Consider the following 57039-nt stretch of genomic DNA (forward strand, 5'->3'; position numbering starts at 1 on the left):
CCCAACTTTGACTACATCCCATCTCCTTAGCTATTTTCTCCTGGGTTACTTTTTGACCAAAACGTAGTAACTTCATACCCAGTTCAATGGCCATCTTAGTGTCAAGGTCTCGTCGGGTTGCAGCTTCGGGACATAAATCATAAGCCATCATTTTATTGATTTGGCATCCGGGAAATTTATCTTTTAGCTGCCAAATCAAATGTTCCGAATAATCCCCCAGTAGATGAACTTCCTTCTGTTTGTGAGGCTGTAAATGCGCTCTGAGACGACCGACTAACTGTAATTTTTCACTGACCACAGAATGCTGGATATACTCCTTAAACTCCTCAGTAGGGTTAGCAGGATTAGCATACTTACCAGTCAAAGTTCTAAAGGAAGCCGCCTTAGCACCTAGATTTGCCGTAGGGTTGCCTATAGCGATGATTACGTCATAGTCCTGGAGTATATTAGTTCCTCGGTTATCTCGCCACCAATAACCAAAATAATCAATCCCTTGTATATCTTTATAATTAGAGAGTTGCCCCTGAAAATCAATCAAAGCTATTTTCGCCTTTTTACCAAGCTGTGCTGTAAGAGATATGGAATCCGCTATAATTTTTTCTACACCTTTGATTAATCGTTTTGGTAGCGAAGCTTCACTCAATCCCTTTTCTCTCTGTTCCTTACTATCCCGTTGTGCTCCACAACTACCGAAACCACCTACTAATTTAATAACTAAATTAGTAGCAGCAGGTGTAGCGACTTTATATTCCAGGATATCCTCAGAATCAACACCTATACGCATAGCTATATCTTCAGGTCGTGCTGTTGCGTCCTTATAGATAATACTCTGAGCATTGAAAAGACTCCGCTTTACATGGTTATCTGACTGAGTTATATAAAACCCATAGCTTTTAGCTTGGATATATCCCCTACTTCCAGTCAGAACATTTAGTAGTGGAGTAACAAAGTTTAATTTACACTTTTCATCAATCCGTTTTCGTTGGATTTCCCAAGGCAAATTATCATCCTCAATCAAATTTTCTAAGTTTGGTTTATATACTTCTTTGAGGATTTGAACTACATCTTCAACAGTAGGACTTACATTGACAACCCTAATATCCTTATTTCCAAATACCCGAACTTCTCCCCAAATATTTGTATCAGTTTTAGTTAAAAATTCAACAGCAGATAAATTCCACAAAGCACGATTAATTAATTTTTCTATCCATGAACCTTTAATACTTTTTAATTGAAGTACATCACTGGAATTAGAATTGCCTGATTTAGCTTCTAAAAAAAGCGTTTTTTCTTGCTCTGTAATTAGACCATGACTACAATAAAGATCGGCTAACTTCTCAAACATTAAATTAATAAACTCATTATGATTCAATCCATTTTTCTTAATGTTGGGAGTGGAATCTATAAATACCATCATTTCCTTCATTATTTGGATTAAAGGAGAGAGAGCGCGGAAGATAGCATTGCCATAATGCAGGCCATCTACTTGATGCTTTATGAGGTTAGTTCCTAATTCATAGAAAGCTTCATTTAATGATTCACTACCTACAAATATGTCCTTTGTTGATTTAAGAATCTTGGCAGCTTCATCTACTACTGCAATATCTGTTTCAGATAGTGTAGAGAGCTGTTGAGGATGAGAACGGATAAATGGTGCGTATTGTTTAGTTTTCCAGCGCCCAACCAGCAGTGGACAAACTACTTTACCGTCCTCATTCAACAACTTGGGACATCCTTGGCATCCAGCAGAAGCTTTACCGCCGAATAGAGTCCGATTTTTAAATTCGGGGAAATATCTAAATATAGCTTCTCTGATGCAAGATGCTTCTATAGTAGGCTCTTCCTTACCTTTAGGTCGGCGGATATGAGGGTATCCCAAAGGCGTTTGCTTGGTAGTATCTTCAACTAAACCACTATGACGAGATGGCAAAACAACCGAATTACTCTCAATGCTTTCTGTAGTGGGGTTACGCGGGTCGTCACAAATATAGTAGAGAGTAGGGTCGTCTTCAGATTTTTTTTGTGTATGGGGATTGATTCCCAAATAAGGTGGTAAATTACCTGTGTCATGGCTTTTGCCAGTACCAGTACCACTAGAGTCAAACAAATTTTTGATACCGCGTTTGACCATAAGAGCTTCAAAAATATTCCTCATCCCTGGAGGAACTACATAAGCTGGACTACCTTGATTTTTCCAATCTTCAAAGTCTGTTGGTACATTCCAGTTATTAGGATCATCTCCTAATCTAATTTGAATTTTACCTAATAGTAAAGGCGGTTCCCATTTAACTATTGCTGTAGTAGTTTCTGCTAAATGTTTTGCTTCTGCAACATTCGCTTGACGAATACGTTGTTTTTCTTTGGGGTGTAGCTCTGGCGCGGGTGGTAGTTTGCCATTCCGACGGAAATACTTATAAGCAGGTCTGGCTACCTTATCTTTAAGATCTTGAGCCAGATTACTGACTGTATCTTTTAGTAGACGTGGGAACTTGTGTTTGAAGTTGTATTCAGTTTCAGGTATTAATTTAGACTGACTTTGTTTCTGCGGTGGTTTCCACTCCGGCAGTTCTACGCCAGCATCGTCAGCCAACTCTTCAACTATCTCCACAAAATCCTTGCCTGTAGGTGTGCCATGCTCACCTTTCAAAAACCAACGATATTGAACAGGATGACCGCCTTCCTGACAACCATGACAATACCAGGAATTGTCTTTTGTATTTACTTGAAATGCCGTACCGCTAGACCCGTTGTGTTGTGGACAGTAACCAACTAATTTATTGGGCCCATGCTTTTTAAATTGATGCTCGCTCCAATTATATATATCTTCTGTATTTAGCCTGGGGAGGATGTCCAGCTCTAGGATATCGGCTAAGGAGTCAGCAGTGCTGAGAGTAGGTAAGGCTTGTCTTTCTAGTTTACGTTGCTCTAAGTACCGCGCGCGTTCTGCCTTTTTCACCTCAGCTTCAGTGGTGGCCTTAGCTTCCTTGTCGGCTAGTTCTAGGAGTACATCTAGGATAGGTTGTGGGGCAATCGCTACTTCTGTATCTGCTGGGAATTTACCCAGCTATATCTACCAGTTGTTGGATGGTAGGAGGGCGGCAGAACGGACTGGCAATAATTATAACGAAATTCTAAAAGTTCGTCTGTGTCAGTTTTTAAGCCCTTCCACTCTCGGACTACAGCTCGGGTAAAGTTGGCTAATTTTTCCCTATACTCCGGCGGGATTTGAAATGCTATTTGATACCGTCCTGGTTTTCCTGATGTCCAACTTACAGATTTAGGTAAATCTGGACAAATAGCCTTGAGAATAGGTTCGGCACTAGCGCCATCTACATCTATGGCCAGCAGTCCATCGGATATCTCACCTAGTCTTACCCCATATCCAGAATCAAAAGCTGTATATGGTTTACCTTTTTTACTGACTAAATCTTGCCCTTGGGTTATGGCAGTAGTGATCGCTTCCCTACTAACTGGCTCTTCATGTTGCCAGTTACTTCTATAGGGGCGTTTTTCTCTTACTGGTGTTAATGCCAAGTTAGGAGGGATAATTCCTAAACCTTCTGCTATTTCTGAGGCTCTGGGGTGGCGATTAAATATTTTCCAATCCATTTTACACTTCCTCCTGTAAAGAAGTTTTGACAGCGGAGATTAGGGTAGTAGTTGCAGAATTTTGATGTTTGTGCAATAATTTGTTCATAAGTTTTTTCATTTTTGTTTGTTTTCTCTACGGGGGTGTTAGTCCCGTAGTTTTTTTTCTTTTCAAGCCTTATCTTCACACGCGATAGCGTAGCTAAACATAGTTATCGCGGAGCGGAACGGATGTTTGATCGCCAAAAATCATCTTCATGTGGTGTTCAACCCAACCTATGCACTGACCGTCGGCTTTCATCAGGCGGAGTAAATATTTTTGATACGCAACTTTGTCAGCCACAGTAGGTTGCGAACCAAATATGGCACCGTGCATCCATTTGTAGGGAGGCCAGTATCCATAATGAATTTGGTATTGTTTATCTGCCCAATTAGATTTTAGTCCTCGATGGTAAGCTTCTGTGAGCAGTTCATGGTAATGGCGATATTGCTTGACCTTATCTGCCGTGCAGCGTAATAGTTTGAACTCTTGAGTAGGTAAAAGTTTAGGTAATGGTGCTGCTGGATATTGATAGCCACAACAGCTACACACCTTGTCGAAATTGCGATTTATGGCGTTACAACTCGGACAAATTTTTGTGGGAGCTACACCAGTGGGGGTGTTGTCGGATTTCCCCAGGGTAAATATTGTGGTATCCTCAATGAAACCAAATCGTGCGATTATCCCTGCTTGGTCTAGAATTAAGAAGTCATGTTTACCCTTAAAGCGTCTTGCTGCACGGCCTATCTGTTGCCATGCCTTAGCCTTAGATTTAGTGGGACGACATAATAAAACGCAAGAAATGGCAGGGACATCAAAACCTTCTCCCAATGCCTCACAACTTGCTAAGACTTTGATGAGTCCTGATTGTAATTGTGAATAAATTACTTCTCGCATTTTTGTGGGCATGGTGCCGTCTACACTTGCTGCGGGGATGCCAGCTTGATTGAAGGCAGTGGCGATCGCTTTTGCGTGTGCTACATTTACAGCAAAGCCAATGGTTAATCTACCGTTGGCTAATCGCTTCCATTCGGAGACTAGAGTTTCGACGACCTTTGGCACATTGCAACGTACTACTAACTCAGAGTTATCATAATCACCTGCTACAGTCCGCACTCCTTTGAGGTCAGCACCATCAACACTGTAGTAAATTGGGGGTGTCAAGTATCCTTTGAGGATAAGTTCGCCTGGAGTTGGAGCTGCAATGAGGGTATCGAATAGGTCTGACATTGCTTCTCGTTTTGAAAGTCTCCAGGGAGTAGCGGTGAGACCTATAAAGGTGGTATTGCCAAATTCACCTTGGTAATTTTCTAATTGTCTCTTTACTACTTTGTTCCAGGCGGTTTGATGTGCTTCATCTATTAATACAATGTCAGGAGCAAACCAATTGATTTTCCTTCGACTGAGAGTTTGTGCGCTGGCTATCTGAACTTTGGCAGAGCGAGTTTCTTTGTAGCCTCCAGCAATGACTCCACATTCAATGCCGAAGTTAGCAAATTTATTTAGTGTTTGCTTGATAAGCACATCACGATGAACGATGAACAATATAGTTTTACCACTGGAATATTCTTGATGTATGAAGGAAGCAGCAATTATAGTTTTCCCTGCTCCAGTAGGGGCGACAATTAATATTCGGCGGTGGTTGTGCTTGATGAACTTGTATAGATCGTCAATAACTTGGAGCTGGTAATCTCTGAGTTGGGGAATTTGTGATGATGCTATAATGAGGTTTAGAGATAATTGTTGATCTTCTTCCAGGTTTTTGAGTATGCTGCTGTAACAATGAGGGTTGCAGCAGTTTTGTTTGAGATGCTACTGATGGTAAATTCATAAGTTTTCAGTGATTAAAAAATTTTCAGAAGTGATGGGTTGTTGTATTAAGATGTATAATGGTGAAAGTCTATGTGGGTGGGGAGTTGTCGCCTTTGATTATTTCTAAAATTTGGCGATGTGGTAGTTTGGCAGCGATCGCACTACTAGCTGCTCTTACCTTTTTGATCGGACATCCGACTGAGGAGACTACTGCTTTGCCCTTTTTGTACAAAGGTTTACCGTTTTTCCCTTTCTTATGCCAGCAGTAGTTCCAATACCAGTGTTTAGGATTGTATTGAGAACGTTGACCTTCTTTGACACGGGGATATTCAACTAACTCCAGTCTTTGTTTCGATTAATTTTGTGTATTTATGAAGCCATCCACTGCCCCCAACTGGTTTGTGTGGGAGATTTTCCTACTAGAGTACTCAGTAGAAACCCTAGAGTCTTTGTTTGGTAAAGTTTTCAGAAGTTGAGCTTTTTCACAATTAATTGGACTATCAGATAATTGGCCAACAGATGTGGATTTGTTGTTTTTCTACTGCCCCCAACTGGTTTGTTGGGAGATTTTTCTATAGAGTACTCAGTAGAAACCCTAGAGTCTTTGTTTGGTAAAGTTTTCAGAAGTTGAGCTTTTTCACAATTAATTGGACTATCAGATAATTGGCCAACAGATGTGGATTTGTTGTTTTTCTACTGCCCCCAACTGGTTTGTTGGGAGATTTTTCTATAGAGTACTCAGTAGAAACCCTAGAGTCCTGATTAAGTCTGGTTTGTAGAGTTTCAGATTTTTTGTTTTGGTAGGCCATCTTGAATTAGGCCAGGGATTGTTGATTGATTGAGGCATTCACTGTTTTCTGCTGGTTTGGACTGTGACAGTTCCCTAGAGTCCTCTGTGGAACCGCTACAATCCTGATGGTGGGTGACTCGTAGGTTTTGAGAAATTGCCTCTGGTTTCGTAGTTACACTTTCACTGGATTCCTGGCCATTGTTAAGCAAGCTTGAAAGTTCCTCTAGAGTAAGACTAAAGGGATGGGTTGTTATATGGCCTTCGGGTAGATGCTCGTCACCGGAAAAGGTGTTATAAGATTTGGTAACGCTATCACTCATACATTGTTGTGATTCTGTTTCTGTCGTGTTGTCGGAATTGTTGTTGACGTTGGTATTGTTAATAAAATGTGGATTCATTTGACTTTGGCACTCCTGTTAATAATTAACAATTAGTAATTAACAATTAATAATTATTTTTTTGTTGTTGATTTGATGATTGCGATTAAGATTTTTATGACTTCAATACAGTCTTGATTAATTGATTTAAAACCTTTTTTATTAATGTAATCAGCTTGATGTAATAGCTCTAACCAATATTGCGTTTCGTTAGCTTCTTTGATGGCAATCCGCAGTTGATGCACAAAGTCAGCACGGCTTTCCGCATATTCAGATTCACGCACTAAAGCACCAATTGCTGTACCACTCCGAAGTATTTGTTTTGATAAAACATACTCTTTTTTATCCTGGTTTAGATATTGTGATAACTTAACTATTCGTAGTGCAAATTTGAAAGATTTGTTTTGGATTACATTATTTTTTCCATGATTTTTAATTCCTAATTATTAATTATTAATTGTTAATTATTAATTGTTTTAGAAAGGTATTAAGTCTTCTTGTGTTGCCGTCTGTTCAGCATTTTGGGAAATAAAGTCTTGCCAACACGCTGTCGCTGCTTTTTCGATGGTGTCGTAGTATGGTCCGAAAACGTTGGGACTGACGTACCATTTGCCAAATCCTGCTTTGTTTTTGCTTTTATTGCAAAGGTTGATTTTCCCGCATTTCTGCGTTCCGTTCCAAACTATGTAAGTCTCACTACGGTTAAACATTGATGTGTCTTTGAGCCAATGTAGTCTTTCAGGATGTTCTTCTGTATTGGTCTGTGACTGTTCTGTGGTTGTGGATGTGTTCAACTCATCAGAAGTTTGACTATCAGTAATATCTAAGTAGGCAGCATTATTTAATAAGTCTTGCCAAGTGATAGTATCATTGTTTTTGTGGCTGTCTTTAATTGTTTGCTCCAAAACGCTATGGTCAATATAATTATTGATATTAACCTCTTTACCTGTTTCTAAGTCATAACAGACTCGATCTATATCAATACCATATAGTTCTTTCATTTTGTCGTTCAACTTGACAGTAGGGAAAAGTGTGGAAGTATTATCATCAAAGGTTTTCATTGAACAGGGATAGAGGTTTTCAGACCCACGGTAAAACCAAAGTACGTTTCCAGAGCGAGAGGTACGGATGCTCTCTAACCCATCAAATACAGCAGTCATTTGGTCGAGCAGGTCTAATGGTAATGGTGAGTTTTCACCTATTTGCTCTGCGTTATTTTCAGGCTTTTCCTTATTAGGGATAAAATCAAACCGAATTACCCATGCTATTTGTTGGTCGTTACCATCAAAGAATTTGTTGATGAATTCTGCGCGTGATAGTTCTGGAAAACCTTCTGCTGCTAAGTCAGAAGTGGGTATATCGGCTAATTTTTCTTGGTAAGGTTGATGGGTGAGTTTGATGTAACCAACTTGCTTACCACCAACTCGATAGCTTTTCGTTAGTGCAGGGTAGAGAAACTCTCCCGGTCTGGCATTCCAGTCATTAAGGAAGCGTTTGGCGTAGCTATCTTTCCACATCCTCCGCGTGACTGTTTTTTGTTCTGATAGTAGCTGTGGTAGGGTTAAACCGAAGCTGATACTTTTGCCATTTACTTGATAGTTTAATTCCTCTACTGGAGGCTTTTTTGTCATTTTTTGCTCACTGCTAGATTCCTGTTCAGAGGTTTGAAGATCAGAGCGTTCGGTTGTTGGTGTGATGACGACTGGTTTGAGGTGATAGAACTTATAGGGGATATTAAGATTTACTAAAAATGCTTCTAGGTCGAAGTTATATTTAGCCAGTTCACCAATTAATTTTTGTTCTATTTCTAGTTCGTTTTCCTCGTTGTGGTGGATGCTACCTACTTTTGTACCGTAATGCCATGCAGTGAGGTCTACCTCATCATGGCTTACCGTAAAACCTTCGAGCTTTTCGAGTTTTACTTTGATGGCATCCATCCAGGTCAGGTCTTCCCAGATTAGGTCTTCGTTGTCATCAGGAAAGCTAGAAGCAGTAGTATTTTCAACGACTTCTGAGTTTTCTTTGTTGGTATTAGTGTTGTTAACAGTAGTTGCTGCTATCAGACCGCCAAATTTCAGTGCAGCAAAGTTTTCTGCTGTGGGTTCATCGCTTAATGCTTCAGTGTGAAGGCTGTCATTTTTAGCTGTCTGTTGAGCTGCAATATAACGGAGCAAACCAATGTTTACTTGTTCTGGCACATTATCCCCGTGGTCTAAGGAGTTCAGCCATTGAATAGTGGCTACTTGTCCATTGACTAACTGTAGTACTCCTTGTAGTCCGCGTCCCTCTTTCCAAGTGGGAGCGACGACGCATCCAGGGATAAAGATGGCTGGATTACTTTTGCCAATATGCTCGAATGGGTCTAGTTCAAAGCAATTATCAAGTGATGCGAATTCTATCGATTCAATTAAACCTTTGATGTCGATTCCGTAGGAGATTTTGAGGTTTGCTATTAAGCCTTCTTCTGCTACTAATTTATTTGGATTTAGTTCGACAGAACCTAGTCTGTATTTCTGTTGATAGAAGGTTAATTTGTTGTTGTTTTTTTGAATGTTTAAGTCGGTTTGGTATGATTGGATTGCTGAAAATAATGTGTCTAATTCTTCTTTTGTTGATTCAATTGTCTGACTGCCATTATTGTTAGGGTTTTTGGGAGAGGGAGTCGGAGTAATGGAGCCTCCATTATTAGTGTCATTATCATCAGTTTGTTCGGGGTCCTTTTCAAATATTTTTTGATGTTTATGGCGTATAGTTTCTGTCAATTCGTTCCAGGGTGGAGTTGATTCTACAAGTTTATTGAGTAGATTATTGGCAGTTTCCAAGTCTTGTTCATTCCAGGTTTCTTTAATTAGTAATTCTTTGATGGGTTCCGAAGTGATGATGTAATTTTCTATTTCAATTGATTGTTCACCTTTGATAATATCAATGGTTAGTTGATTGAGTAGAAATGAATATTGTTCTAATAGATTATTAATCAACTCTTCGTCTGGTTTGATTTCTAAATCATTAACTTTGACGGAGCCTAAGTAATTTTCTAACCATTCTTTACCGTTGTAAGCTTTAAATATTTCTCCTTGACGGATGACGATGAAATTCAAATGATTAGAGAGGCAGTGGAGTGCATTTTGGAGAGTGTCTAGATGGTTCAATTCTTGTTCTAAACTACTTACTCCTGTTAGATAATCACGATAATTACCTAGCTTTTGTTTTTCGATGTCTTCGATTAAAGTACCTATGTCGATGCTGTACAAGTCTTCGAGTAGGTGGTATTCGCGTTCTGGAATTTCTAACGTATCATTGCTTTTGAGAAAGATTGTGCCTAATTGATTTTCTCCCGACAGGATATGAGCTGTGTTTGAGTTTTCTTCCCTAGTTATTTTAAGTAAGTCCGTGTCGTAACTGTTAATGGTGTCCATCAACAATTCAAGGTTGTCAATGATAGGGCAGTCAAACCACCAAGTTGCTCTTTCGATCGCTTCTTCTATCGTCTTGACATCGTTGATAAATCGGGTTTCGTGGGAGACTAGGAAGGGGAAGGTTTTCCCATGTTCTGTGTGAGAAATATCAGTTACTTTTACCCAATTACTACTGTTTTGTGTGTCTGATGAGTAGATAAATATTTGATTATTATCTATGGTTTTTATTACCCAATTTTCTAATAGTAATGGTGTGATTCTTTCTGTGAGTGTTAATGTTTTTCTACTTCTTTGGGGTCAACTTCAACTTCAACCTGTGTAGATTCGTTTTTTGTTGGTAACTTTACTTCTCCAAACTGAGAAAATACTTGTCTAAATTTCTCTATATTTTCTCCCCAATAGACTAGACAATGTGACTGACGTGCGGGTAGTTTTGGTTGGTAATTAACGTCTAGGAATTTAATCCTTCCTTTCCAAAAACAGATGGGTTGATTCCACAGTGGTTTAAACCATTTAGTATCTGTTGATGCTGGCAAGAGAGCGATCGCTTCTGTGACGTTACTGTCATTAACTTCTGAAATCAGTTTCTCTATCCATTTACCAGGACAGCTATAGGGTGGGTTGATGAATACTTTCCCAAACCATACACAAGCAAGTCCATCTTCTCTTATGGTTTTGTGGTATTTTGCTGGTATGTGTTTTCCGTCGTCAGAACAGGGGTCTAGGTCTATTTTTCCTAACACAAGTTCTACTAATTCAACAATCTCTGGTGGTGTGTACCAACAGTCTGAGGATTTTGGTTTAGCTGTTTCTATTTTTGAAGAATTGGATATTGGTGGCTCTTTTTTTACTAAACCTGTTAAGATTTCAGCAAACTCATGAACATCTCCCGAATAGTAAACTTTTTCATACCCAGGACGAAAATACCAATAACTACCGTCGTTATAGCCTACTTCAATACTTTCTTGATTTGGGATATAAGAAGTGCCCAACTTACCTACAGTACAGCTTGAATGACTTTTGACAAACTTACCTCCTACTTTTTCTGGCACATTGTACAATCTCTGTAGAATGGCTTCTACTGCATCGGGTTTACCTGCTTTGAATTCTTCCCAGATAGCCTCCGCAAATAGTTTAGTAGAGTTATCTGGTTGAATCCAGTTTCCTGAGTTGGTTTTTTGTTTAAACTTGATTTCATGCTCATCTTTGATATCGTCCGGAATTATCCGGAAATACCTTTTAAAAGAACCTTTTTTTACTTCTCCGGTACTGCTGTTGTACCAAGTGACAGTAGGAACCGTAGCTACATCTACTATCTCAGCAGTGTCTATTTGGGTATTTTCTGCTGCCTTAAGCTGAGGAGTTATGCTATCTTTTGATTTCTGCTCCGCTAAAACTATATCCGTTTTTATACCTTTCAATATTTCAGCAAAGGCAAGAAGGTCGCCAGAACAGTAAACTTTGTTGCGACCAGGACGGATATACCAAAAGTTACCGTCGTTATGACCTACCTCGATATCTTCATTCTCGATCTGAAAAACGCCAAAAGTTTCATTTAGATGGAAAGTGCCGGAAGTACCTAAATTACATAAAGAAGCAGTAAACTTACCTCCTACTTCCTCTGCTGCTTCGTACAATTTCTGTCGAAAATTTTCAGCAGGTTTTCCTAGTTTGAATTCTTTCTCCACCCTATCTATTAAGGGTTGAGTAGTGGGATTGATATCTTTACTCCACCTCTTGGCGGATTCAGATTTTTTGAGACCTACTTGATGTTGATTTTGTTTGTTGTTCCAAAGTACCCGAAAATACCTTCGTTCGTTCCCTGCACTTACTTCTCCACTGATGGAGTTGTACCAAGTTACATCAACATCTTTTGATGCGTTCTCTGTTGCAGGCAGTTCTGTCTGATTGTCTAGACTATTATCATCTAGACAATTACTACTTTCGGTATATTTTGAGGGTTTTGTGTCCGAGACTACATTTTTTGTTCGTCTTTTCGATAATCGCCATCAACTATTTCAATTACTCGCAGTGTTGGTGACGGTAATGTTGGTAAGATTAATCCGAGTTGCTCGGCAACATCGGCTCGATATACGGGATACTTTTCGAGTATTGGAGCCAACTCTCCTGTTAATGCGGAAATTTTTGTATCCGCATTACTCATGTCTTCTAGACGTTCTTGTTCTTGCTGTAGCTGGACTTGAAGAATTCTCACCAGCTCTTGTTGGCTTTGTAGATGTATCATAATGAATTTTATTGATATCGTTTACAGAATTTCCTGGTTGCAGACAGTGGGAATTCCGTGTACATCAGAGAGTGGTGGGTTGCGGGGGTTAATTGAAAATCTTGTATATACGATTCGCGATCTGAAATAACACAACTGCAGCTATATACAGTATAGTTTGGTATTTTTTGAACGATCGATCGCAGTTCAAGATTTTTAACATGAATGCAATATTACTATGATGCAACGGAAGTACGGATGGAGTGATGCTCGGCTCAAGTGCAACTAACTGCACTTGATTACACGGGGGAGCGATCACTACATCCTATCCGGTTAGTACAACCCACTTTTGATTCAGTTGATGGGCCAATCGGCGTACTTTTCGAGATGGTTTGTTCTGGCCATTAATCCAGTGGCCAATAGCTCGAACCGAAACTCCTAGAGCTTCAGCTAATGTAAAACGGGAAATATTAAATTTTGTTAGCAGTTGTAGTGGGTCCAATTCTGCTGTTTCGATTTTTGGAGGGAACGGCAGTGGCCACTTATTTAAAATCTGTAAAAGTTCCCAGGCTAGTCGTTGAATAGTCCGGCTTGGGTTTGTTGCGCCACACATCCATCTCGATACGGCAGATGGATTGACTCCCAGGGCTTTTGCTAGTTGCGTTTGGGATAGCCACTGGAATTGCAAAAGTAGGGAGGCTGGATTTATATCCTCGAAATGTGCTATATTCATGGTTCAAGAATTTTTTAATTATCTTTTTTGGCTATAGGGAAGCTTGTAACTTCCTTGTAGTTTTTATTTAGCTTAAAAGTAACCAGGTATTACTATTAAGTCAAGTACCATCAACAAAGTGTTTTTTGAATAACTGACGGAATTCGTTGATGATGTTGGCCTGTTTTAGCATGACCTTGACATAGTCTGGATGCCCTTTGAAATCAGCTCCCCAGTTTTTTATAGATTGCTCGGTAAAACCTGTGACTTTTGCTAACTCTTCGATACAGCGAGCTTTGTATCCTCGCTGTTCTGGTAAAGTGTTGTAAAGTACAGGGACCCATATTTGACAATACTCTTCAGGACTCATGCCAGTTTTAATATATGAATTATTTTCTACATGGCATTTTGTTATAGGCATTGTCTAGGGTGAATTTGAACTACATCTATATCTATGGTAATCAATAGTTACCTTTGAATCATATCTGGCGATCGCTACACAGTTCAATTAATTCTCTATAAAAACAGCTTTTAAAAACTATTTTATAGAACAAATTTGTTCAGCTTTGAGGAGTTGCAATTCTGACAATAAACTATGTACAGCCTCTAGATGTTCCACCTTAAAGTGAATTACAAACCCTTTTCCGTCTCTGCTGTAGCCAGGACAGTTCAAGGCTACCCCCTCCTCACCTTCTCCAAAAGTCGTTTTTGCTGAAAATAGCCAGTCATCGGGAGTTAGGCTGTAATGAGTGTCCGTCCAGGTTCTGTGCGGGGACTCGGAAATTTGAGTAGTTTTGTTCATCAACCTCCGTAGAGGCCCATACGGGCAATTCTTAAATGAGTTTGTCTGTACCTGGTCGAGATACAGTTGTTACGCCGTGGCTTTGGTGAGTCACGGTTTTGTTTTGTTATAAGTTTGTTGAGGTACTAGCTACGGTGCTTGAGCGCTCTGGCTTTCTCCTGCGTTTCCTCTTTAATGTTGATCTAAGTATACGGTAATAAGGTATTTACCGTCAAAAGTAAATAAAGAAAAAGTATAACCTAGATGTAAAGATAACAGGTAGATACAGATATATAGATAAAAAGAAATATTAAGCAGGATGGCCAATGATGACAGAAAAATTAAGACCTCCATTGTATTATCTCAATGGGTAAAACAGATGATAAAGCGGGTTGCGGCTAGTGAAGATGTAGCTATGAGCGATTGGATCGAACAAGCTTGCAGAGAAAAATTGATGGATTTAGGCATCTTGCCAGTTCACGATTACAAAGATTTGGCCGACTTGGTAGATACACACTACGATTTGCTTAGGGAGCAAACCCAAATACCTACATCAAATCTTAACAACATTCGTCGAGGAGGCAGTTGCTCTGAAATTGACTTGCTAAGGGTGGCGATGTGTTTAGACATCAGTGAAACTGATATCCGGAATTTAGCTACGAAATCAACTACTAACTTAACTCAAGAGTATTGCAGCGATGCAGTTTAACGTCAAGAAAGTAGTTTTACCTGGGATTACGAGCCTCAAACTTGGGCAAATTTGGAAACTTATTTTGAAAGATTTGAGGTTAACGGTGAATCTTATAGTTTCAACTAGAATCTGTATGCTGAACCAACTACTACTCCTAGTGATGTGAGGTTGCCTGTGGCATAGATTGACTTTTGTGGGAAGCGATCGCCTTTATCTAAAAGCAAGCGATCGCTCCAGCTTTAAGATTAAGTCCGACATTTTCCGATAGCATTTGCTATCGGAAAGACACAGTAACAAAAAAATGTAACTATGGCTTTGAGTATTAGGTGTGGGGTGTAGTGCGAGCGCTCTGAACTCGCACTACACCCCTTCCATTCTCAATAAGCTTGATATTTGACTTTGGCTATTATTCAGCTTAACCTATAAATTCCTTGATATATCTATCTTCCAGCTTGCTTGTCACCCCGTGAGCTTTCCAAGACCTATATTTACTAATGGAGTACAATCTGACATGAGTAAATTTCTGGAGTTTTTTCTGGATGATAAGCAATGAGTGTGAATTTTGTATCTATTACAAAACAACTTACTTGTGTAGCATTGATGTCTATGATAAAATCTTTTTTGACAAATAAGAACCAATAAGGAAAATTCCTAAAATAATAATAGATTTTGAAGAAGTATTTTCATTAGTACTACGATGTATCACTTCTGCACCAAGATTATCAATGGAAAAGAGTGGATCACGTGGTGTAAAAGTTTTAAATTTTACTTTTATACGTTCTATTTTCTTATCAGTATTGTTAGGCGGGTCAAGTTTTGGAATTACTGTATCATTTATTATATCTGGAATATTATTTGTATCACCTGAAGCAGTTCCAAAATCGTATTTCCATTTTCCATCTTTTGGAATCCAATCAATTCTAAAAAAACCTTGAAAAGCATCAATTTCGCTACAAGGTTGATCTAAATGTATTATTTCGTTACGTCTAGTAATTAAATCTATATTTACAGTAACACGAATAGCACAGTTTTTTTCATTTTCATTAAGTAATAATGAATTATCGGAACTCTCTACTAATACTTCGTCTATTAATACCGTTAAATCAAAATCTGAAATAGTATCACTTTCTCCTGAAAAAATTTCAAATGTAAGACCTTCTCCTATCAAAAAATCAAACATAGAAAAGTCCATTTTAATCCATTGAGCATCAGGAATTACTTCATCTAAAAATATATCTACTCCATCACCTATATCATTAACTGTTACATTTAATGTTCCTGAAGATTCTTCAATAATTCCATTTTCTAAAGGGCTGTAGATAGAAGAATCTATGATTCCATCACTAAAATTATCTTCAAAAGATGCTCCATAAGCAATAGGAGTTATTGTAAAAGCTGTCATTAAGCTTGCTAAAAAATAAATCTTCTTTAACATTATTTTTCTTTTTATTAATTAAGAGTTTCAGAATGAGACTGTTCTAAGTTCCATTAATTTTCAATCTACATCTAGGCATAAAACTAGAGTAACTGTAATTAAGTGCCAAGTTCTCTGCAATCACAAACTATATAACGATTTGACGGCATTCCAGTATTCACTATTTTAATAAATAGTTGATGAAAGATACAGCAGACTTTTAATATTTCTTGCCTTTAGAAAAATTTTCTCTTGAATTTACTAAATAAACCAAATATACCAATGTTAAGTATTCCAAAAATAAAAGAAGGTTCTGGAACAGAACAAAATTCTTCAAGAGGCATTTCAACTTGAGCTAAGTAAAAATTTCCGGTGGTTTCTGAAAATTTAGATAAATCCCAAGTTACCTCTGTATTTAAAAAAGATGTTGGTAATGTTGATAAATCATTAATTTCAGTTATAGAAGCAGAATATTCTGTTCCGCTTCTTAATCCAAATATTGAAGCTTCTTTTAAAGAAGTTCCTTCTGGCATGCTGATTAAAGAAAAATTATCAGGAAATGTATTCCCTGAAATTTCATCCAAGGTAGAACTACTCATTAACCATGGAATTCCTATTAAGTCTTTAATAGATGGAAGTTCTATTATATCAATTTTCCCTGGATAAACATTAACTACTCCAAATGTTTTCGTTTCTGTGACTTCTATAGTTTCCAGATTAAGAATAGGTAAAATTTCACCTTCATCACATTTACATTCTTCTATCTCTAGACAAAATTCTCCTATTAGCTCACATTCCCATCCACTAACTGTTTGCACTACTTTAGACTGGCCAGTTGGAACTTCTAAGTCAAATACTTTTTTGAGTTCTACATTATCATTGTTATGAGTTACAATGCTGCCATTAAGTAAAGCTTTAGCTGGAAATGTAATTCCCAGAATAGTAGTTTTAGCAATAAGCAAAGAAAAATTAAAGTATTAGTTTTCAACATAAAAAGTTCCTTCTAAACTAAAAAAAATTGCTTATAACATTTCTCCATAAAGCTGCACTTAACGGAAAATTGGTATTGATCATATATATCTAAAATTAATAATCTCACAGTAATTCCACGGCGATCGCTCATTTTTCTGCTCACCTATCTGCTCATTTTTCTATAAAACTGTTCACTTTTATGTTCACTTTTTTATTAAACTGCTCACTTTCTGTTCACTTTTTTATTCAGAACGTTCAAAACCAAAGAACCAGCGAAACTATTGCCAGCATCTAAATCTTAGATTTGGCAGGCTTCCTATCATTATCTAGATTTGTTCAAAACATCAAGAGAGAACCGAGGAATGTCCCTTAGTAGCTCTTAGAGTATTTATAAACTGAAGTTTAGACCAGGGCAAACGCATCTAAATTCTGGAAACTTGTACCGTTAAGCTTTACAGAATTGGTAAATATAAATACTTAGGAGCCTGACATCCTTACTCTGTTAGAACTTCAAAATAAGATGCATTTGCCCTGACTTCTGAGGTGCAGTGTTTACGAATTAATCAGGTTTTTAAGGATTTTCACAACAGCTCAAATGGTCTTAACGTAAGTTTTTGTAACATTACTACGATCGCCCATATCTTCTTTTTTTGTGGATTTAGAAGACTTAAATTTACGCTTAAGAGTTGAACTTACTCCTAAAATACCAAGGGTAAAAATACTAAAAACACTTGATGGTTCAGGAATTTTTTTATCATCGTAAAATCTGATCTGCTGTCCAGTGTCAGGATTTTTTATTGTGTAACTAAGTAACCATGGATCAAATCCATCAACAGAATCAAATAGACCTAAATCAAAGGTAAATTTATTAATTTCGTTTACATTTAAAGTTGCTAATTCAATTCCAGTATTTGTATTTAATGGATCTAGATGAACAAGATTGATTTCTGTGAATCCTGTCATTTGTAATAGTTCATTTGATTCTGGAGAGGGTAAATTTAGTATATTGGGTTGAATTGTAATTTGATTATTATCAATATCAAAATTCGTAAAATTATTTGCAGAAGTTCCTTGATATAAATTAGTTATTTGAGCAATTATATTAGGATCTAAATTAGGATTTACAGGAATAGGAGGATCTAATGTTTGCCAAAGTTCAGGGCTTTCATTAAGTTCCATTTCATGCAATATGTCTATATGGTCAGCCATACACTCAGATATAACAAAAAGTCCTCCTAAACGAGTGGATGTACCTAAACCATTACTAAGATTACAAGAAAAATCTCCTTGATCTAGTCCAAATTCACCCCAGTCCCATCTTACTTGTGGTGGATTTGAAACAAGGCTTTTTCCACCATTAAAAATTGAAAGTATTCCTGAAGGCTTTGGAGGTGGGATACTTATTCCATTATCAAAAAGATCTTTAAATATTACATTGCCTGAACCATCTACCTTATCAAAAAAAAATACTCCTCTTCCTATATCACCTGTAGTTTGCCCATCCATGAATCTAGTATAAAAAAAATCTCCACCTACGATTGTTCCTGTCGTTGCCGCTTTAATTTCATTGTTATTAATAGTAGCCTCTAAAGCTATAAGGCTAAAGCTTATCAAGAAAATTTTTCTCAAATTCATAAATACATCCTCTTAGAATTTAATTGGGAAAGTCATAACGTGACATACTCCCACACTAACCTTGCGGTATAGTGTGGGCTTCTCGTTTCCCAGTCCCGGTACCCCGTCGGACAAGCGCGTGCTTTAAGGACGGAATGCCCTACCGCCCTATTTTTGATATTTATTGCTGCATTCACATCACGATCGATCGCAATACCGCAATGCGGACAAGAATGAGTTCGTATGTTTAATTTTTTGGGAACTTTTTTTCCACAGTTTGAGCAATTTTGGCTGGTATTTTTGGGGTTCACTGCTATAGTTTTCTGTCCAGCATTTTCGGCTTTGACAGTTAAAATAGTTAGAAATTGTCCCCAGCCAGCATCATTAATTGATTTACTCAAACGAGTCTTTGCTAGCCCTTTAATGTTTAAATTTTCATGGGCGATAACTTCGGCTTTTGATAACAATTCATTAGCTGTTTTGAAATGAAAGTCTTTACGTTTATCGGCTACCTTTTTGTGTTGTTTCGCTACAGACAGAAGAGCTTTTAACCATCTTTTACTACCTTTCTTTTTACGAGATAAACGTTTCTGTAGAGTCTTTAATCGCTGCTGAGATTTTCGATAGTATTGGGGTATGGGGACAGATTCTCCTTCACTTGTTACTAAGAATTCCTTCAGTCCCATATCAATTCCCAGAGTGTTTTTTAATGTAGGTTCAACTTTAGTTGTTAAAGCTGGAACTGATTTGTCTTCTAGGGATAAAGTTACATAATAACCATCTACTTTACGGCTAATTGTTACTGTTTTAATTTGAAAACCTTCTGGTATTGGACGATGCTGAATTAACTTTACTTTTCCTATTTTGGGCAAATTAATCTGATTTCCTTCAATACAGTTAAGTTTGATTTGAGGATAAGTAAAACTGCGATAACGTCCTTTTCCTTTAAACCTTGGTTTGCCTAATCGCTGCCCGTTTTTATCTGCTTTAAACCACAAGCACAAAAGCTAGTTTTACCCGTTTAATGCAATCCTGGCATACCTGAGAATGAATTAATTTGTACTCCCGAAATTTATCTTTGGTATTGACCAAATCCTTTTTCTGAGAGTAATAATCTGGATTATCTCTTAGTTGAGGAATTGGCATCACTAAGGGGCAAGCGTTAACCGGACAACAGTTTTCTGACCACCATGAGAACCGCTCGCCTAATCTATAGTTGTACTGCCGACGTAACAATTCTAACCACAGTTCTATTGTGGCTATTTGTTCTTTGTTCGGCCTTAACTTGTATTGGTAGGCAGTGCGCATATCTGCTTTAACTTAGTGTATGCTTTTATTTTAACACCAAATTTTGAAAATGACAACTAATATGCAATCGGATTTTGTATCAAGTGGTCGTTCAGTGTCAGATTTAAAAGCCCATTTAATCTTAACAACCAAATACAGGAAAGATGTTTTTACAGCATCAATGCTGGCTCGCTTAAATAAAATTTTGGAAGAATTATTAATTAAATGGGAGTGTAAATTAGTAGAATTTAATGGGGAAGAAAACCACGTTCATATTTTGTTTCAGTATCATCCCAACGTTATGTTAAGCAAGCTAGTTAATAACGTTAAAACAGTTACAAGCCGACGATTAAGAAAAGAATTTTCAGCAACATTTTAATGCTATTTACTGGATGCGATGTTTTATGGAATGGCTCTTATTTTATTGCTTCTTGCGGTGGGGTAACAATTTCCACTTTGAAAAAGTACATTGAAAATCAGAAAACCCCAGAATAATATTGTAAATTAGTGGGACATCTCCTCCCACTAATTTACCGCCAATTCATCTCACACCAAATTAAAATTATGGTGTGAGGCTTCTTGGCGGGTCAGCTAAAAAGTTCAAAAAGTTAGTATTTTGGGCAGACAAGGACTGAAAAATCAAGGGACAACTCTTCCTACTATCTCCTCTATAATTCCCATTTCTCCTGACTCCTAACTTCTTCTCCTGGGATAACTTCCCCTCCTAACACCCCTCCTGGGAGAGGCAGGGCTATTTCAAAGTCTAGTATATTAACGATTTATGGAGAACGGGAGATAAGGGGATAGGGGAACAGTAAAATTTACCAAAATTTGGCGATTTTTCACCCAATAAGCGTCCTTTTTGCTCTGAGAAAATATTTGGTTCAACGTCGCTTAAAAGCCTCTATCCCCGTGTCTGGTGTGTCTGGTGTGTCCCCGTGTCTATCGAGAATGAAACAGCCCTGCTCCTGGGAGAGGTGGGTTGGGTTTGGGTGGGTCCCCCACTCTGCTTTTTTCAGCAAACCCTAATTATCAATTATCCATTATTATCGTTTAGTCGCTGATTAATTTGTGCGACTTGTCCTACCCACTGCTGACGTTCTCGGTGTTCCATTCTCATAATCTGTTCATAAGACCAATGAAAATGATATGCCAGATAAGCTACCTCCTCCATGAGTCTTTCTAGGGGGTAGCTAACTACTCCCCCAGTGGAGTAGTTTCCACCTCAAACTCTCCACCACAATGAGGACAAGCTACCCGGAGGCGACTGTGACCATTTTGGTTAATTCTTTGATAAAAATCTTGCAGATAAACAAAATCTCCAGAAAATAAACCCTCAATTACCTTAGTATTAATTTGCTCTAAAGTTCCTAGTCGAACTACTGTCCTTGCTAGGAGAATAATTACTAAATAACCAGGATTTTTCTGTACTCTTGGATCTCGCATCGGAGCAATTTCATCATAAGCTGTAGAAAGTCTCATAATACCTTCTTTGTGGGTATTGCCTTCCAAGTCAAGATATCCTTGGGGCAAGATAAAAGGAAATTCTGTTTGCTGCATGATTTTCAAGTCAAAAGTCAAAAGTCATTTCAGTTATTCGGTTACCATATAAAATCATGATAATTACTACATTCAAGTCATTGCGACTTACACTCCGTGAAAGGAAGCAATCTGATGAGTGGTACGAGATTACTTCCCTTCGGTCGCTACAGACAACTGTTTAACCTGATTTTTTGGTCAATCAAAAAAAATATTAACCTACGGTAATTCCTTCGTGAACTAATTCCAGAGTTTCTATAGCAGTTTCATCTGAGGTAGCATTAAAATCTGGAGCTGTCCAAGTTGTAGGCCAGCATTGTTCTAAATTCCACCTGATTTTTTCTTCTCCTTTGTCATCTGCCAAAATAATCGAAAGATTACGCCTATCCGTTTCCCCATTTTGTAATTTTTTGTGCCATTCCCACATTTCTTGATTATCAGTAATTCCTCGTCTTAAGGTAATGTTACCATATTCATTCATTCCAGGGATTTTACGTTGACCTAAAGATTTATCTGTTCCTTCTCTGTAAGTTCCGGTGTTGCGAGTAGCTGTTAAACCAGTACATTCTTGAAAACCAGCGTGAACAATACCATCCCATTCAACCCAAAAATTATATCCACTGTAAGGATCATGGGGATTAGAAATCGTTGGCATAAGATAACCTCCTTAAATTGAAATTAATTCATTAATTGTGATAATGAATCTCCATTCATTATCAATTATCAATTATCCATTGGTAATTGTAATTCCACTACTACTTTGAATCAGCAAAAGTTGAATAAATTCTCCCGGAATAGTCGGAGCTAAACCGACTTCTGCTATTACCTTTCCCATCTCTAGATTTTCAGGGGGATTAGTTTCCGCATCGCATTTAACATAAAATGCTTCTTGAGCAATAGCACCTTGAATAGCTCCTTGTTGCCACAAAGATTCACAATAAACGCTTAGTTCCCTTTCCAGGCGCATCCATAAACGGAAATCATTGGGTTCAAACACCGTATCCGCTAGATTCTGATTTGCCCAGCGTCCAAAAGTCAGAAATAAGCGACGGACATTAACATATTGCCATTCAGGAAGGGAACTAAGAGTTCGCACTCCCCAGACTCGTATCCCTCGTCCTCGTATGCTACGGATACAATTAACACCTGCTCCAATTTGGGGATTTAGCTGTGCTTGCTCTGTTGGAGTTAAGGAAAAACTCAAATCCAGTACCCCTTCAAGTTCTATATTGGCAGGTGCACTATGTACTCCAAATGTGCTGTCAGTAGTTGCATAAATTCCGGCAATATAACCGCAGGGAGGAATGGACTTAGGATTACTCGGATTTGTCAGATTTTCTATTTTTAGCCAAGGTGCATATAACGCCCCATTATTGCTCGTCAGTTTCTGTTTTTGCTCATCTAATTTTTGGATATCATTTAAACCATCAAGAATGGCAAAGCGATCGCCCATACGATTACAATGTTCTAAAACAGTTTGCTGCATTTGAACAACTTCTTCTAGTTGTTTGATTAGCATGATGTCTGGAACACAAACCAAATCAATATTTTCTAGGATTTCGCTTGCTTCTAAACCTTGTTCCAGTGCCTCAAGAGTATTATCTGCTATTGCCACAACATAACAAAGATTACCTCCCTGTTCAAAAAATCCTTTGACAGCATCACCCAAATATCCCTTGCTCTGTGGCAAACTACTAAAATATTGGTCAAACTCAGTCCCCAAAGTTAGCTTGAGAGGTCTATTCTCACCTGCTTTTACTTTTGCCAAGCCAAGGAATACCGGAACACCAGTCAGTAATTCCGGTTCGGGTGTCGGAACAATATGGGTAAGAGAAACTCCTGGTATTCTAGACTCATTCGTTGACATAAATATTAGTTCGTAGCTCTTAGTTATCCTAAAATTGACTATTTATTGCCTATTTTCACGAACCAGACCATTGACTCAGACGGAAAATCACAAATTCAGCTGGCTTAACTGGTGCAACTCCAATCTCAATAATGACTTGACCTAAATCCCGTACTTCTGGTGGGTTATTCTCTGCATCACATTTCACATAAAAAGCTTCTTGGGGAGTAGCTCCAAATAATGCCCCGCTGCGCCAAACATTGGTCAGGTAAGCATTTACATTGCGCCGAATTTTTGCCCAAAGTTCTGCATCATTCGGTTCAAATACTGTCCACTGAGTTCCTTTCTCAATAGAATCTCTTAGTGAGAGAAACAGACGACGAACGTTGATGTACTTGAATTCCCCGTTTTCATCACCGCCAATGGTACGGGCACCCCAGATTCTGATATTGCCATTAAGTTCCCGGATACAGTTAATACCATCAGGATTTAGCCCGTCTTGCTGATTTTTAGTGACTTTGTAGTCTAGTTCTAATGCACCAGAAATTACCTCGTTAGCAGGGGCTTTATGGACTCCCCGTTGAGCATCTACGCGAGCATAAACTCCAGCAATATGTCCGCTAGGGGGTACAGAGGTATACAAATCTTCACCTTTGCCATTAGGATTCAAAATCCTTTTGACTGGATCGGATACTTGAATCCAAGGAAAGTAGTATGCAGCATAATTAGAATCATCTGGCTTGTCTTTGTCTTTTACGTTACTAGAGTCTATCGCTACTTGATCATCATTCTTCTGGTTGCAGTCAAGGATGGCGAAGCGATCGCCCATGTTCTGACAGTGGGTGACAATGGCACTACGGCTAGCTGCATCAGTAATTCCTGGTGCTGCTACAATTGCAATTTCATCTATCGCCTCAAATTTTTCTAAAACGCCTGTAATATTACCAGCTTCTGTTACACGGGATACATAGCAACGAGAGCCACCATTATTGAAAAAACCATAAACAGCATGAGCTAATTGCTTCTGTCTTTCATCCCTTGAGAAATCACCAAAGTATTTTTAAATTCATTAAAGTTAGTACATAATTTGACTTCATTAGCAGCAACTGGGGTAAATGTCGGAAATCGTTGTTGGTAATCTGCTGTAATAGTAATCAGTGTTTTTGTTCTGTTACTCTCGTATAAAGTCGAATCGTCTGTGATCAAAGTAACAGGAATAGTCATCCTTGTAACTTTATATACATCATCGTTCAAGATTTGTACATTACTTGAATCGAGGTCTGTACCGTTAGCCTTTAACTTCCATGTTGGTACTGTATTATCATCATTAACTGGATACTTATCAAGATATATTTCCCAGTTTGGTGTTTCCGATAAATTTATATCTTTTTGGATTGTTACAAGAACTTCATTTGTTACTTTAACTGACTCTACAATATACTTAACTTTGACTATTTGATCTGCTGTCGGTGCTGGTTCTATAGTAATTTTTGCTTTTTTGCTTGCATTTCCCGCTTGGAATGTTGGCTCAATTTCTACACCTGAAGAGTTCCTTGTCTGAGTATCAACAATAAGAACTTTAACTTTTGCTTCTATATTAACTGGAAAATTGTTTAGGTTGAATTCTGTTTGTTCTCCATTTCCAGGAAACTCTTCTGATACCTGCATAAGAGGACTTATTGGAATTTGAATTGCATCACTTACAACCCCTATAAAACCAGCCGTACTGGTGCTGAGTCCTGTTATTGGAGCAGAACCGGAAGAAATTTCTTCTACATAAACACCGGGCGACAAATAAGTAGGCATTTGATAAACTCCTAGATTAGATATGTTGTACTAATTTCCTTGACGCTCAAGAGAAAAATTCTGTTCAGTTACCTCTCTTAGAGAGATATCAACTTCTTCATCAACTTCTTTATAGCCAGTAGCAAATACATTTAGTGTTACCTTGTTGTTTGTCTGAAGTGTTAAAGTTTCTAGACCTAAGCGGTAATTCCCATCAAAATTGCTTAACGTAAACTTTGGACTGTTGGCAACTTGTATTTTTGCTAAACCTATTCCGTTGGAACCAGAATCTATAACCTTACCTTAAATTCCAACTGGGAATAAATGAATATCATGTATGGCCGTTATAATTCTATTATTGCTAGAGTCTTCTGTTAAACTAAAATCTTTGGTACCATATTGATTTCCACTTCCAGGTATGGAAGCTGCAAGAGTATATTCACCTCGAGGTAAATCAACAAAGTAAAAATAACCATCACTAGCTGTAATTTTTCGGTCAGGCCGATCGTTCATTTTTTCCCACTGCGAACCGTATTGCAATGCTTTTAGGGATAAAATTTCTTGGAATTTATCTGGCATTGCTATTATTTCTACCATCGCCCCAGAAATTGGTTTTTCCGTTTCCCCTTCTTCTAAAACCCTACCAGCGATCGATATCTGTGGGTTATATATAATCATATTAAGCATGATTACTTTCCTTAGTCAACTATTGAGAGTTAGGTTGATAAACTCCTACCAGTCCCACTTCTGTTACTGCTTCATCTACAGGAACAGAAATAGTAATAGTACAATGCAATACAACCTTGGGTTTTGTCCCATCTTTTCCACCCATGGCTTGCCAAAATTCCCCAAAACTTTGTAAATTACTAGGACGCAAACTAATTAGTCTCAGGGGGAATTTTTGTCCTTCAAAGTCATTTTCCACAACATAGGTTTCAGGAATTTGTCTATGGCGCAGTAACACCTTCATAACTTCTCCCAAAAGTTGATGTTCTGCCTGGATATCTTTTTCATCTTCAAGCCAAGCAGTAATTAGATATGAACAATCTACCCTAGCAGGGGGACGTTTTTTGAGAGCTTTACCATTACTTTGCCGTTCAACTAACCAACTTCTGTCACGTAATTCCAAGTTCTCTCGCACGTCGTAGAGAAAACAATTGATTGCTGGCTTTTCTTGGATCGCCCCTTGATAGGGTGTATCAAAACTGATAGAAACCTCTGTTTTTGTTCCAGGAAGGTGTCGGATTTCTTTGTTCAGTAGAGATTTTAAGGTATCATCTAAATCCTGAAGCATGAGCTAATTTTTATCGTTGAGTGTAACATATTACAGTAATTTTCACTTTCATAAAATCAATACAACAGTTTACAAGTTGATGAACTTCCACTGAGTTAGTAGGCAACAGGCAAGAGAGAAGAAGGAGTATAAATTCATTGAACTCTCAATTATTTTCTTTTCTGGCAACGTCTACATCAAAAGTAAGCAGAGTCCATGACTCCTTTACATGGGGACAGGGATAAACAATTCCCTGGACAAGACGGCTCCTAATTATTAGCGTGTTATAGACGTTAGATATACAACTTTCACATTGCACATATTCTATCACTACTTTGCATGCAAAAAAACCTAAAAAAACTTAAATGGATACTTCAAGTAAAGTAAAGATTTATGATTAAATCTAAACTATTAGCTATAACAATTCAATATCAAAAAAAATGTACCCTTGGCCTAATTGCCGAATTATTTCATAGCGGTTATTGATAATTGTATTCATATATTTTCACATTTACAGGCTTATATATTAAACAACTTAAGTTATTTAATATAATGTACCTAAATCATAATTTATAATTTCTCAAACATAAATCATCTATTGATAATCGTTTTATATTATGTCTACTAAACAGTAGACACACTTACTATACAGGTTATTCAACCGTTAATTTAATTTAATGGATAGCGATCGCTTTGACAAAATTACTGATTCACCAAATCAAAGATGAATTCTCGTACTTTTTCCCGCCATTCGGGTATCTTTTTTAGTTTTTCCAAAGTGTTCTCATCTACACAAATATTAGTATTTTTGTTCAATGCTCCTTTCTCTGGATGAGACCGCTTGAATTTATGCTTTTCGATCCCTTCAATTTGCCGTTTATAGCTAGCTTCACTCAATTTCGACTTAGCAACCATTGTCCCCCTCTCCTTGGTTTTTAGCTCATTATAACACTATCATAGCAGCGTTAAATATAAGGATAGCTTATGATATGCCGAGCTATTTACGGGAAATATTATACATAAATCAACTTAACGCTACTATAGTAGTGTTTGATAGTCTTATAAAGGAAAGGGAGAAGGAAAACCCCAAGCCAAAAGTTAACCAAATCTTCCAAAAAAAACTTGGACCAAGGCGATTAAACCAAAGCCCAAGGCACAAAAATAAGCTAATCAGAAATAATACCATGCAAACACTACAATGTACAACACCGCAAGGTACAACTAAGTCTTATCAAACTTATCAAAATAACAACACTTCTCAAAGCAACGATAACTGGCTATATGCCGGGACTCCCGAAGCTTGGTTATACGTTGATTACAGCCAGCCTCCTTACGACATTTGCACAGAAGCTGAAACCACTGCATATAAGTTTCCAGACTATGAGGAGGATTGGGATTGTTATGATTACTCAACTCCTGCAAAAACACCAGAGCAGATATGGCAGGAAGTAGAAGACTTCATAGCATCAGGTTCTTCAGATGATTTCGATGAATTCTAGAGGGTGAGCCATGACAGCCATAGAAGCCGCGATTGTAGCTTCTATGGATTTAGGTAAGTCGATCTTACCCGAATTCATAGAAGCCGTTTATGGGTATGGTGATGATGTGGCAATAGTGACCCCCGACGCAATCATCACTTTATCAAAACAAACTTTTCAAACCTACTTAACCGACTGGTTGGAGGCACTGCTTGAAGTTTCTTGACACTCGCCCGTTAAATCAAAGATTATAACGGGTGATTCTTGTTTCGCAGACTCTGAGCTAGGCAACAAATCAAACAAGTTGATCTGTACCCCCGCCAGACCGTCTCCACAAGCATTTTAATTAACCGTGTGTCCCACGGCTTTTAATCCTCTTTTTTTAATTATTTTGGCAGCAGCTATATCACGATTTATGTGATATCCACAGTTGCTGCAATTATGGTTCCTTTCAGACAATTTCTTCTTCTGAATATGACAGCATAATGGGCATTATTGAGAAGTATAATCTTTATCAACCTTAGTGTAATACTTTCCTCGCTTCCAACAAATATAAGGAAGTATTTCATTGATAAATTGACCGATTCCAGAGTCTAAAGATTGTTTTCTAACTATTCCTCTATACCAAGAAACAAAGTTGATATTTTCAACAAAAATATTGTCTGCTAAATTGCAAAGTTGATGAGCTAATTTAAAATGCCAATCACGCCTAGTATTAGCTATTGTTTCATGTAGTATACCTATTTTATTCTGAAGTTTTAACCAATTGTTTGAGCCTTTAGTTTTATGTTTAAGTCTACGTTGCAGCAATTTAAGCTCGCGTAGTTTACCCAACAAAAACTTAGGGGCTTTGATTAATTTTCCAGTTGAAGTAGCTATAAAACTTTCTATTCCTGCATCTATGCCTAATGATGTTTTTCCTACTGGATTATCTGGAATTAACTCTGCTGATTGGAAACTAACCATTAAATAATAACCGCTAGCTTTCTTGACTACTCTAGCTTGTTTAGCTGCCATACTTTCTGGATATTGCCTACTTTGTCTAATCTTTATCCATCCCAATTGAGGCAGTTTAATTCTGTTATCACTCAAGCAGTTTTTCAACATGGCAGGAAAAACAAAACTTCTCAATCTTTTCTTAAATCTAGGAAAACCTTTACCTAGACTTTTCATCTCAGAAAATGCTCTATCTAAAGTTTTCAAAGTTTGTTGCAGAACTTGAGCATTAACTGACTTTAATCTAGGATTAGACTTCTTAGCTGTTGTTAAAGTTTTAGCTTGAATATTGTAGTTAGGATAAGGAGTATCAGCAGGAATAATATATTCGGAAATAATTGAACAACTGTTTATTGGTGATTTTCTTGAACTCAACCAGTCTTTTCGTTCTCTTAAGGCGTAGTTATACACACTTTTGCAAACATCAAGAATATGATTAATCTCAGCTTCTTGTTGCTTGATTGGCCTTAATTTATACTGGTAAGTTAGAGTTATCACTTGACAGCTTTTATTACTTTTGAATATACTTCTATTGTAATGCAAATTATATATACTGTAAATGGTTAGAAAAAATAATTTTATGGTCAGATTAACTGACAATAGAAAAGAAATTTCTGCAATTAACAATTATTAATTATTTTGTTAATTTAACTTTACTGAAACCATAGAAGCAGTAATAGTAGCTTCTATGGCTGTCATTGCTCACCTTCTAGAATTCATCGAAATCATCTGGAGAACCTGATGCTTTAAACTCTTCTACCTCTCGCCATATCTGCTCTGGTGTCTTCGCAGGAGTTGAGTAATCGTAGCAGTCTAAGTCTTCCTCGTACAGAGGAAGTGTGTATGCAGTAGTGCTTGCTTCGGTACAAATATTGTAAGGAGACTGGCTGTAATCTGTATACAACCAAGCATCATCTGTACCTGCATAAAGCCAGTTATCGTTGCTTTGAGGTGGTTGTACTGGTGGTGCGACTAGCTTCAGTTGAGGTGGGGCTGGTCTTTTTGTCTGTGTTTGTGCTATCATTAGATTTCTCCTATGTCTAATTAGGGGGCGGGGCATCACACAAACTTTTCCAGAGCGTAGGTGGTGTCCCTTTTGGTTTTTATAGAGGCTCTTTCCTTTCCTCTATACTTACTATTATAACGGCACTTACGCCGTGCGTCAACTCCTAGACAAATATTTTTTTTGCCCTTAATATAAGGTATGACCGTGTAAGTGCCATGAGGAGGCCACAGAATGAACAGTGCCAATAAAGGGTATGAAACCGTAACACAGACTGATAGAGGATATGCAGGACATTTCAGTTCCCCCTACTCTGAACCAATGGGGAAGCCCCTATCTATAAGATTTCCAATAAGTCTTGATAATTTCTTAGAAAATGAAGCTAAAAATTTAGGTGTTACAAAAACCGCTGTGGTGAGAGAAGCTGTTAGGTTAATGGAGCAACAGAAACAGACACCTACTGCTGATACGGTCAACAAGTTGTCAGAGGATAGTTAATCTACCTCTACAGCTAGACAGTTCTCTTTTTTTTGCACATCAAAAGCGAACTGCTCACATTTAGTTTGAGCGAGCGCCTATGAATCATTAAGCAACAGATTTTTCTTTGAAAGCAAGACTTTATAAGGATTGAAAATTACAAATTCATATTTGAGCACAAAATAGCGGAGCGGTCACTACTTGCACCGCCACAGTTAACTTTGATTATTTGCTATTAATTTATCGAGCGGCAAGTAGTTAATTTTCGTGCAGGCAGAGTTTGAGACGGCCTAGAGTCTCATTCCGTTATAAAGCGCGATGCTCGCGCACGATATAGGAATTACCAATTGGGTCACTCTTTTTTGCACATCAAAGCTAGAACGTCCACATCTAGCTTGAGTGATCGCTCTGGGATATCAATCCTTGACTTAACATTTCTCAATAAACATTTAGTTGGCCCATTTATAAATACTTGAAGGCTGCTAAGGGGCATTCCTCAATTCTCTCTTCATGTTTTGAACAACTCTAGATAACGATAGGAAGCCTGCCAAATCTAAGATTTAGACGCTGGCCATAGTTTTGCGGGTTCTTTGGTTTTGAACGTTCTGAATAAAAAAGTGAACAGAAAGTGAACAGTTTTATAGAAAAGTGAACAGAAAAGTGAATAATCACTGTGAAATTACTGTGAGATTATAAGTTAGCTGACCCGCCAAGAAGCCTCACACCATAATTTTAATTTGGTGTGAGATGAATTGGCGGTAAATTAGTGGGAGGAGATGTCCCACTAATTTACAATATTATTCTGGGGTTTTCTGATTTTCAATGTACTTTTTCAAAGTGGAAATTGTTACCCCACCGCAAGAAGCAATAAAATAAGAGCCATTCCATAAAACATCGCATCCAGTAAATAGCATTAAAATGTTGCTGAAAATTCTTTTCTTAATCGTCGGCTTGTAACTGTTTTAACGTTATTAACTAGCTTGCTTAACATAACGTTGGGATGATACTGAAACAAAATATGAACGTGGTTTTCTTCCCCATTAAATTCTACTAATTTACACTCCCATTTAATTAATAATTCTTCCAAAATTTTATTTAAGCGAGCCAGCATTGATGCTGTAAAAACATCTTTCCTGTATTTGGTTGTTAAGATTAAATGGGCTTTTAAATCTGACACTGAACGACCACTTGATACAAAATCCGATTGCATATTAGTTGTCATTTTCAAAATTTGGTGTTAAAATAAAAGCATACACTAAGTTAAAGCAGATATGCGCACTGCCTACCAATACAAGTTAAGGCCGAACAAAGAACAAATAGCCACAATAGAACTGTGGTTAGAATTGTTACGTCGGCAGTACAACTATAGATTAGGCGAGCGGTTCTCATGGTGGTCAGAAAACTGTTGTCCGGTTAACGCTTGCCCCTTAGTGATGCCAATTCCTCAACTAAGAGATAATCCAGATTATTACTCTCAGAAAAAGGATTTGGTCAATACCAAAGATAAATTTCGGGAGTACAAATTAATTCATTCTCAGGTATGCCAGGATTGCATTAAACGGGTAAAACTAGCTTTTGTGCTTGTGGTTTAAAGCAGATAAAAACGGGCAGCGATTAGGCAAACCAAGGTTTAAAGGAAAAGGACGTTATCGCAGTTTTACTTATCCTCAAATCAAACTTAACTGTATTGAAGGAAATCAGATTAATTTGCCCAAAATAGGAAAAGTAAAGTTAATTCAGCATCGTCCAATACCAGAAGGTTTTCAAATTAAAACAGTAACAATTAGCCGTAAAGTAGATGGTTATTATGTAACTTTATCCCTAGAAGACAAATCAGTTCCAGCTTTAACAACTAAAGTTGAACCTACATTAAAAAACACTCTGGGAATTGATATGGGACTGAAGGAATTCTTAGTAACAAGTGAAGGAGAATCTGTCCCCATACCCCAATACTATCGAAAATCTCAGCAGCGATTAAAGACTCTACAGAAACGTTTATCTCGTAAAAAGAAAGGTAGTAAAAGATGGTTAAAAGCTCTTCTGTCTGTAGCGAAACAACACAAAAAGGTAGCCGATAAACGTAAAGACTTTCATTTCAAAACAGCTAATGAATTGTTATCAAAAGCCGAAGTTATCGCCCATGAAAATTTAAACATTAAAGGGCTAGCAAAGACTCGTTTGAGTAAATCAATTAATGATGCTGGCTGGGGACAATTTCTAACTATTTTAACTGTCAAAGCCGAAAATGCTGGACAGAAAACTATAGCAGTGAACCCCAAAAATACCAGCCAAAATTGCTCAAACTGTGGAAAAAAAGTTCCCAAAAAATTAAACATACGAACTCATTCTTGTCCGCATTGCGGTATTGCGATCGATCGTGATGTGAATGCAGCAATAAATATCAAAAATAGGGCGGTAGGGCATTCCGTCCTTAAAGCACGCGCTTGTCCGACGGGGTACCGGGACTGGGAAACGAGAAGCCCACACTATACCGCAAGGTTAGTGTGGGAGTATGTCACACTGAAAACCTAGCACTTTTTTTGATTCCTAAAAAACTCAAGTCTTTACCTGTCAATGCTTGAAAATTTGTTCGGCAGAGCAATAATTAGACATAGTTTTCATTATTCATTATTCATTAATGAAGGAGGGACGGATGAATCCAAAATTTACTGCACTGAACGCAGCTTTACTTGCAGGTTCTACAGCCAGTTTAGCAGGACATGACCCATATATGACTTATAATTTTGCCGTAGAAATTGGTGGAGTTGTTGTGGGCGGTTTTAGTGAAGTTAGTGGTTTAAGTAGTGAAATTGAATTGGAATCTTATGAGGAAGGTGGATTAAATGGATATGTACATAAATTTCCCAAACATACTACTTATCCGAATTTGGTTTTAAGTCGGGGATTGGTTAATATTGATTTATTTTCTATCTGGTATGAAGCAACGAGTCAAGGGTTGATTCAACAATTAAATGGTACAATTCTGTTGCTTAATAGTCAGGGACTTCCGGTAACGTGGTGGACGGTTAAAAAGGCATATCCTGTTAAGTGGGAAGGACCGCAATTGAATGCCAGCAGCGATGAAATTGCTGTGGAAAAAATTGAACTGGTACATCAAGGAATTTCTAAGTTATAAAATCATGGCAAATGTTTCATCAAATTGGCAAGATTCCCTCAATGATAGGTTGGTAAGTAGACTCGCTCGTCCCTTATATCAACCAGGAATGATAAAAATGGCCATGAGTCGGGGGATAATAAATCGTTGCGATCGCTTTTTAAATCGTGTACCTCTGCTGAGTCAACAAATGGAACGTTGGGGTAATAATACTAATAGCCTATCGTATGATGCTGTTCCTATTGTTTATGCACAACCTGTTTCATCACCAAAGGAACAGGAAATGGGGACTGGAAAAGAAAGTATTGAGATGTCTAATAAATCTAAAAATCAACCTTCAGTTCCTATCATCCAGCGAAAGGAAGATTCTTCTCAAGTCAAACCAGTTCAAAAAGATAATAAGACTATAGCTGTTCAAAATTTAACAGATTTATCCAGTTCTAATTTTTCGGGTGAAACAACCCCCTCTCTTTCTTTAGAAACTGAAATTAATCAAACCTCTATTTCCCCATCAGAAATTTCAGTAGTTTCACCACAACCAATTTCAGAGGAATTAGCTAATACTTCAGAAATGCCATTACAAGGTAAATTTATTGACTCCTCAACTACATCCCAATTAAATCCAAATATTTCATCAACCTCTAGCCAAGAAGAAACAAAAATAATTAATCAAACTTCTATTTCCCCATCAGAAAAACCAATAGTTTCACCACAACCAATTTCAGAGGAATTAGCTAATATTTCAGAAATGCCATTACAAGGTAAATTTATTGACTCCTCAACTACATCCCAATTAAATCCAAATATTTCATCAACCTCTAGCCAAGAAGAAACAAAAATAATTAATCAAACTTCTATTTCCCCATCAGAAAAACCAATAGTTTCACCACAACCAATTTCAGAGGAATTAGCTAATACTTCAGAGATGCCATTAAGACAAGAATTTACAAGTATTTCTGAACAACCACTCCCTATCATTAAAGCAAAGCAGCAAAATTCTTTTCTCTCACCCTCATCTCTTCCAGTAGTTGATCCTTTAAACACTCTAGTACCACTAAAAATACTCCAACAAAATAATAATTATTCAACCCAAATAAATTCAATCAAACAAAATAATTTAGAATCTCAAATCTCCTCAAATAAATTGCCTATAGTAAATGCTAAACCTCTAATCTATGAAGTTAATTTGACTGAGGAAGAAAGATCACTTGCCAAAGATGCGCCCAATTATCAAAATCAATCTTTGAATATTTCTAACTCACAAATTCAACTAAGTAATAGCAATCAAAATATTTATCCTCTTACGACCCCTATAACTTCTCCAATTAATTCCAAATTAAAATCTCAACCTTTACCTTTATATGTAGGTAAAAATAAACAATTATCAAACAGTATTAGTCAACAACCTAACTTATCAAACCAGAATCAAATAGGAGCAAATACCAATTCTTCCTCATCCCCAAAAATTTATGCTAATCCTTCATTTCCAACAGAAACTTCCGTTTCGACTATGGCAAATCAATCAAATTCAAAGATTGATATAGATGCCATAGCTAATAAAGTTGAACGCAAATTAATGCGACGTTTAGTAATAGAAAGTGAACGTAGAGGTAAAAGTCGATGAGTCTAGAAAAGTTAACGATTAAAGCTGAAAAAAATAACCCTGGAAGCTTTACCGACAAAATTGAAGTTCTTTTTAATCCCAGTGAAATTAGCATGACTATCCCTGGTGGAAAAATGGGAGATTATGGACTCGTAGCGACAGAAGACTATGTTACTTTAAGTTTGAATTTATTCTTTGATACTACTCTCAAGAAATATCCACCAGAAAACGTCCAGAAATATACCCAAAAAATTGTAAGTTTAACTCAACCTCGGATTGGGAAAAATCATAAAAGACCACCTCGTTGTCAACTTATATGGGGGACTATTTCTGGTAAAGATAGTGTTATTTTAGCTGATTGTTTTTTGGAATCCGTAACTAAAAAGTTAACCCATTTCCTCAAAGATGGAACACCTGTACGAGCGACCTTAGATTGTACTTTTAAAGAGTGGAAAGATCCAGATAAACAGAAAAAAATTGAAAACCCGATAGATGACCCGGTGAGAATTGTCAAAAGAGGAGAAACTTTGAGTAGTATTGCCACTGAAGAATTTGGCGACCCTTCCCTATGGCGTATTATTGCTGAGGAAAATCGTTTAATTAATCCTCGGAAATTAGCACCAGGAACAGTGTTAACTATTCCGCCTCTTTAACGAAGTCAGAAGTCATACCAATTCTCCATGAAGTTGCGCTTAATAAAAGATAAAAGATATTAGTAAAATTCAGGTCTGGGGAAGAATTATTAAGCGCATTGTTACAGAGAAATGGTATCAGAAGTCAACCCACCCCTAACCCCTCCCAGGAGGGGAAGTCAGAAGTTAACCCACCCCTAGCCCCTCCCAGGAGGGGAAGTAGGGGATTAGAGCAATGCTCCAAAAACATTTCGCCTTAAAAGTCGGGGTTTATAACTGTTGGCTAAAATCTGGTATAATCTATATAAATCTGGGATTATCTGTTTATGCTACTTGGATATCATACTGAACTGCACCCAAATAAGCAGCAAAAAACCTTACTCGCTAAACACGCGCTCTGTATCTCGTCACGCTTGGAATTGGGGATTATGGTTGACTAGGAACATCCTTAATCACAATTCAAATAATCCTGACAGCAAACTTAAATTTCCTACTGCAATCGACCTGCATAAGCTTTTGGTAGCAATGGTTAAACCTAAGAACTATTGGTATTATGAAGTTTCTAAGTGCGCTCCGTATGGATGCTTTGAGATATTTATCTCTAGCTTGGAAACGTTGCTTTAACAAAGTTTCGGGAGTGCCTCAATTTAAGAAAAAAGGTAAAGATGATAGCTTTACTTTAGATGGCTCAATATCGGTATGCTTTAATCGCATCAAATTACCAAGAATTGGATGGATTAAAACCTACGAAATATTACCAGATAATATTATCCCTAAGTCTGTAACTATTAGTCGGAAAGCAGACCGTTGGTTTATTAGTTTCAAAATAGAGAAAGAACCATCTATTACCGAGAAGTCAGTAGACGTAGTTGGTGTAGATTTAGGTGTAAAATCTCTAGCTACATTATCTACTGGTGAAGTTTTTGTTGGTGCAAAGTCTTACAAAAAGTTAGAAGCAAAACTTTCTCGGTTGCAATATCTGAACCGACATCAAGTCAAGTTTTCTCATAACTGGAAAAAAGCACAACTCAAGATAGCCAGGCTACACACAAAGGTAGCCAACATTAGAAAAGATACATTGCACAAGCTAACTACTTACTTGGCTAAAAACCACAGCCAGATAGTAATAGAAGACTTAAATGTATCAGGCATGATGGCAAATCACAAGCTAGCTAAAGCTGTTGCCGATATGGGTTTTTATGAGTTTCGTAGACAGGCGCGAGTACAAGTGTGAGTTATATGGTTCTGAGCTGATTGTTGTGGATAGATGGTTTCCTAGTTCTAAGACCTGCAGTAGGTGTGGAACTGTTAAAGAGTCTCTGTTTTTATCAGAGCGCGTTTTCAATTGCGAACACTGCAATTTTAGCTGCGACCGGGATTTGAATGCTAGTTTAAATCTAGCTCAGGCGGTCAGTTCGACCGTGACAGCTTGCGGACTGGATAACGCCGACGTTGCCAGGTAGAAGCAAGAATAGAACAGATAATCATAGATTTATATAGATTATCGTAGGTTTCTAAGAACGGCTAATAACTCAATTATTTTGGTAAACATTCAGCGGTCAGTTAACAGCTAAAGTTTTTGTTTGTAGTAGGGATTTACCCCTTCTGTAGTTCAGGCTAAAGCCCTACTACAAGCTTTAATTAATATTATTGAGTGGAAATAAAAAATGTCTAAAAAACCTAGTGGAGAACCATTACTTAATCCTAATATTAAAATTTTACTGAAAGGGAAAGCTCTTTCCCCAGAATTGGAAGCAGATTTTGTCTCGGTAAAGGTTTCTGAGGATTTAGAAGCACCGAGTATGTTTGAATTAAAATTTGTGACTTGGGATTTAGAAAAGCAACAATTTACTTGGATAGATAAAGAGGTTTTTGAATTAGGTAATACAGTTGAAATTAAGATGGGATATGAGAATAATCTTGAGACTGTTATAGTAGGTGAAATTACTGGACTTGAACCGGAGTTTTCCCAAGATACGACCCCGATGTTACTGGTGCGAGGACATGATTTGCGTCACCGTTTGTTGCGAGGTCGTCAGACAAAATCTTTTACTAAAATGAAAGATAGTGATATTGTGAGTCAAATTGCTAAAGGAAAAGGACTTACTCCAAAAGTAGAAGATACTAAGGCAAAATTGGAATATGTTTTACAACATAATCAAACAGATTGGGAATTTTTGCAAGAGCGAGCGGCACGTCTTGGTTATGAAGTAGCTGTTGATAACAAAACTTTATATTTTCGTCCTCCTGACAATGGGGAACAAAAACTTTTTACCATAACTTATGGGGATGATTTACAAGATTTTCAACCTCGTTTAAGTACGATGAATCAAGTTGAGGAAGTGCAGGTACAAGGATGGCTTCCCCAGGAGAAAAAAACAGTTTTAGCGAAGGCGGGGGCGGGTAAAGAAGGGAATAAAATGGGAGGCTCAACTTCCGGTGCTAAGGAAGTTCAAAAAGCTTTTGGGAAATCTAGTGAGACAATAGTTAATCAAGCTGTATCGAGTAAAGCAGAAGCTGATAAGATGTCTTTAGGACAGTTTAGAGAAGGGTTGCTTGACTATATTACTGGGGAAGGAACTTGCCAAGGTTATCCAAATTTACGGGCAGGAAAAGTGATAGAAATTGCAGGGGTTAGTAAGAAGTTTAGCGGTCTTTATTATCTGATGACTGTGGAACATTTTTATTCAGAATCTCAGGGTTATCAAACTTCATTTACTGTTAGGAGGAATGCGACTTAACGAAGTCAGAAGTCAACCCACCCCTAACCCCTCCCAGGAGGGGAATAGGAGGGGAAGTTAGAAGTTGTTTTTGTAACGGGTATTTAACATTTTGCCTTAAAAGGCAGGGTGGCGCGACCCAATTATTCTGATAAATGAAGGCAATTTATATACAAAAAAATCTACCTTGTGAGATATATCCATCGCGGGCAAGATGCCCGCACTGAGAATATTTAATTGTTAATATCTGTACTTCATAATATTTGGAATCTGCTGTAAAAATCAAGATTGAAAGTATGTTATTGTATAAGAAAATAAACAGGATTAAAAAATGTACCAGAAACCAATAGCAAAAAAAACTTCTCCCTCTCTTTATTCAATTCCAATTAACAAAAAAACGATACCAACTCCTAGTTATGGTTCATTATCGGGAACAATACAACGAGCGGTAGCAAATCCTGAAAGTTTAAGTCGGGAGGAATGGCTAGGGTTAGACAGTAGCATTGGCACAAGAGCAACTGAGGAAATTAAATCAGGAAAGCGGACTTCTTATGTGCCTGAATTTCAAGGTATTTCTGCTCAACTTGAGGGTGATTCGGGGGGAGTGAGGGAACCAATACAGACAAAGGGACAGGATGATGTTGGTGTGTCTGAAGTACAGCATGAAAATAATACCGGACTACCCGATAATCTCAAAGCAGGGGTTGAAAATTTATCGGGATATTCCTTAGATGATGTTAGAGTTAATTATAATTCGCCAAAACCTTCCCAATTACAGGCATTAGCTTACACCCAAGGGACAGAGATTCATGTTGCCCCTGGACAAGAGAAACATTTACCCCATGAAGCATGGCACGTTGTCCAGCAGGCACAAGGCCGGGTGAAGCCAACGATGCAAATGAAACAAGGGGTTGATATAAATAATGACCCAAGATTGGAGCAAGAAGCGAATCTGATGGGAGAAAAGGCTGTACAGAAAAAAAGTCAATCTGAAACTCATAACATGAACAACCTGACCCTATCAACGAGAATACCTATTCAAAAAGAAAGTGCTCAGAAGGTTGCTCAATTGGTATTAGCAACGGTAAAGCCTCAAAACGGACCCATCACATTAAGTCAGGCTGGAGGAAATCAGGGAAGATTTGTCATTATGCAAAACCCTGGTCAAATAGAAGGAAATGAGGTGAGTAATGATGTAGGATTTACAGACGTCTTGAATCCAGAAGGTTGGGCAGGTCTAGCTATATCTCCGGCTAATTATTGGCGGGCACATGCTTATGCAAAGTCTTTTGGTGGAGCAGGTAACGATAAAAATGTGGGCTGGTGGACAAAGGGTGCAGAAGACGATTGGACTAAGAATGAACAAAATGTTCGTGGAGCCGGAGTCGATCAAATCAACGAATGGAAACCAGGCATAGGAGAAATAGGTAATTACAAAGTCACAAGAGAATTACATCCGTCAGTAGAATTTAAACCCAACTATGTAGATGGCTTAATGAAAGCTATTTCTTGGGGCTTTGACGATTCAAGGGACGCATGGACAAGAGTAATAAACACAAATACCAAAAAAGCCAAAAACGAAAAGGAAAAACAACTGCGATTGAACACACTGAATGAAAAAAAACAAAGCCTTTTAGGAACTGCAAAAACAAAAATAGAGGCATGGGTTGGTCGATTATTTGGAGAGTCTAATTTGGAATCAAATTTAATAAAAAAGATGACTATGAAATATGACATAACAAACAATGGCCAAAATGCTGGAGGGAGTAGGAAAAGTTTTACATACCATCGCTCATCAGTTCTACCTAAAAAACATCAATTTGGTTTGGAAAATAAACCTAAAGAAATATGGGAAAAATTGGTCAATCACAACGAAGGCTTATTCGCTCAGGCAAATCCTCCCATTTCAGAAATGACTGTTAGGGTACCTTATTACGATTACAATCAAAAGACACCTGGAGATCATGCTAAGGAAACAGCACAAGAGCTGAGACCCTATGCAGACGGTTGGGGGGCGGAGAAGAAATAAGAATCATAAAATCACAGGAGAAAATGCGGAAAGAAAAATATTACGAATGTTTGAGATTGGCTATTGATTGGGGCTTAAGCAAAGATAGTATCGCGTGGATAAGAACCCTCAACAAAATCAAAGAAAGCAATGGAAGCTATAGTCTTGAAGTTCTTGAGGAAACTAGGAGTAATCTTCTTCTGCGGAAGAATGATTATTTGGAGGCATGGTTTGATCCAATATACGACCAAACAGAAAATAAAACCCATTTTTTTGATTTGGAAATGCCATCCGAAGAAATTTGGAGATTAATGGTTTGTTTAAATAGGGGTATTTTTGCTCAGGAAAATGGAGGAGATCCTCTAATTAAGTTCTTAGTGACCATCCCTTCTACCATTCCGGGGGAAGGTCCATTGTATTTATCCCCAAATATAGATGGGTGGGGTGTAAAAGTGCGATCGTCAATTTTGTAGTGCGATCACCAATCTTGTAGGTTGGGTTTTGTTGCCTCAACCCAACAAACCAAAAATAATTAAAAGGACAAATAATTAGGCGTTGTCAGATTAAAGGATGAATTATAGGAAAATAGTGGGGGCATTTTGGACATTCTATGGAATTTTTCCTTGAACTGTACACGCTTATCATTCTCTCAATCATCTTCTTTTCTGGCAACGCCAATAATTATGATTAATATTGACCAAATCCAACAAGATATTAATGAACTACCCGATGAGGCGCAAATCTTCCTGATAGATTTTACTTAATTCTTAAAAAAACGTTATTCCTTAGCAGAAAAACAACAGGTTAAATCTAAGAAACTCCTTGAGCATCAATCTAGCACCCTAGATATTTTGAAATAATTTGGATTAATCGGTTGTATTAGTGCAGATTCAGACCTTTCTATTAATTATAAATTAGTATAATTGTTGATTTTATAGGGCGATCGCTCTTGTAGGGTAATCATTAAATCAAAAATAATGCCAACAAAAGATAGATACCATGATAATTGTAAAAATGCCCTCATCAAAGATAGTTGGACAATAACCCATGACCCTCTTAGGTTAAGATGGGGAAGCAAAGATATGTATGTAGATTTAGGAGCTGAAAAATTATTAATAGCAGAAAAAAATCAAAACAAAATTGCAGTAGAAATTAAAACTTTTGCTGCTATGTCAGAAGTTAATGCTTTAGAAAATGCATTAGGACAATATTTGTTATATCGTTCTGTTATTAGCAGAACTGAACCAGATAGAAAACTTTATTTAGCAATACCTAGTATTGTTTATGCGGACATTTTTGAAGATGGTTTAGGCAAAATAATTACAGAAGATTATCAATTGTTGTTACTAATTTTTGATATTAATTTGGAGGAAATCATCGAATGGATAGGATAAATAACTACCGTGAAATTATCCAAAAAATTATTCTATCTTATACAAAAATTCCCTATCCTGATGAAAATATTAAATTAGAAACAGTCTTTGACACCCAACAAGATCGTTATTTATTAATGATAGTGGGTAGGGAAAAAATAAATTCTAAATATTCAGCAACAAAAAGAGTTCATGGTTGTTTAATTCATGTGGATATTTGGGATGATAAAATTTGGATTCAACAAGATGGGACAGAAGAAGGTATTGCTAGAGATTTATTAGATGCTGGTATTACTAAAGATAAAATTGTCTTAGCATTTTATGACCCACAAATTCGAGAAGAAACAGGTTTTGCTATTGCTTAGTTTTCTGGATTTCTCAAATATGTTATTCTTAAAAAAGGCACAAAATGATTTGTTTTACTATTAGGAGGAAGACTAGAATAACAATTAAAATGGGCTTTAGAGAATCAGCGTGTTGTTTATAGCTTTAATATTCGAGACTTTGATCGAATTCATACTAACTGGGTAGAGGAAAGACAAAATCATTTAAGATTTTTATTATGGTAGTTGCGATTGGTAAAATTGTAGCAAATGGTATAATTTTTGATGTAAAAAACTGGCAAACTAATCTGATGAATATCAATAATTTATTGGACGATGTTGATGATTTATTTAACACTTTAGAACAAGTTAACATTAACTATTTATTAGTGGGAGGTGTGGCAATATTTAAGTTATATTGAGGGCAGAAATACTCAAGATATTGACTTGATTCTTTCTCGTCAAGATTTAGACAATTTATCAGAGATCAAAATTACTGAGGAAAATAAAGATTTTATTAGGGGAAATTTTAATCAGTTACAAATTGATGTTTTATTAACACAAAACAAGCTTTTTAATACAATTTCGCAACAATTTGTAACAGAAAGAGAATTTGGCAATAGATTAATTCGTTGTGTCACAGTAGAGGGTCTAATTATTCTTAAATTATATGCTTTACCTTCTCTATATGGTCAAGGCAAGTTTGACAGAGCAAGTATTTACGAGAATGATCTTTTACTTTTATTATTAAATTATCAGGTAGATTTACCCCCTTTGTTAAAGCTATTAAGCAAACATTTATTAGAAAGTGATTTAGAAGAAATAAAAGAAATACTAGCAAATATTCAGGCTAGAATCAAACGGTTTTCCAGTCAACAAAAAAGATTAGACACCGAATAATCAAAATTAGGAGAAATGTTACATGAATGGATACGATTTATTAATCAATAATGACAAAAATAATATTTTTAATGGTGTAACAATCGGCATAGTTACTAACAATAAAGACCCAGAAGGTTTAGGCAGAATTAAAGTGAAATTTCCTTGGCTTTCTGAAAATGAAGAAAGTTACTGGGCTAGGATTTTAACTCCTATGGCTGGAAATGACAGAGGTATTTATTTTTTGCCGGAAGTTGATGATGAAGTATTAGTGGCTTTTGAACAAGGTGATATGAATGTTCCTTATATTCTAGGTGCTTTGTGGAATGGAAAAGATAAACCTCCTGCTAAAAATGATGATGGTAAAAATAATCAAAGAATGATTAAATCCCGTAGTGGTCATCAGATTATTTTAGATGATACTAAAGGAAAAGAACAAATTATTATTCAAGATAAAACGGGTAAAAATCAAATTTTGATTGATTCTAAGGAAAATAATATGAATATTAAGGTTGAAAAAGATTTGACTATTGAAACTAAAGGTAAAATCATCTTAAAAAGCAGTGATGATGATGTTTCGATTGAATGTAACAATTTATCTATAAAAGTCAACAAAAATTATCAGTTAGACGCAGGGGAAAATTGTACGATTAAAGCTAAGTCTAAATATGAACTAGAAGCCAAATCAGGTTTAGGGATTAAATGTTCGGCTGGAGTGAAAGTTAATAATAGTTCATTGGAGGTGATGTGATGGATATTGATTTTTTAGGTGTGGGATGGACTTCACCTGTGGAACTAGAAAATAGTCACATTAAAGTAGCTAAATATGAAGATGCTGTGCGACAGTCTATTTGGATGATTCTTGGTACCGCGAAGGGAGAACGGGTAATGCGTCCTGATTTTGGCTGTGAGATTCACGATAAAGTTTTTTCTCCGAATAGTTCAGGAACAGTGGGTCAAATTGTTAGTGATGTTCGTGATGCTTTAATTGAATGGGAACCTAGAATTGATGTTTTAGATGTGGATACAATTCCTGATTCTAGCCAACCGAATGTTATTTTAATTCAGGTAAATTATCAAATCCGAACCACGAATAATATTTTTAATTTGGTTTATCCTTTTTATTTACAATAATTATAAGCATTTAGCTGTTAGCTGTCAGCTCTCAGCAATAAAAGCACGCCTTTAAAAACAGGGTTAAAATGAAGATAGACTTTAAAATTAAGGAGGACAGTTTTTGTAGTAATATTTAATTATAGCTCAGTTAATCAAGCTTTTATCTAGAACTAAAAAAAAATAAGCTGATAGCTAATAGCTGACGCCTGAATACTGACATTTATTCTGATGGAAATAGGCGGTTTTTCTGATGACTGATTTAACTAAAATGACTATAAAAGAATTAAAAAATTATATATCTGAAAGTCGAAATGATGATGATAAATTTAGTGGTGCATTAGCTGAATGATTAAAGCGCGATCGCAATCCCGTAATTTATTCTCAAGATATACCTTTGTCAGAGCAAGAACGGATTTTTATGGAAAAGATTGCTAAACATTAGATTGGTTTTGTTGGGTGTATTAAAGAAATGTAATTCACCCAAAATTCAAACTATAGCAATTCTGGCGTTGCTGAAAAGTAATGATAAATGTTGTAGAATTCAAAACATGAAATGTCTGAAATGTAACTCCACCCAAACTAGGAAAAATGGCCGAAGACGTGGCCAACAGTGTTTCCAATGTCGAATCTGTGGTCGTCAGTTCGTTGAATCCCCTAAGAGTCAACCCTATTCACCACAGATTAAAGAACTATGTCTAAAGATGTATCTCAATGGCATGGGTTTACGAGCTATCCAAAGAGTAACAGAGGTTCATCATACAACCATTATCAAATGGATTAAAGATGCAGGTATAAAATTACCAGATGCCCCGAAGAGCAAGAGATACCTGAAATCACTGAAATTGATGAGTTACAGACTTTTATAGGCCACAAGAAACACAAAGTTTGGATTTGGACAGTAGTCAATCATTGGAAGCCAGGAATCTTGTTGTGGGTCGTAGGCGATCGCAGCAGCAAAACCTTTGAATATTTGTGGTTAATAATTAGGTGCTGGCATAGCTTTTGGTATGTAAGTGATGGTTATTCTGTGTACCCTTGTTTTATTGCACCAGAAGATCACTTAGTCAGTAAAACTTATATGACCAGGGTGGAAGGGGAAAATACTCGACTCCGACATTATTTGGCTCGCCATCCCATACAAAACCCTTTGCTACTCTAAGTCCCTTGAGATGCTCAAATATTCTATTCGTCTTCTGCTGCACTATCTAAAATTTGAAACTCTTCCTATATCAGCATAGATCATTACTAATCAGCAACGCCGCAATTCTTAGTTGTGACAATTTTGATAATAGTTAATTTGACTTGAAAGCCTTAAAAATTATGTAACTCAACCATAATAAGGTTGTGTTGGGTTTCACTGTCGTACCGCTACGCGGAAGCAAGCTACAACCCAACCTACTAAATTAGCTGATAACTGATAACTGATAACTACAACCCAACCTACTAAATTAGCTGATAACTGATAACTGATAACTAAAATGGCATCTCCAAAAATAGACGAGCGTACTTATGAGGAAATTGTTGAACAAACAAAAGAACTCGCACAACAATTTACCGATTGGCAACCGACAAATGAATCAGGAAAAATAGATGCAGGAGAGGCATTAATTCGCATCTTTGGTAAAATGGTTAAGTCTGTTAGCGATCGCCTCAATCAAGTCCCTGATAAAAATTTCCTGGTTTTCCTTGATTTAATTGGGGGAGAACTTATACCACCCCAACCAGCAAAGGTCCCCTTAACTTTCTATTTAGCTGAAGGGAGTGCAGTGGATGGTTTAGTTCCTGCTTATATCCAAGTTTCTGCACCTCCAGCAGAGGGTTCAGATGAGGAAATGGTGTTTGAAACAGATGGGGAATTGGTGGTGACAACCGCGCAATTAAAAGCTGTATTTGTACGGGGACCGAGTCAAGATAAATATAGCGATCGCTCTTTAGAAGCACTTGGACAAAACGATGAAGTTTTTTTAGCTTTTGCAGGCGATCGCCCCATTGAACATTCTCTTTATATAACTTGTCCAGAGATTTTTAATTTACCAGAATTATCAGGGTTCAAACTGATTATTACTACTGATAATACTGCTGAATTTCCAAGCGAACTGAATTGGTTTTATTGGGATGGTTCCCAATGGCAAGAACAAAGTCCTAAAAGCACAACTAATGAGAAGGAATTGACTTTTGATTTTACTGATTTACCAATTCCAACTGCTTCTGAAATTCAGGGGGAAACTGGTAAGTGGTTACAAGCAAACGTAACTAATCTATTGGTAAATTCATCTAAAATAACAGATATTAAAGGTGAAATAAAATTTACTAAATCTGATTTAGTTCCTGATATTTGTTTATTTAATTATAGTCCTTTAGACCTCACAAAAGATTTTTATCCTTTTGGCGAACAGCCAGAATTTAATGATACTTTTTATATTGCTTTACACGAGTCATTTGTTAAACCTAATACCACCATCACTTTATATTTAATCTGTAAATCAATTAGTTCTTTTGTTGACCTAAATATTGTTTGGGAAATTAGTGATGGAGAAGAATGGAAAGAAATTACAACTGTAGATAATGGCATAGTAAAATGGAGCGGTGAATCACCTGATTTTACCAAAGAAATTGAGGCTATATTAGAGTTTTCTGATACAATACCATTACCTAGCATAGAAGATGGAGAAAATCGGTATTGGATTCGGGCGCGGATTAAAGAAGGTCATTATGGACAAACAGCTTCGGAGCGTAAATATCCTGTTTATGATAATTTAGCAGTCTTGGCAAAGGAAGCAAAACAAGAAGGAAAGGATATAGAAGTTGATAATTTGGATTTATTCAAAGTAGAAGATTCAATTCGTCTTCTGCCAAATACGGGAGGATTTCCAGAAGAACATACAATTACTCAAATCACTCAAAACCCTAATAAATTGACCCTAAATAACGGGATTATTAATGATAATTTACCTGTAGGAACTAGGGTGATGCGTAAATTAATTATTACTGAAATAATTCCCCCAACTTATGACCCTCCTTTAATTCAATCTTTAAAATTAAGATATGATTTTACCCTAACTGAAGAGGCTGTTTATTTTGCTAATAATGATTTCATCTATTCTCATACCAAACAGCTCAATACTAAATTAACAGAAAAAACAAATCAGGGAGATAAGTTGCTTACTTTAGCAGAAGTTACAGGATTAACTGTTGGTCAATTTCTGACAATTGGAGATGAAAATTATCAAATAGAAACTATAAACTCTAAAACAAATCAAGTTCTTCTGACTTCAAAAGTGACGGAGGAATACTCGAATGATACTCCTGTAAAATATACTTTCCAACCTTTTACTCCCACAGTAGACAAAAACCCCACCCTTTATCTAGGATTCGATCAATCTTTTGAGAATAAAACTGTTACTCTCTACGCTCAGGTTGAACCCCCATTAGCTGAAGAATTATCAAGGGATATTACATCAGAAACATTCCTCACAGAAACTGCTATTAGTGGACAAATTTTTCTGAAACTTTCTGATATTACAGGTTGGGAAATTGGTGACAATATTGAAGTTCAAAATCCTGTTGATATAAAACAATACGATCAATATCAAATTAGCGATATTATTGATGATCATCAAATTACAGTCAATCCAACTATAAAACAAAATTATAGTGAAAAAAGTCGAGTTATTTACCCAACACAACCGGAATTAGTTTGGGAATATTCTAGTCCTCTAGGATGGCAACCATTGGGGGTAAAAGATGAAACTAAAGGTTTTTCGGGGCGGGGTTTAATTCAATTTATTGCTCCTATAGATTTGAGTCAAATGGAAAACTTTGGTCAAGAACTCTATTGGTTACGAGTTCGTTGGGAAGGGGGTAATTTTATTGCTAAACCCCGTCTCCGTCGCCTATTAACAAATACTATTTGGGCAGTTCAAGCAAATACTATCACAGAAGAAATATTAGGTTCTAGTAACGCCGATCCTAATCAAGTTTTTGTGGCCAATAATACCCCGATTTTACAAGGACAACAATTAGAAGTTGAAGAAGGACAAATTCCTCCCGAATTAGAATCGGATCAGGTTAAAGTGATTCGAGATGATATAGGAGAAATTGAAGAAGTATGGGTAAAATGGCATCAAGTAGACGATTTTTATACTTCTGGTGCGGGCGATCGCCACTATACTTTAGACAGACAAACAGGAGAAATTCAGTTTGGGGATGGAATAGTAGGAATGATTCCGCCTCTGGGGCGTAATAATATTCGATTCTCTTTGTATCGCACGGGAGGAGGTGAACAAGGAAATATTGCTGCGGAAACCATCAGTCAGCTAAACACTACTATTCCATACATCGATCGCGTAATTAATCTGGAACCCTCAGCAGGAGGTGCTAACCAAGAAACCTTAGATCGTCTTAAAGAAAGAGTCCCCAAACAACTCCGTCATAGCGATCGCGCTGTTACTACACAGGATATGGCAGATTTAGCTTATGAAGCTTCGACTGATGTTGCGAGAGTTAAAGTTGTAACTCCAGATATGATAGTAAGCGACTTTAATCCATTAAATGAAGATTTTTGGCTAGAACCGATTCAACCTGGTACTTCATTTCCAGAGACTCTTGAGCAGAATTTGGAGACACCCAAGGAGGATGAAAGACAGAGCGATGAGATAATAGAGGAAATTAAGCGTCGTGCGGGTAAAGTTAAACTGATTATTTTGCCTGATAGTACAGCGCGCCAACCTGTTCCTAGTTTAACGTTATTAGAAGAAGTCGCCTCCTATATTCGTTCCCGTTGTGAAGGGACGGTAGATGCGACCTTTACTGGGCCCAAATGGCAAGAAGTCAGTGTGACAACAACCATAACTCCTATTTCCTTGGAAGGGGTAGATATGGTGAGAGATAAGGTTAAACAGCGTTTAGAAGAGTTTCTTCACCCCTTAACGGGTGGTAGTGGTAAGGGATGGCAATTTGGTCGTTACCCTAAAGAATCAGACTTTTACGCTATTATTCAAGCTATTCCTGGGGTAGATCATGTTGATTCTCTAACAGTTGATTCTCTAACAATAGAAGGCGTTTCAAAAAACGCTCCCCTGAGTGCTGATACTTTGATTTTTTCTGGCAATCATACTATTAATGTTAGTTCGATAAGGAGGTTGCTTGATGTTTGATTTATTTATTAGACTTGTCGCTTTATAACTTAAAAAATCCCCAAAAACCTTGTTCTGTAAGGATTGTAGCCATTGAATAACAAAAATGCTGGGAATTATTGCTCTGTCTAGGTTAGAGCGATTTTTTTCCTTTATTTAGCGACAACTCTATTGGACAACAGTTGTAGAAGTATGAAGTACATATGCTTGGATCTTGTGCAATGCCATAAGTTTTCATACAACAAAGCCATTATTCATTATTAATTATTCATTATTAATTATCAAACATGACTTTACCTTTACCTAATCTTGACAATCGTAGTTATGCCGACTTAGTAGAGGAGGCAATTTCTCAGATTCCTGTTGAATATCCTGAATGGACAGATCATAATCCCACGGATACAGGAATTATTCTGATAGAATTGTTGGCATGGTTGACGGAAATGACTCTCTATCAAGTTAATCAAGTTTCTGATGAAAATTATGCTAGCTTTTTTAGTCTACTTGAAGGACAAAAAAACGAATTACTCCTAGACTCTGCTGAAGAAAGACACAAAAGCTTACAATCAAGAATTAAGGAGACTTTATTAAATTTACGCGTTCGCTATCGGGCGGTTACTATTGAAGATTATGAGCAATTAGTTCTTGAAGATTTCAATGAATCTCCAGATTTTACTTTGAAAATTGCCCGGGTTAAGGGTTTAGCACAACGGGATTTGGAGGAGGGTGATGCTGATAGTTTTGCTCCAGGACATATTAGTTTAGTTGTTGTGCCGGAAAATGATCAACTGTACAATTATTATGACAAATTATCTGATTTATGTAAGTTTCTTGAGCCAAAAAAACTGTTAACTACAAGTCTGCATATTGTAGAACCTGAATATGTATCTATATCCATAGAAGCCACATTAATTCCTAAAAATGACGTAACAAAAGAAGATTTAACTCCCAAAGCTGAGGCAGAAGTTGAGCTTTTTTTTGCACCTTTGAATTCTGGTAAATATTGGGAGGGTAAAGGATGGCCTTTTGGCAGGAGTATTTATGTCTCAGAAATCTATAAATTACTTGATGATTTGGAAGGAGTAGATTATGTGGAAGATATTTTCATTAAAGATGAAGATGGTAACGATTTTGAGTCTCAAAATGGTGAACCTCTATCGGAAGTTTATCTAGCTGATAATCAGTTAGTTAATTTGAAAGGAAGTGAATTTACAGTAGAAGATAATCCATTTGTAGATTGATAGTATTAGCCTAGGTTAACAATGAATGAACAACAATTAATTAGTACCTATCAACAATATTTACCAGCAATTCTCCAAGAACAGGTTTTTCTGGGTCGTTTTTTATTGGCTTTTGAAAAGATTCTTAGTGGACTTGATGAAACCCCTACTGAGGGACAAATTATTACAAGTGAAAATGTACCAGGATTAGAGGAAATTCTAAGTGGGATTCATCTCTATTTTGATCCTGAAAAAACACCAGAGGAATTTTTACCTTGGTTAGCTGGTTGGGTAGCTTTAAGTTTAAGGAATGATTGGAGTGTTGAGGTAAAAAGAGCTTTTATTTTAGAAATTGTTGAATTGTATCGTTGGCGGGGAACAAAACAGGGATTAAGTCGAGTTTTAAGTACTTATTTGAAAATTGCTGGATTAGGGGAAAAGGTAGAAGTATCCGACAATTTTACTGGTTTTCCCTATTATTTTCAGGTTCAATTAACATTAAATGACCGCGATCCTGTTAAGTATTGGCAACAGGCTAAAATAGCTAAAGCAATTATCGATCAAGAAAAACCAGCACAGACATATTATGCTTTAAGAATTCTGACGCCAACGATGCAGATAACGAGGCGATCCGTGTGGTCTTCTGAGCCTTTTACATTATTTGAAATAACCCAAGAACAAACATTTACTATAGAGGTTAAAATTACTTCCAGTCTATTTAATAATGGTGAAATAAATCAATTACCTGAACAATTAGTTATTGAACTGCAAGGTAACTCTCAAGCAATTACTCTAGAGCCACCTGAACTTATTATTGAAGGTGAAAATTTAGCTGTAAAATATACCTTGACTTATCAGCATTTTCAAGATAATTTAGATGGGTTTAATGTCAAATTATCTAATCGAACAGATGAATATTTTACTGGGAATTTAACTATTAAATTATATTTTCAGCTCAATCAAACAATCTATGATGATATACTACTCAGAGAAGAACGGATAAACCTATCACCTGTATTAAAAATATGCAATCAAAACGATGCACAAAAAATTATCGAAGGAAATACAATTTTTCGAATTGCCACTGTTTCCCAAATGTCAGGAATGAGGATTACAGAATATTTGTGGAAAGCTTATATCTTTAGAACATTTACAGCTCCTAAAATTCAAGAATTAGAGCCGGATATTACTGCTATAATTGAGAAAATAGAACTAGAGGCGGTTGTAGAAGTAACCCAACCCAACCCAGTAACTCCAGAGATGCTCAATAAAATTACAGTTCGGATCAAAGATAATGTCTCTAATTTTCATTTATTGACTCCAGAAACTACTATCGAAGATAATAAAATTCGAGTAAAACGCTCTCTCTATTATTATCAGTTTATGCAAACCATAGATAGTTTAACAGTTACAATTAAAAATCTCAATAATCTTAAAGTTCAAGGTAAAGTAACTGTGCAAGCATCTTTAGAAATTAATCAGGAGTTATCCTCTTTTCAATTACTAGATGAAAATTTTGAACTAGCACCAGTTCCTCTTAAAAATATTCTACAAATTTGTTATGATAATGAGGTTGGAGAAGATATTATCAGAGAAACAATTCCTACTATTTTAGGAACAACCACTCAATCATTAGATGGACAGGAGTAAGTTATGCTTGAACCAACAGATTTTAGTGAATTTCCTACCGAATATCCCAACTATTTTCCTGGGCAATATTTATTAGCAGATGATTTTAAACTGCAACATGATTATTTAAGCTATCGCCTTCGTTACCATAACCGAAGTCTTCATGTTTCAGGAATTATTGAAGGACTAGAAGTTACAGTTGCAGATGGTGATAAATCTGTGCTGATTACACGTGGATCAGCTATAGATGATCAGGGGAATCTGATTGTTTTAAAAGAAGAACAAGAGTTTAATGCATTTAATGGTTTAAGTGAAGGGGAACTTTATATTCAATACGATGAACAACTTGCAGAAAAACAACAAGATGGTGTAGACAATAGCTATACACGCTCGATAGAGACTCCTATTTTTGGATTTGCTGATCCAACACCTGAGCATTGTGTAAAGTTGGCAAAACTGAAAATTTCAAGCGATCTCATTAGCGACAATGATCCTAACATTCGAGAATATTCAGGTGTGTATTTACCAAGCTCTAATGGCACAGCATTGACTCTACGTTATCAGGGTAATGCTGATCATAGGGCAGTTTTCACAGGAAGTTTAAAGATAGATGGAGATTTGACGCTACAGAATGGAGTAGCGGTGAATAACATTTCTAGCAATGCTAATCTTGGGGATAATAATGATACGACAATATCAACAACGAAAGCAATCAAAAGCTATGTTGATAGCAAAGTAGAAGAAGATGGAGAATGGGAAACACTAAAATTAATAAACGGTTGGACAAATCAAGATAGCAACGAACTTGGATATTTTAAGGATAGTTCGGGAATTGTTCACCTGAAAGGCGTGCTAAAATATGAAGATTTAATTCAATCGAAAACTGCGTTTCAACTTCCTGGTGATTGTAAACCATCAACTGATTGTTATTACCCTGTTGGTAGTTATCCTCCATTCTCTTATGAATATTATCAATATGGTCCTTTCATCAGCTATATCACTATCTCCGCCGGCACTGGAGACGTAAAATACATTTGTAGGAGCGTTTTGAATAATGCCGTAATGTATTTAGATGGTATTACTTTTAGAGCAGCATAATAATTATCAATAGATATTAGTTTAGTGCGATCGCTCATACCATCTAGCAAATAAACATCAAACCAATAGTTTACCTTTATTATCATCACTGGGGATGTTGATGTTCTAAAAAAAAATATGACTCAAGAAACTCTAACTTTACTAACTTTTGAACAATTTCTTCAGCAATACCCTGAAGATGGAAGACACTACGAACTACATCAAGGAGAAATAGTAGAAATGCGTCCAATTGGAGCGCACGAAAAAGTTGCCGCTTTGATCGCAAGAAAACTAGATGTAGAAATTGAAAAACACTCTTTGCCTTATTTTATTCCTCGTAGCTGTTTAGTTAAACCAAAACGGGAAGGAGAAGGTTATCTGCCTGATATTATTGTTTTAGATGAAAACGCCCTGGAAGCAGATCCCTATTGGCAAAAATATTCTACTATATCTAGAGGAAAGTCTGCCAAGTTAATCATTGAAGTTGTTAGCACAAACTGGCAAGATGATTATCTAACCAAACTAGCAGAATATGAAAAGCTAGGTATCCTAGAATATTGGATAGTTGATTATCGAGCATTAGGCGGAATAAGATATCTGGGTTCTCCTAAAATTCCCACAATATGGGTTTATCAACTAGAAAAAAATGAGTATCAAGAAGGTAAACAGTTTCGAGATGATGACTTGATTCAATCTCCTACTTTTCCTGAATTAAAATTAACCGCTCAACAAATTTTTCAAGTTGGAAATTAGCGATCGCGACAATGACTAATATTATAGCGCACATAAAAATCTATCAAAATTATGAGATTATGGAATAAACTAGGAGGAGAATTAACCTACCCCTAGCCCCTCCCAGGAGGGGAGATATTTTTTTAGCAGATATTAAACTATGGCAGATTTCATTCTGATCACAGGCGATCAAGCTATGTTTAACCCGACTTTTGGCCAAGCCATTGTCACCGTCCGTCCAGGGAATTTAATTGGCACAGGTAAGAGTAAAATAAACCAGAAACTTGTCTGCGTAGACGGCGATGAAAAAAAGGTCATTGTTCCTGGTTGTCCTTACATGACACCACAATATAGTATTCCAGGGGTGGGAATGCTTTCCATAGAATCCTTGGCAGGCAATCAAAAAGCTAAAAATACCAAATCTGGGGGTAAACCTGTATTGCTGAAAGGAGCATCCTTCAAAGCTAAATTTCAAGTGATGGTTCCCGCACAACAACCCTCAGCACCTAGTCCTATTCCCGATGCTACCCCCCAATACTCCGGGACTGGTACATTTATGACGATGAATATGAAGGTAAAAGGAACATGAAAGAACAATTAGAGAAACGTTTGGCGGAACTGAAAGCCGAATTTGAGTCAGGACAGAAGGTTATGGCTGAATATGAGGCTAAAGTTGCCAATCTACGGGATACTTTACTTCGTATTAGTGGGGCAATTCAAGCTCTGCAAGAAGCAATCTCTGAAGAAAATGAAACAGACAAGGATAGTCCTCTTCCCGAAATAGCAAATGTAGAAGATACTAATTTATGAGGGAGTTAAATTAGACAACCTTTCGGCAAACCTACTAAGCTGTCTAATTTTGGTTGATTTTCGGAAGCTAAAATAACTTCACTGGAACTGACTGGACTCTTCCACCATATCAGTAAATTCCCATTTACCAACTCTGACAATGAAGAGTGCTAGGGGCAGAAAGCAGGAGACTACACACTAGGCACATAGACAATACGAAAACCCCTATTGTTGTTGTGGTTGTCCGCATTGTTCCTATTCCGATTGGCGCTCCGACAATTCCTGGCATTGTTGTTCCAACTGCCTCCACGAAGCCGGGATTGTCAGTCCCAGAAATTATTCTATCACAAATTTGAATGAATTTACAGCGCTTTTTAAATTGATGAACTACATCGCCATAACCAAAACCTTCTAGGGACGTTGCATGCAACGTCTCTACTGTGGTCTACTGAAATGAAAACTGCTGTAATATTTTTTGTTTTAAATGCCAGGTATTGCCGTGGGCTAAATGGGCAAACCAACTTTGCAGAGATTTTTGGATTTGAGTAGATTCTATTTTTCCTAATTGGTAGTCTGTTTGTAATTGTCTTAATTTTTTTCTAGCCAATCTTAAATTTTCGGAACGTATTCTAATGCGGTCTGGCAAAACTCGAAAACCGACAAAGTTAGCACCTTTTTTTGTGGAAAATAATTGACTTTTAATGGGATGAATCTTGAGGCGGAGGTTGGCTAAATATGTTTCGATTTTTTGTCTGGCTGCGATTAATAATTCTCTGTCGTCTGAGAATAAGCTAAAGTCATCAACATAGCGCAGATATTTTTTTAACTTTAGTTCTTCTTTGATAAAATGGTCAAAGTTATTTAAGTATAAATTGCCAAAAAATTGACTGGTTAAATTTCCTAGAGGTAAACCTCTTCTGCGGTTTATTGGTGTGAGTAAATCATCTCCTGGAAAATAATTTAATACTGGGATTTGTTCGTTACTCCCATCAATAATTTTGTCGATTAACCATAGGGTGTCTTGACATTTGATTTTCCGACGAATAATTTCTTTGAGTATTTGATGGTCGATACTAGGGAAATATTTTGCTATGTCGCACTGTAAAATATAGCGACTGGAACGGGAAAATTCTGTAAAACTCACATCTTGCACCAACAAAAGTTGATATGAAGAACAATAACTGAAATACTTATCTGATCGGAGGTGGGAGTTAGTTATCTCTTCTCAATAGAGAACTATAATGAAGAAGTAATAAAAACCAGAGGGTAAATTAATCTTACTCTACCCGATGACCTGCTTTTTCTTCATCGGGATATAAATCTAACCAACTTTCATAAAGTGCTTCGATAGCTGAAGTTAATTGCTCAATTTTACCTCTTCTAATCACAGCATTCACTCCATCTATATGTGCTTGACTTCCTGCTTTTCCTAAATGTTTAAAACGCGAAAATTCCCCTTTTTTATTACTTTTTGGGAAAACAGATCTAGACCCTTTGAGTTGATAATACCAATAATGATATTTTTGCCCTTTGGCTTGATACCGTGCTACATAACAATCAGCAGGAGCAACCCATCCTGAAGCTTCAATTTCTGATTTTTCACGTTTTAAAGCAGCTATAGCTTCTCTAATACGGTCTGCTCGCTCTGCTATTTCTAGATTACTGTTGATTTTAGCCATTTTTTGAGCTTTTTGATTATGGAATATGTTATTATAGTTCTCTATTTTAAACAGAGAACTATGTTGCCTCACCCCATTTTATCCCAAGTTGACGAATTACTCTGCTCTTTAAAAGAATTAATGCCCACAATTTATCAAAAGAAACTCTAGAATCTGTTTTAGGCTTGTTTCTACATAGTCAAGGAAATGCTGTTCCTCATCATTGTCAAACCAAATCAGAAAGTGCTATTAGTCGCTTCTTAAATCATTATAATTGGTCAACTCGTTCTCTGATACGCACTGTTCGTTCTTTCATTCTCAACTTAGTTTTATCTGAAAGAATAAAAGGACGAAAACTCATTTTACAAGTTATTCTAGATTTAACAACTCTTGAAAAAGTAGGGAAGTTTGTTCATCTAAAAGAATTAGTTAGAGTTTATAATCATAAAAAGGTTTACACATCGTTGTTCTTTACTTAGTTATAGGTAATTGGCGATTTCCTTGGAGTTTTCGTGTATATAGAGGCAAAGGAACCTCATCACCTTCTCAACTGGCTTTAAAATTACTGAATACATTGCCTTCTATTTTGACAAAATCTTTCCCAATTTATGTTTTAGGAGATACAGCCTTTGGGACAATTAAATTCATTGAAAAACTCCGTGACAGTTCTTTTAATCATCATGGAATTCTTGGCATCCCTAATACCAGAAAATTAACTGATGGACGTAAAGTGTCTGAACTAAAAACTCGTGGACAACAAGTTTATCTAAACGGCTTAAATTTTCCTGTCTTCTTATCATGGGTTTGGCTAAAACGAGATGGAAAAAGAGTTAAGCGATTTGTTATTTCAACTAAACCTATGAAGGGAAAAACTATCGTCCGTTGGGGAAAACGTAGATGGCAGATTGAAGGTTT

General features: G+C 36.9%; 62 protein-coding genes and 5 pseudogenes (1 of these 67 only partly in view). 35 read left to right on the forward strand and 32 right to left on the reverse strand.

The features are described from left to right. From SAGCYANO_RS07400 to SAGCYANO_RS07410, 3 genes are all read right to left on the reverse strand, one after another. On the reverse strand, positions 1 to 2956 hold a 2956-nt coding region (locus SAGCYANO_RS07400; RefSeq protein ID WP_202219491.1), incomplete at its 3' end, for a CHC2 zinc finger domain-containing protein. A 77-nt stretch (positions 2957 to 3033) separates the two neighbouring features. Continuing rightward, positions 3034 to 3609, reverse strand: coding sequence for a bifunctional DNA primase/polymerase (locus SAGCYANO_RS07405; RefSeq protein ID WP_202219492.1), 576 nt, complete (start codon positions 3607 to 3609; stop codon positions 3034 to 3036). 181 nt (positions 3610 to 3790) lie between these two features. Then, positions 3791 to 5398 (reverse strand): DEAD/DEAH box helicase, encoded by a 1608-nt coding sequence (locus SAGCYANO_RS07410; RefSeq protein WP_307785835.1) that lies wholly within the window; start codon positions 5396 to 5398, stop codon positions 3791 to 3793. A 119-nt stretch (positions 5399 to 5517) separates the two neighbouring features. On the opposite strand from SAGCYANO_RS07410, the gene SAGCYANO_RS07415 reads away from it, so the two are divergent. Further along, entirely contained in the window at positions 5518 to 5709 is a 192-nt protein-coding gene (locus SAGCYANO_RS07415) for a hypothetical protein (protein WP_202219494.1), read from the forward strand. A 514-nt stretch (positions 5710 to 6223) separates the two neighbouring features. Here SAGCYANO_RS07415 and SAGCYANO_RS07420 read toward each other — a convergent pair. The 8 genes from SAGCYANO_RS07420 to SAGCYANO_RS07455 all read right to left on the reverse strand — a co-directional run bounded on the left by SAGCYANO_RS07420 (position 6224) and on the right by SAGCYANO_RS07455 (position 13761). Further along, positions 6224 to 6628 (reverse strand): hypothetical protein, encoded by a 405-nt coding sequence (locus SAGCYANO_RS07420; protein WP_202219495.1) that lies wholly within the window; start codon positions 6626 to 6628, stop codon positions 6224 to 6226. Positions 6629 to 6681: 53 nt separating this feature from the next. Continuing rightward, positions 6682 to 7044, reverse strand: coding sequence for a four helix bundle protein (locus SAGCYANO_RS07425; protein WP_202219553.1), 363 nt, complete (start codon positions 7042 to 7044; stop codon positions 6682 to 6684). Positions 7045 to 7083: 39 nt separating this feature from the next. Further along, a complete protein-coding gene (locus SAGCYANO_RS07430; RefSeq protein WP_202219496.1) occupies positions 7084 to 10023 on the reverse strand; it encodes a hypothetical protein in 2940 nt (979 codons plus the stop codon). A gap of 272 nt (positions 10024 to 10295) precedes the next feature. Further along, the gene (locus SAGCYANO_RS07435) at positions 10296 to 11711 is read right to left on the reverse strand and encodes a DNA N-6-adenine-methyltransferase (RefSeq protein ID WP_202219497.1); all 1416 of its coding nucleotides are present in this window, start codon (positions 11709 to 11711) and stop codon (positions 10296 to 10298) included. Positions 11712 to 11998: 287 nt separating this feature from the next. Then, a complete protein-coding gene (locus tag SAGCYANO_RS07440; RefSeq protein WP_202219498.1) occupies positions 11999 to 12268 on the reverse strand; it encodes a hypothetical protein in 270 nt (89 codons plus the stop codon). 304 nt (positions 12269 to 12572) lie between these two features. Continuing rightward, positions 12573 to 12980: a helix-turn-helix transcriptional regulator gene (locus SAGCYANO_RS07445; RefSeq protein WP_202219499.1), complete on the reverse strand. Its 408-nt coding sequence runs from the start codon at positions 12978 to 12980 to the stop codon at positions 12573 to 12575. A 100-nt stretch (positions 12981 to 13080) separates the two neighbouring features. Continuing rightward, the gene (locus SAGCYANO_RS07450; RefSeq protein ID WP_202219500.1) at positions 13081 to 13380 is read right to left on the reverse strand and encodes a hypothetical protein; all 300 of its coding nucleotides are present in this window, start codon (positions 13378 to 13380) and stop codon (positions 13081 to 13083) included. 117 nt (positions 13381 to 13497) lie between these two features. Further along, positions 13498 to 13761 carry a hypothetical protein gene (locus SAGCYANO_RS07455; RefSeq protein WP_202219501.1) on the reverse strand — a complete coding sequence of 88 codons (264 nt, stop codon included), beginning with the start codon at positions 13759 to 13761 and terminating at the stop codon, positions 13498 to 13500. A 298-nt stretch (positions 13762 to 14059) separates the two neighbouring features. On the opposite strand from SAGCYANO_RS07455, the gene SAGCYANO_RS07460 reads away from it, so the two are divergent. Continuing rightward, entirely contained in the window at positions 14060 to 14449 is a 390-nt protein-coding gene (locus SAGCYANO_RS07460; RefSeq protein ID WP_202219502.1) for a hypothetical protein, read from the forward strand. A 586-nt stretch (positions 14450 to 15035) separates the two neighbouring features. Here SAGCYANO_RS07460 and SAGCYANO_RS07465 read toward each other — a convergent pair. The 5 genes from SAGCYANO_RS07465 to SAGCYANO_RS50065 all read right to left on the reverse strand — a co-directional run bounded on the left by SAGCYANO_RS07465 (position 15036) and on the right by SAGCYANO_RS50065 (position 19739). Beyond that, positions 15036 to 15866, reverse strand: a complete 831-nt coding sequence (locus SAGCYANO_RS07465) for a hypothetical protein (RefSeq protein WP_202219503.1) — start codon at positions 15864 to 15866, stop codon at positions 15036 to 15038. Between the two features lie 215 nt (positions 15867 to 16081). Then, on the reverse strand, positions 16082 to 16807 hold the full coding sequence (locus tag SAGCYANO_RS07470) for a hypothetical protein (protein WP_202219504.1): 726 nt from the start codon (positions 16805 to 16807) through the stop codon (positions 16082 to 16084). A gap of 601 nt (positions 16808 to 17408) precedes the next feature. Further along, positions 17409 to 18452, reverse strand: a complete 1044-nt coding sequence (locus tag SAGCYANO_RS07475; RefSeq protein ID WP_202219505.1) for a PEP-CTERM sorting domain-containing protein — start codon at positions 18450 to 18452, stop codon at positions 17409 to 17411. Positions 18453 to 18484: 32 nt separating this feature from the next. Beyond that, positions 18485 to 19429 carry an RNA-guided endonuclease InsQ/TnpB family protein gene (locus SAGCYANO_RS07480; protein ID WP_375339892.1) on the reverse strand — a complete coding sequence of 315 codons (945 nt, stop codon included), beginning with the start codon at positions 19427 to 19429 and terminating at the stop codon, positions 18485 to 18487. Next, positions 19419 to 19739 (reverse strand): helix-turn-helix domain-containing protein, encoded by a 321-nt coding sequence (locus SAGCYANO_RS50065; protein ID WP_375339853.1) that lies wholly within the window; start codon positions 19737 to 19739, stop codon positions 19419 to 19421. Before SAGCYANO_RS50065 ends, SAGCYANO_RS07480 begins: the two co-directional genes overlap by 11 nt. Before the next feature lie 61 nt (positions 19740 to 19800). Between SAGCYANO_RS50065 and tnpA (SAGCYANO_RS07485) the strand changes: the two are divergent. Next, positions 19801 to 20213 (forward strand): annotated as a pseudogene (tnpA, locus tag SAGCYANO_RS07485) (IS200/IS605 family transposase). A 541-nt stretch (positions 20214 to 20754) separates the two neighbouring features. On the opposite strand, the pseudogene SAGCYANO_RS07490 reads toward tnpA (SAGCYANO_RS07485), so the two are convergent. From SAGCYANO_RS07490 to SAGCYANO_RS07510, 5 genes and pseudogenes are all read right to left on the reverse strand, one after another. Continuing rightward, positions 20755 to 20895: pseudogene (locus SAGCYANO_RS07490) on the reverse strand (DUF6760 family protein); the annotation flags it as partial. Between the two features lie 20 nt (positions 20896 to 20915). Further along, positions 20916 to 21278 (reverse strand): phage tail assembly protein, encoded by a 363-nt coding sequence (locus tag SAGCYANO_RS07495; protein ID WP_202219507.1) that lies wholly within the window; start codon positions 21276 to 21278, stop codon positions 20916 to 20918. Positions 21279 to 21471: 193 nt separating this feature from the next. Further along, on the reverse strand, positions 21472 to 21912 hold the full coding sequence (locus SAGCYANO_RS07500; RefSeq protein ID WP_202219508.1) for a phage tail protein: 441 nt from the start codon (positions 21910 to 21912) through the stop codon (positions 21472 to 21474). A gap of 72 nt (positions 21913 to 21984) precedes the next feature. Then, positions 21985 to 23124 carry a phage tail sheath subtilisin-like domain-containing protein gene (locus SAGCYANO_RS07505; protein WP_202219509.1) on the reverse strand — a complete coding sequence of 380 codons (1140 nt, stop codon included), beginning with the start codon at positions 23122 to 23124 and terminating at the stop codon, positions 21985 to 21987. 55 nt (positions 23125 to 23179) lie between these two features. After that, positions 23180 to 24004, reverse strand: coding sequence for a phage tail sheath C-terminal domain-containing protein (locus SAGCYANO_RS07510; protein ID WP_307785836.1), 825 nt, complete (start codon positions 24002 to 24004; stop codon positions 23180 to 23182). Between SAGCYANO_RS07510 and SAGCYANO_RS47385 the strand changes: the two genes are divergently transcribed. Beyond that, entirely contained in the window at positions 23952 to 24074 is a 123-nt protein-coding gene (locus SAGCYANO_RS47385; RefSeq protein WP_255502485.1) for a hypothetical protein, read from the forward strand. The genes SAGCYANO_RS07510 and SAGCYANO_RS47385 overlap by 53 nt on opposite strands. A 43-nt stretch (positions 24075 to 24117) precedes the next feature. Here SAGCYANO_RS47385 and SAGCYANO_RS44315 read toward each other — a convergent pair whose 3' ends face one another. From SAGCYANO_RS44315 to SAGCYANO_RS07530, 5 genes are all read right to left on the reverse strand, one after another. Further along, complete coding sequence (locus tag SAGCYANO_RS44315) at positions 24118 to 24909, reverse strand: hypothetical protein (RefSeq protein WP_237395921.1); 792 nt, start codon at positions 24907 to 24909, stop codon at positions 24118 to 24120. Between the two features lie 30 nt (positions 24910 to 24939). Further along, on the reverse strand, positions 24940 to 25182 hold the full coding sequence (locus tag SAGCYANO_RS50070; protein WP_202219554.1) for a hypothetical protein: 243 nt from the start codon (positions 25180 to 25182) through the stop codon (positions 24940 to 24942). A gap of 9 nt (positions 25183 to 25191) precedes the next feature. Beyond that, a complete protein-coding gene (locus SAGCYANO_RS07520) occupies positions 25192 to 25566 on the reverse strand; it encodes a carboxypeptidase-like regulatory domain-containing protein (RefSeq protein ID WP_237395922.1) in 375 nt (124 codons plus the stop codon). Positions 25567 to 25594: 28 nt separating this feature from the next. Then, positions 25595 to 26182 (reverse strand): DUF4255 domain-containing protein, encoded by a 588-nt coding sequence (locus SAGCYANO_RS07525; RefSeq protein ID WP_202219511.1) that lies wholly within the window; start codon positions 26180 to 26182, stop codon positions 25595 to 25597. Between the two features lie 681 nt (positions 26183 to 26863). Beyond that, complete coding sequence (locus tag SAGCYANO_RS07530; protein WP_202219512.1) at positions 26864 to 27076, reverse strand: hypothetical protein; 213 nt, start codon at positions 27074 to 27076, stop codon at positions 26864 to 26866. Between the two features lie 269 nt (positions 27077 to 27345). Here SAGCYANO_RS07530 and SAGCYANO_RS07535 point away from each other — a divergent pair, with 269 nt between their 5' ends. Then, positions 27346 to 27660 (forward strand): hypothetical protein, encoded by a 315-nt coding sequence (locus SAGCYANO_RS07535; RefSeq protein WP_202219513.1) that lies wholly within the window; start codon positions 27346 to 27348, stop codon positions 27658 to 27660. 10 nt (positions 27661 to 27670) lie between these two features. Further along, on the forward strand, positions 27671 to 27865 hold the full coding sequence (locus SAGCYANO_RS07540; RefSeq protein ID WP_202219514.1) for a hypothetical protein: 195 nt from the start codon (positions 27671 to 27673) through the stop codon (positions 27863 to 27865). 116 nt (positions 27866 to 27981) lie between these two features. Here the strand turns inward: SAGCYANO_RS07540 and SAGCYANO_RS47390 are convergent. The 3 genes and pseudogenes from SAGCYANO_RS47390 to SAGCYANO_RS07550 form a co-directional block, all read right to left on the reverse strand. Next, positions 27982 to 28119 (reverse strand): annotated as a pseudogene (locus tag SAGCYANO_RS47390) (zinc ribbon domain-containing protein); the annotation flags it as partial. A 12-nt stretch (positions 28120 to 28131) separates the two neighbouring features. After that, the gene (locus SAGCYANO_RS07545) at positions 28132 to 29133 is read right to left on the reverse strand and encodes a transposase (protein ID WP_237395923.1); all 1002 of its coding nucleotides are present in this window, start codon (positions 29131 to 29133) and stop codon (positions 28132 to 28134) included. Between the two features lie 211 nt (positions 29134 to 29344). Beyond that, entirely contained in the window at positions 29345 to 29659 is a 315-nt protein-coding gene (locus SAGCYANO_RS07550; protein ID WP_202219515.1) for a hypothetical protein, read from the reverse strand. A 213-nt stretch (positions 29660 to 29872) separates the two neighbouring features. On the opposite strand from SAGCYANO_RS07550, the gene SAGCYANO_RS07555 reads away from it, so the two are divergent. Beyond that, positions 29873 to 30136 (forward strand): hypothetical protein, encoded by a 264-nt coding sequence (locus tag SAGCYANO_RS07555; protein ID WP_202219516.1) that lies wholly within the window; start codon positions 29873 to 29875, stop codon positions 30134 to 30136. A 776-nt stretch (positions 30137 to 30912) separates the two neighbouring features. Here the strand turns inward: SAGCYANO_RS07555 and tnpA (SAGCYANO_RS07560) are convergent. Then, positions 30913 to 31325, reverse strand: a pseudogene (gene tnpA / locus SAGCYANO_RS07560) (IS200/IS605 family transposase). A gap of 61 nt (positions 31326 to 31386) precedes the next feature. Here tnpA (SAGCYANO_RS07560) and SAGCYANO_RS50075 point away from each other — a divergent pair. The 26 genes and pseudogenes from SAGCYANO_RS50075 (at position 31387) to SAGCYANO_RS07670 (ending at position 54487) form a co-directional block, all read left to right on the forward strand. Further along, positions 31387 to 31707 (forward strand): helix-turn-helix domain-containing protein, encoded by a 321-nt coding sequence (locus SAGCYANO_RS50075; protein ID WP_375339853.1) that lies wholly within the window; start codon positions 31387 to 31389, stop codon positions 31705 to 31707. After that, complete coding sequence (locus SAGCYANO_RS07565; protein WP_375339893.1) at positions 31697 to 32647, forward strand: RNA-guided endonuclease InsQ/TnpB family protein; 951 nt, start codon at positions 31697 to 31699, stop codon at positions 32645 to 32647. Before SAGCYANO_RS50075 ends, SAGCYANO_RS07565 begins: the two co-directional genes overlap by 11 nt. 121 nt (positions 32648 to 32768) lie before the next feature. Then, a complete protein-coding gene (locus SAGCYANO_RS07570) occupies positions 32769 to 33251 on the forward strand; it encodes a phage tail protein (RefSeq protein ID WP_237395924.1) in 483 nt (160 codons plus the stop codon). Continuing rightward, positions 33217 to 34854, forward strand: a complete 1638-nt coding sequence (locus SAGCYANO_RS07575) for a hypothetical protein (RefSeq protein WP_237395925.1) — start codon at positions 33217 to 33219, stop codon at positions 34852 to 34854. The genes SAGCYANO_RS07570 and SAGCYANO_RS07575 overlap by 35 nt, the downstream gene beginning before the upstream one ends. After that, positions 34851 to 35486 carry a LysM peptidoglycan-binding domain-containing protein gene (locus tag SAGCYANO_RS07580; RefSeq protein ID WP_202219518.1) on the forward strand — a complete coding sequence of 212 codons (636 nt, stop codon included), beginning with the start codon at positions 34851 to 34853 and terminating at the stop codon, positions 35484 to 35486. The genes SAGCYANO_RS07575 and SAGCYANO_RS07580 overlap by 4 nt, the downstream gene beginning before the upstream one ends. Positions 35487 to 36018: 532 nt before the next feature. After that, positions 36019 to 36699 (forward strand): RNA-guided endonuclease TnpB family protein, encoded by a 681-nt coding sequence (locus SAGCYANO_RS44325; RefSeq protein ID WP_237395928.1) that lies wholly within the window; start codon positions 36019 to 36021, stop codon positions 36697 to 36699. Continuing rightward, the gene (locus SAGCYANO_RS44330; protein ID WP_237395930.1) at positions 36665 to 36928 is read left to right on the forward strand and encodes a transposase; all 264 of its coding nucleotides are present in this window, start codon (positions 36665 to 36667) and stop codon (positions 36926 to 36928) included. The genes SAGCYANO_RS44325 and SAGCYANO_RS44330 overlap by 35 nt, the downstream gene beginning before the upstream one ends. Positions 36929 to 37132: 204 nt before the next feature. Continuing rightward, the gene (locus tag SAGCYANO_RS07590) at positions 37133 to 38206 is read left to right on the forward strand and encodes a phage late control D family protein (RefSeq protein WP_202219519.1); all 1074 of its coding nucleotides are present in this window, start codon (positions 37133 to 37135) and stop codon (positions 38204 to 38206) included. 310 nt (positions 38207 to 38516) lie between these two features. Next, complete coding sequence (locus SAGCYANO_RS07595; RefSeq protein WP_202219520.1) at positions 38517 to 40214, forward strand: DUF4157 domain-containing protein; 1698 nt, start codon at positions 38517 to 38519, stop codon at positions 40212 to 40214. Between the two features lie 23 nt (positions 40215 to 40237). Next, a complete protein-coding gene (locus SAGCYANO_RS07600) occupies positions 40238 to 40666 on the forward strand; it encodes a hypothetical protein (RefSeq protein WP_202219521.1) in 429 nt (142 codons plus the stop codon). Between the two features lie 150 nt (positions 40667 to 40816). After that, a complete protein-coding gene (locus SAGCYANO_RS07605; RefSeq protein ID WP_202219522.1) occupies positions 40817 to 40957 on the forward strand; it encodes a hypothetical protein in 141 nt (46 codons plus the stop codon). A gap of 213 nt (positions 40958 to 41170) precedes the next feature. After that, complete coding sequence (locus tag SAGCYANO_RS07610; RefSeq protein WP_202219523.1) at positions 41171 to 41587, forward strand: element excision factor XisH family protein; 417 nt, start codon at positions 41171 to 41173, stop codon at positions 41585 to 41587. Beyond that, the gene (locus SAGCYANO_RS07615) at positions 41575 to 41931 is read left to right on the forward strand and encodes a XisI protein (RefSeq protein WP_202219524.1); all 357 of its coding nucleotides are present in this window, start codon (positions 41575 to 41577) and stop codon (positions 41929 to 41931) included. The genes SAGCYANO_RS07610 and SAGCYANO_RS07615 overlap by 13 nt, the downstream gene beginning before the upstream one ends. A gap of 197 nt (positions 41932 to 42128) precedes the next feature. Continuing rightward, complete coding sequence (locus SAGCYANO_RS44335; RefSeq protein ID WP_237395932.1) at positions 42129 to 42311, forward strand: hypothetical protein; 183 nt, start codon at positions 42129 to 42131, stop codon at positions 42309 to 42311. Beyond that, a complete protein-coding gene (locus tag SAGCYANO_RS07620; protein ID WP_237395935.1) occupies positions 42286 to 42789 on the forward strand; it encodes a hypothetical protein in 504 nt (167 codons plus the stop codon). Before SAGCYANO_RS44335 ends, SAGCYANO_RS07620 begins: the two co-directional genes overlap by 26 nt. 22 nt (positions 42790 to 42811) lie before the next feature. Beyond that, complete coding sequence (locus tag SAGCYANO_RS07625; protein ID WP_202219525.1) at positions 42812 to 43519, forward strand: phage baseplate assembly protein V; 708 nt, start codon at positions 42812 to 42814, stop codon at positions 43517 to 43519. Then, positions 43519 to 43902 (forward strand): GPW/gp25 family protein, encoded by a 384-nt coding sequence (locus SAGCYANO_RS07630; RefSeq protein WP_202219526.1) that lies wholly within the window; start codon positions 43519 to 43521, stop codon positions 43900 to 43902. Before SAGCYANO_RS07625 ends, SAGCYANO_RS07630 begins: the two co-directional genes overlap by 1 nt. 232 nt (positions 43903 to 44134) lie before the next feature. After that, the gene (locus tag SAGCYANO_RS50080) at positions 44135 to 44233 is read left to right on the forward strand and encodes a hypothetical protein (protein WP_375339894.1); all 99 of its coding nucleotides are present in this window, start codon (positions 44135 to 44137) and stop codon (positions 44231 to 44233) included. Positions 44234 to 44432: 199 nt separating this feature from the next. Continuing rightward, a pseudogene (locus tag SAGCYANO_RS07635) lies at positions 44433 to 45122 on the forward strand (IS1 family transposase). Positions 45123 to 45362: 240 nt separating this feature from the next. Next, positions 45363 to 49040, forward strand: coding sequence for a baseplate J/gp47 family protein (locus SAGCYANO_RS07640; protein WP_202219527.1), 3678 nt, complete (start codon positions 45363 to 45365; stop codon positions 49038 to 49040). A gap of 266 nt (positions 49041 to 49306) precedes the next feature. After that, positions 49307 to 50260, forward strand: a complete 954-nt coding sequence (locus SAGCYANO_RS07645; RefSeq protein WP_202219528.1) for a hypothetical protein — start codon at positions 49307 to 49309, stop codon at positions 50258 to 50260. Between the two features lie 21 nt (positions 50261 to 50281). Beyond that, positions 50282 to 51889 carry a phage tail protein I gene (locus SAGCYANO_RS07650; RefSeq protein ID WP_202219529.1) on the forward strand — a complete coding sequence of 536 codons (1608 nt, stop codon included), beginning with the start codon at positions 50282 to 50284 and terminating at the stop codon, positions 51887 to 51889. Between the two features lie 3 nt (positions 51890 to 51892). Then, positions 51893 to 52966: a hypothetical protein gene (locus tag SAGCYANO_RS07655; protein WP_202219530.1), complete on the forward strand. Its 1074-nt coding sequence runs from the start codon at positions 51893 to 51895 to the stop codon at positions 52964 to 52966. Between the two features lie 117 nt (positions 52967 to 53083). Beyond that, complete coding sequence (locus tag SAGCYANO_RS07660) at positions 53084 to 53698, forward strand: Uma2 family endonuclease (RefSeq protein ID WP_202219531.1); 615 nt, start codon at positions 53084 to 53086, stop codon at positions 53696 to 53698. Between the two features lie 139 nt (positions 53699 to 53837). Then, positions 53838 to 54266, forward strand: coding sequence for a hypothetical protein (locus SAGCYANO_RS07665; RefSeq protein WP_202219532.1), 429 nt, complete (start codon positions 53838 to 53840; stop codon positions 54264 to 54266). Further along, the gene (locus SAGCYANO_RS07670; RefSeq protein WP_202219533.1) at positions 54263 to 54487 is read left to right on the forward strand and encodes a hypothetical protein; all 225 of its coding nucleotides are present in this window, start codon (positions 54263 to 54265) and stop codon (positions 54485 to 54487) included. Before SAGCYANO_RS07665 ends, SAGCYANO_RS07670 begins: the two co-directional genes overlap by 4 nt. A 424-nt stretch (positions 54488 to 54911) precedes the next feature. On the opposite strand, the gene SAGCYANO_RS07675 is transcribed toward SAGCYANO_RS07670, so the two are convergent. Further along, entirely contained in the window at positions 54912 to 55610 is a 699-nt protein-coding gene (locus tag SAGCYANO_RS07675) for an RNA-directed DNA polymerase (protein WP_237395937.1), read from the reverse strand. A 133-nt stretch (positions 55611 to 55743) separates the two neighbouring features. Next, entirely contained in the window at positions 55744 to 56145 is a 402-nt protein-coding gene (locus SAGCYANO_RS07680; RefSeq protein ID WP_202218494.1) for a hypothetical protein, read from the reverse strand. A 164-nt stretch (positions 56146 to 56309) separates the two neighbouring features. On the opposite strand from SAGCYANO_RS07680, the gene SAGCYANO_RS07685 reads away from it, so the two are divergent. Then, positions 56310 to 56603, forward strand: a complete 294-nt coding sequence (locus tag SAGCYANO_RS07685; protein ID WP_202219534.1) for a hypothetical protein — start codon at positions 56310 to 56312, stop codon at positions 56601 to 56603. A gap of 2 nt (positions 56604 to 56605) precedes the next feature. After that, positions 56606 to 57039 carry the 5' portion of a transposase gene (locus tag SAGCYANO_RS07690; RefSeq protein WP_375339895.1) on the forward strand. It continues 289 nt past the right edge of the window, so 434 of the gene's 723 nt are visible here — the first part of the coding sequence; the start codon lies at positions 56606 to 56608; its stop codon lies beyond the right edge, outside the window.

Origin of the sequence: Okeania sp. KiyG1 (assembly GCF_014132355.1) — a bacterium.
GTDB lineage: Bacteria > Cyanobacteriota > Cyanobacteriia > Cyanobacteriales > Microcoleaceae > Okeania.

Bases quoted from the DNA above. Each gene is read 5' to 3' on its own strand.
- SAGCYANO_RS07405 (WP_202219492.1), bottom strand. From the start codon at position 3,609: ATGGATTGGAAAATATTTAATCGCCACCCCAGAGCCTCAGAAATAGCA.
- SAGCYANO_RS07415 (WP_202219494.1), top strand. From the start codon at position 5,518: ATGGTGAAAGTCTATGTGGGTGGGGAGTTGTCGCCTTTGATTATTTCT.
- SAGCYANO_RS07420 (WP_202219495.1), bottom strand. From the start codon at position 6,628: ATGAATCCACATTTTATTAACAATACCAACGTCAACAACAATTCCGAC.
- SAGCYANO_RS07430 (WP_202219496.1), bottom strand. From the start codon at position 10,023: ATGGACACCATTAACAGTTACGACACGGACTTACTTAAAATAACTAGG.
- SAGCYANO_RS07440 (WP_202219498.1), bottom strand. From the start codon at position 12,268: ATGATACATCTACAAAGCCAACAAGAGCTGGTGAGAATTCTTCAAGTC.
- SAGCYANO_RS07445 (WP_202219499.1), bottom strand. From the start codon at position 12,980: ATGAATATAGCACATTTCGAGGATATAAATCCAGCCTCCCTACTTTTG.
- SAGCYANO_RS07450 (WP_202219500.1), bottom strand. From the start codon at position 13,380: ATGCCTATAACAAAATGCCATGTAGAAAATAATTCATATATTAAAACT.
- SAGCYANO_RS07455 (WP_202219501.1), bottom strand. From the start codon at position 13,761: ATGAACAAAACTACTCAAATTTCCGAGTCCCCGCACAGAACCTGGACG.
- SAGCYANO_RS07460 (WP_202219502.1), top strand. From the start codon at position 14,060: ATGGCCAATGATGACAGAAAAATTAAGACCTCCATTGTATTATCTCAA.
- SAGCYANO_RS07465 (WP_202219503.1), bottom strand. From the start codon at position 15,866: ATGTTAAAGAAGATTTATTTTTTAGCAAGCTTAATGACAGCTTTTACA.
- SAGCYANO_RS07475 (WP_202219505.1), bottom strand. From the start codon at position 18,452: ATGAATTTGAGAAAAATTTTCTTGATAAGCTTTAGCCTTATAGCTTTA.
- SAGCYANO_RS50065 (WP_375339853.1), bottom strand. From the start codon at position 19,739: ATGCGCACTGCCTACCAATACAAGTTAAGGCCGAACAAAGAACAAATA.
- SAGCYANO_RS07495 (WP_202219507.1), bottom strand. From the start codon at position 21,278: ATGCAGCAAACAGAATTTCCTTTTATCTTGCCCCAAGGATATCTTGAC.
- SAGCYANO_RS07500 (WP_202219508.1), bottom strand. From the start codon at position 21,912: ATGCCAACGATTTCTAATCCCCATGATCCTTACAGTGGATATAATTTT.
- SAGCYANO_RS07505 (WP_202219509.1), bottom strand. From the start codon at position 23,124: ATGTCAACGAATGAGTCTAGAATACCAGGAGTTTCTCTTACCCATATT.
- SAGCYANO_RS47385 (WP_255502485.1), top strand. From the start codon at position 23,952: ATGGCACTACGGCTAGCTGCATCAGTAATTCCTGGTGCTGCTACAATT.
- SAGCYANO_RS44315 (WP_237395921.1), bottom strand. From the start codon at position 24,909: ATGCCTACTTATTTGTCGCCCGGTGTTTATGTAGAAGAAATTTCTTCC.
- SAGCYANO_RS07520 (WP_237395922.1), bottom strand. From the start codon at position 25,566: ATGATTATATATAACCCACAGATATCGATCGCTGGTAGGGTTTTAGAA.
- SAGCYANO_RS07525 (WP_202219511.1), bottom strand. From the start codon at position 26,182: ATGCTTCAGGATTTAGATGATACCTTAAAATCTCTACTGAACAAAGAA.
- SAGCYANO_RS07530 (WP_202219512.1), bottom strand. From the start codon at position 27,076: ATGGTTGCTAAGTCGAAATTGAGTGAAGCTAGCTATAAACGGCAAATT.
- SAGCYANO_RS07535 (WP_202219513.1), top strand. From the start codon at position 27,346: ATGCAAACACTACAATGTACAACACCGCAAGGTACAACTAAGTCTTAT.
- SAGCYANO_RS07540 (WP_202219514.1), top strand. From the start codon at position 27,671: ATGACAGCCATAGAAGCCGCGATTGTAGCTTCTATGGATTTAGGTAAG.
- SAGCYANO_RS07550 (WP_202219515.1), bottom strand. From the start codon at position 29,659: ATGATAGCACAAACACAGACAAAAAGACCAGCCCCACCTCAACTGAAG.
- SAGCYANO_RS07555 (WP_202219516.1), top strand. From the start codon at position 29,873: ATGAACAGTGCCAATAAAGGGTATGAAACCGTAACACAGACTGATAGA.
- SAGCYANO_RS50075 (WP_375339853.1), top strand. From the start codon at position 31,387: ATGCGCACTGCCTACCAATACAAGTTAAGGCCGAACAAAGAACAAATA.
- SAGCYANO_RS07570 (WP_237395924.1), top strand. From the start codon at position 32,769: ATGAATCCAAAATTTACTGCACTGAACGCAGCTTTACTTGCAGGTTCT.
- SAGCYANO_RS07580 (WP_202219518.1), top strand. From the start codon at position 34,851: ATGAGTCTAGAAAAGTTAACGATTAAAGCTGAAAAAAATAACCCTGGA.
- SAGCYANO_RS44325 (WP_237395928.1), top strand. From the start codon at position 36,019: ATGAAGTTTCTAAGTGCGCTCCGTATGGATGCTTTGAGATATTTATCT.
- SAGCYANO_RS44330 (WP_237395930.1), top strand. From the start codon at position 36,665: ATGAGTTTCGTAGACAGGCGCGAGTACAAGTGTGAGTTATATGGTTCT.
- SAGCYANO_RS07590 (WP_202219519.1), top strand. From the start codon at position 37,133: ATGTCTAAAAAACCTAGTGGAGAACCATTACTTAATCCTAATATTAAA.
- SAGCYANO_RS07595 (WP_202219520.1), top strand. From the start codon at position 38,517: ATGTACCAGAAACCAATAGCAAAAAAAACTTCTCCCTCTCTTTATTCA.
- SAGCYANO_RS07600 (WP_202219521.1), top strand. From the start codon at position 40,238: ATGCGGAAAGAAAAATATTACGAATGTTTGAGATTGGCTATTGATTGG.
- SAGCYANO_RS07610 (WP_202219523.1), top strand. From the start codon at position 41,171: ATGCCAACAAAAGATAGATACCATGATAATTGTAAAAATGCCCTCATC.
- SAGCYANO_RS07615 (WP_202219524.1), top strand. From the start codon at position 41,575: ATGGATAGGATAAATAACTACCGTGAAATTATCCAAAAAATTATTCTA.
- SAGCYANO_RS44335 (WP_237395932.1), top strand. From the start codon at position 42,129: ATGGTAGTTGCGATTGGTAAAATTGTAGCAAATGGTATAATTTTTGAT.
- SAGCYANO_RS07625 (WP_202219525.1), top strand. From the start codon at position 42,812: ATGAATGGATACGATTTATTAATCAATAATGACAAAAATAATATTTTT.
- SAGCYANO_RS07630 (WP_202219526.1), top strand. From the start codon at position 43,519: ATGGATATTGATTTTTTAGGTGTGGGATGGACTTCACCTGTGGAACTA.
- SAGCYANO_RS50080 (WP_375339894.1), top strand. From the start codon at position 44,135: ATGACTGATTTAACTAAAATGACTATAAAAGAATTAAAAAATTATATA.
- SAGCYANO_RS07640 (WP_202219527.1), top strand. From the start codon at position 45,363: ATGGCATCTCCAAAAATAGACGAGCGTACTTATGAGGAAATTGTTGAA.
- SAGCYANO_RS07645 (WP_202219528.1), top strand. From the start codon at position 49,307: ATGACTTTACCTTTACCTAATCTTGACAATCGTAGTTATGCCGACTTA.
- SAGCYANO_RS07650 (WP_202219529.1), top strand. From the start codon at position 50,282: ATGAATGAACAACAATTAATTAGTACCTATCAACAATATTTACCAGCA.
- SAGCYANO_RS07655 (WP_202219530.1), top strand. From the start codon at position 51,893: ATGCTTGAACCAACAGATTTTAGTGAATTTCCTACCGAATATCCCAAC.
- SAGCYANO_RS07660 (WP_202219531.1), top strand. From the start codon at position 53,084: ATGACTCAAGAAACTCTAACTTTACTAACTTTTGAACAATTTCTTCAG.
- SAGCYANO_RS07665 (WP_202219532.1), top strand. From the start codon at position 53,838: ATGGCAGATTTCATTCTGATCACAGGCGATCAAGCTATGTTTAACCCG.
- SAGCYANO_RS07670 (WP_202219533.1), top strand. From the start codon at position 54,263: ATGAAAGAACAATTAGAGAAACGTTTGGCGGAACTGAAAGCCGAATTT.
- SAGCYANO_RS07680 (WP_202218494.1), bottom strand. From the start codon at position 56,145: ATGGCTAAAATCAACAGTAATCTAGAAATAGCAGAGCGAGCAGACCGT.